The sequence below is a fragment of the Pseudomonas sp. TE50-2 genome (assembly GCF_040813665.1).
Taxonomy (GTDB): domain Bacteria; phylum Pseudomonadota; class Gammaproteobacteria; order Pseudomonadales; family Pseudomonadaceae; genus Aquipseudomonas; species Aquipseudomonas soli.
In genome coordinates, this window is sequence record NZ_JBFNXN010000001.1 from 1659782 (window position 1) to 1716548 (window position 56767).

The window sequence follows — 56767 nt, forward strand, 5'->3', positions numbered from 1 at the left end:
AGATTGCCGAGTACGCCTCCAAGGGCTGCACCTGCGGCCTCGGCCTTGTCCTCGCCCTTATCCTTGAGCATGGCCAAGCCAAGCTTGGTGACGCCCTTGGCCGCCGCCTTGCCACCGTTCTCCTTCAGGCCCTTGGTGATCTCGCTGCGTCTTTCCGGCGTTCGGCTTTGATAGTACGAACGTGCTCCCCAGGCAGCGCCAGCGGCGACACCGACAGTACCGGCACCTACCGCTCCAGCCTTGAGCACCGTCAAACCCGCATTCGCCGACTCCAGAGGCACACGCCCCTGCTCCGCGCTACGCGCCTCGGGCGGATCACCCCGGGCCGGCCGTGGCGCGGTGCTCGTCCCCTCCAGCAAGGCCGCCTTGCGCTGCGCCAACGTCGGAACTGCTGATTCCTTGGCGACGGCCGCACTCGAGGCCACCACCACCGAACGCAGTTCCAACGGTTTGCGTCCAAGTGACAGATACAGCCTGCGCAAGCGCTCGACCTCATTCCCCTCATGGCGCAATCGCTCGATCTGCGCCTCATGGGCTCCTGCCTGGTCGTTATCCAGCCGCCTTTCGGCCTGGTCCACCTTGTCCAGTTCGAGCCCCAGGCGGATGACCTCGCCGATCAACCGCCCGAGCCGGGTACCATCCACTTGCCTGCGCAGGTGCTCGACCTGAACACGCAAGCGCTCGGCGGACCTGCCCAACGCCTGGTTGCTGGTGACGCCGAGGGTGAACAGCTGTGTGTTCGCCATGGGTTCCTCCTTGTCACTCCGCCAGCCACCAGACCATATCGCTGTACGACATGGTCATGATTTCGCTGGCGGAAAATTTCAGCTCCTTGGCCAGCCGCCTGGCGGCGGCCTTCTGCCGGGCAGGGTCAAACCTCGTCGTCCTGCACCAGGCGAAAATAGCCAGTCTGCAGGCGGCTGTAGTCCTTCAGGGCCAAGCCTTCGAGGTCCTTGATGCCGACTTCGGCGAGCGAGGCGAACAGGTTCAGTTCGCGCTGCTCGTCGTCAACTGCGCCACCGACCTGGGCATTGCGGATATCACGCACGGTCGGTGCGCGTAGCGACAGGCTGTCGACCTGCACGCCATTGGCTTCGCTGGGGCGTGACAGGCGCACGGTCACGCGCTCGGCGTTGACGGTCAGCCATTGCGGGAGTTTCTTTGCTTGAGCCATCGAACGTTCTCCTTAAAGACCCAGGGCGGCGCGCTGGGCGGCCAGCTGGTCGACACCGTCGATCACCCGCTTCATGCCCAGGGCGTCGATTTCGTAGACCAGGCGGCCATCGACTTCGAGCTTGTAGTAGGTGACGGCGACGCTGTGCTTGATCTCGGCCTTGTCGCCGGACTTCCAGTCGCCCATGTCGATCTCTTTAAGCGAACCGCGCAGAGTGACGATGACCGGGTTGATCTTGCCCTTGAGGCCCTTGAAGGCACCGCGGAAGGTGCCGTTGAAGGCGGTGCCGTCGGCCAGGCCGAAGAACTTCAGCGACTCGCGGCGCACGCCGGTGGTGGTGAAGGCAGCTTCCTGCTTCTCCATGCCCTGGTCCATCTCGACCGGCATGTCCATGCCGCCGGGGCGGTGCTCTTCCATCTTCAGGGTGAGCTTGGGCAGGGTCAGGCTAGGCACATCGCCTTGGAAGCTGACGCCATCGACGAACAGGTTCAGGTTGGCCAGTGTTTCGGGAATCATTGCCATGTAGGTGCGCTCCTTAAGCGGCGGAATCGAGGACTTCGGTCAGCCACTGGTTGGTGACTTCGACGCGGAAATTGGGGTTTTCGGCAGGCGGCACATCGGTGAAGCGGATGTTCCAGTACACCTTGCCCTGCTCCAGCTGGCTGGCGGTGTTCAGCTCCGGGTCGGCGAAGACCTCGAAGTTGATGATCGCGCCCTGGTTCTTCAGGTCGCGCATGAAGGCCTGCAGGCCTTCGGTGACGTCCTTGACGTAGGTGGCGGTGATGGAACGGTCGACGGCCCACTTGTGGCCGTAGAGGATCGCGTCCATGACGATGTCCATGGTCCGCACGCGGGTGACGAAGGCCCATTTCGGGTCGCTCGACAGGGTGCGGTTGCCCCACAGGCGGAAGCCGTCGTCGCGGATGATGGTGGCGATGTTGGCGTTGTTCAGCAGGTTGGCGCGGCAGGTGTCGTCGCCATCGAGGAACTCCACGGCGCGGGTGGTGCCGGTGATGCCGACGAACTCCTTGTTCGACGGCGACGCCCAGAAGCCGTACTCGCGATCGGTGTAGGCGAACAGGCCGGCAACCCAGGCCGAACCCGGCGCGTCGACGGTGGCCTCTGCGGCGTTGTCCCAGTAGCGCACACCCGGATCGACCAGGAAGGCGCGCTTGGCGCCGAAATTCTTGGCGTAGGCGATGGCCGCTTCGTCGGTGGTGTTGGGGCCGTCGATGATGGCAATGGCGCGCAGCTTGTCGGCCAGGGCTACCAGGGCGGTACCGACGGCTTGGGTGGAGCTGTGCTTGGGAGTGACCAGCAGGCGCGGCTGGGCGTTGAAACGGCTCTTGCCGTCGAGCAGCGCCTGCAGGCCGGTGCGCTTGCCGTCGGCCAGCACGTTGCCGATGATCGCCGAGGTCTGCTCGGCGGCGTCTTCGAGCTTGGCCACGCCGCAGGCGACGATAACCGCCTTGGCGCGGCTGTAGATGGCGCGGCAGGCCTTGGTGATCGCCGCGTCCTGGCCGAACGCCGCGACCGCTTCGCGCTCGCTGGTGATCAGCACCAGGTCATTGGCCTTGGCGGTGACGCCCGGGCCTTCGGTGAAAGTGTCGACCAGGCCGATGATCGAGGACGACGGCAGCGCGATGCTGCGGGCGCCGGTGTCGACGTTGGTAACGGTTACGCCGTGGAAGAATCCACTCATGTAGGTTTACTCCAGGTTCAGATATGAAAAAGCCCCGCGGGTGCGGGGCCTGGAAGGGGTGGTTCATGATGAACAACGCCCCGAATATGTGGGGCCTCCTGAAAAGCAGAAGTTACTTGGCTTCAGGGCTGGTGATTAGTTCGATCTCTCGCACCAAAGACTGATAGCGTTCGAATCGGGCTTCGCCATCGGCAATATCCAGTTCATGCTTGCGCATGCGCAGTACCGCTAGAGCCTCCTGGTCCATCCGTTGTTGCTCAGCCTGCTGAATGATGAGGTCAGCAGCCTCGGTGCAGCTGAGGCCTGCGGAGTCAGCGTAACTCTTGATCCAGATGCCGGCATCGCCTTGATAACCGGCATCCTTGTATTGTCGGGCAGCATTTTCTCGGGAAAGATGCTCTTTTTCGAAGCGACTCCAATTGGCATAGATCGAGGCTATCTGGTCATCGATGAACGCCTGTAGATCCGCCACGCTCGGCCATTCAGCGTCTCTTTCCAGAATCTCAGGGGGGCAGACACTAAAATCAAGGATTTTATATTCTGACTGCGCCTGAAGCAGTTTCTCATAAAATTCGTGAGATATCTTGATTGCGCCCGAGGGAATACGCCTATGAACGTCATCATTGTAGAACGTGCGCTCACCCTTTACGACGAAGATTGACATTAAATTCTCCTCAGTAACCGATTGCACGCCACTGCACAGTGCGACCATCATAAACATTGGTATCACAGAATGCTTGCCCATCAAACCCTGTGACACTTGGTTTCCCGATGCTTACGGACTGCCTATCCTGACGATAATATGAAACTCGATCATAATCATCGATCGTCACACCAATACTGGCAACCACAGACAAACAACCATTGGGAAATCTAAGCGGGAATACCGTATCAATATTTGCCGAAGAAACATTCGCCGGCAGATAAATACTACCCCACTGCTCGATTAAACCATTAGGACTCTTAGCCCATCCGTTCGCGGCAATTTTCGAGGCGTAATCGGCAGTATTTGAAAGACCACCGGCAATCACTGCATACGTGTGATCAGCATTACATACCAACATCAAAGGTGGTTCATTAGAACGGATCGTAATGGTGTCGTATGCACGAGACCCAATTGCGATGTATCCCCCTGCCACGGCAGGTTTATGAACTGTAATTGTGCCATCCCCGGACCCAACGGAAAGACAAAATACTGAACCAATCGGAATACCCGAGGAAGGTAGTACCACAGTACTACTCCATATCGGAGCACCACCACCGTTCATATAAACCATTCGCCCTACTTCAGACAGGGTCAAGGTTGAACCTGATGGAAACCCTGTCACGTATGAGGGAAATGATAATCCCATTTCCTTGACAAACTGGGTGGTAGCCAAACGAGTCGAAATGTCTCCCCTTTCAGGTGTCATGGCGGCAGGGGCACCGGTAAATACAGGACTGGCAAGCGGAGCCTTAAGTGCCAGCGCAGCATCTACCTGGCTCCTTGTGTAGACATCAGTCAGTCCGTATCCGGCTACCGTAGTTGGATTGGTCGCGGCAACCACTCGCCCGTACTTGTCTACCGTGACACTGCGATAAGTCCCTACCGGCACACCGCTACGACCGAAGGCCATCTCATAGTTCTGGGCACTGACACCCAAGGTCGTCGCGCCATCGCTGACCAACTGCCAAGCGCTATCGCCATTAAGCGTGCCCTTCTCGACCAGTACCAACAGACCGGGCGTAACCTTGGCATTGCTGTCGGCATCGCTACTGCGTGTCCATGCGCCTGCGGCCGCCAGGTAGAGACCATTGTCCTTGGCCGCCGCCTGATCCTTGACCAACACCCGGGTGCCCGCCTGCAATACAACCCCATCGATGGTTTGCAGCCCACTCAAGGTAATGGCGGCAGTGGTCGCGACCTGCACCGAATGCTTGAAATCCTGCCGCGCCAGTTCCTCGGTGACCCACTCGCGAGTCGCCAGCACCACCGCCGGATCGATTTTCAACTGCACATTGCTGGCACTGCTGACGATCAGGTTCATGCGCACCACCTGGGTACGCCCCGAGCCCTGGCTGAGCAACGGTTTGTAAGTCGGCGCGCAGTTGGCCACGGCGACCATGTCGCCATCGGCGTCGTACAACGCGATCTCGCGGATCCACTTACCGCCGACATCCGCCGGGATGACCTGCTCGGCGACGATGATCGCGCTGTTCTTGTCGTCCACCTTCAGCTGGTTCAGCGGCGCGCGGCGCCATTCATTGATCAGGCTGGTCTGGGTGGCGTTGGGGGTGGGGTCGGCGCCGTTGGCGTCGCCCACGCCCATCTGGGTGATTTTCCACGGGATGCCCAAGGCATCCGCGTTGGCCTGTTTCGCCGCGCCCACGTTGGTGAGGATGGCGTAGAACTGGGAATTCTGGTCAACCATGTGCAATGTCCAAGGTATCGATTGTGTGTTCCCGGCCGCCGCGGCCGATGGCGCCACTGACGATCAGGTCAGGCGATGCCGGCGGGTAGACGTCGAGCTCATCGCCGTCCTGCAGCGTGCAGCCGAAGTAGAGGGCGCCACGGCTTTCGAGGCTGATCGCCAGCCCCGTCATGTGGCGACTGACCGGCCGGGCGTCGTCGATCAGCGACGACAGTTCGTTGTAGGTTTCCTCGCTGATGCCGGTGTCGGTCACCCCGACCTTCAGCGCAAAGGTCCCCGGCACCCCAGCCGGCTGGGTCTGCCACCATTCCTGCACCTCGATCAGGTAGCCGAACGGCTCGACCACCCGCCGCAGGGCGCCGAGGGTGCCCTTGTGGGCGTGGACGAAGAACGCCGAGCGGATCACCGAGCGCTTGATCGCCTCGCTCCAGCTGTCGTCCCAGCGGTCCACCGACCAGGCCCAGGCCAGTTGGTAGAGCAGGTGCGCCGGGCAGGTGTCGGGGTTGTAGAGTGTGCGCAAGGCGGCCTTGAGGTCTTCATCGGTGGCCACCTCGATGGCCCGCTCCAGTGGCGTGCGGTTGAGCGGCAGAAGACTCTGCATGTCAGCCACCCCGCCGCAGTTCGATGTCCGTGCACCAGGCGGCCTGGGCCTTGCTCGGGCGGATATCGCTCCAACCGACCAGCTCGACGCGGCTCACGCCGTCGATATGCAGTTGCGCGTCGATCCCCGAACGGGCGACCTCGACGCCCAGGCGTCGGCGCGGGTTGACCCACGCCTGGAGACGGCGTCGACACTCGGTGAGGATCGCCTCGAACTCCGGGCCGTTGTCGGCCATATGCAGCACCGCCTCGACGCGGTACGGCAACACCTCGGCGCTGCGCACATTGACCCGGTCGGCGACCGGGCGGATGTCGTCGTCGTTGAGGTAGGCGTTGACCTGGGCCAGCAGCTCGGGGCTGGCCACGCCATCGTTGTCCAGGCTCAGCACGGTGACGTCCACAACGGCCGGCGACGGGCTTTCGGCGGTCGCGTCGGCGACCCGCCCCGAAGCGTTGCGGGCATGGAGGATGTAGCTGTTGCGCGGGCCGGCGGTGGTCAGGCCTTCGTAGACCAGCTGCACCCGTTCGCGCAGGGCGTCGTCGGATTCGAGCACCGCCTCGGTCGGTGGAATCGTGCCCGGGGCCGCGGCCTGGATCACCAGGCGCTGCAGGCTGACGTTGGCCGCCAGTTGGTCGAGGTCGCTGCCTTGGGCGTAGGCCAGCAGCAGCGCCTTGGCCGCGTCGTTGATGCGCGCTCGGTTGAGCAGCTTGCGGTAGGCGCCCACTTCGAGCAGCTTGGTCACCGGGTCGCTTTCCAGGTTGGCGGTCCAGCCTTCACCCATCTGGGTGCGGAAGCTGGTCAGGTCTTCCTGGTAGAGCACCTCGAAATCGAGGTCCTCGAGCAGTTGCGGCGCGGGCAGTTTGGACAGATCGACCTGGCTCATACAGTCACCTCCACCAGGGCGTCATCGCCCAGATAACGGCCGCTCAGGGCCAGGCAGACCTGGCCATCGAGCACGGCGACAACCTTGACCCGCTCCAGCTTCAGGCGCGGTTCCCAGCGCCCCAGGGCGCGGGCCACCTCGGCCTGCACCGCGCTCTTCCAGCCTTCGTTGACCGGCAGGTCGACGTAGCGGCGCAGCTGGCTGCCGTACTCCGGGCGCATGCGCCGGCTGCCCAGCGGCGTGGTGAGGATGTCTTCGATGGATTGACGCAGGTGGGCCACGCCCGACAGGGGTTGGCCGGTGCGGCGGTCCATGCCGATCATGGGGCACCTCCTGGAATTGAGGCTCCAGGTAGCCTGTTCGGATAGCGCATGGTTATCACCTGGCAGAGAGGAATGGGTTGCCCGGACAAGCCGGGCAGCCGTTTCAGGAGACGAAGTCGTAGGTCAGGGCGATGGCCGCCGTGGCGTTGTTGGCAACGGTCCACAGGCCGTACCCCGCCGGGATGAACAGCGGATAAGGCAGGGTGTACTGCGAATCGATGCCGCCATTGATCCCGCCCATGATGGCGTGGACGCTCATGTCGCCGATGTAGGCCGGCGCCTTCGGACCGGTGTACAGGTTGAGGATGCCGCCACCGGTGCACAGGGTAGCGGTGCGCAGGTACACGCCATCCTTGTTGTCCGCCGCGCTGAAGACCTGGCTGACGGCGGTTGGGTGGGCGTTGAAGAAATGCTTGCCGACTTTTACTGCTTCCATGTTGCTTTACCTTTTGAGTCGAATGATCAGATGCGCACCATTGCGCAAGACATGTCGCTCACAGGCGATCGCGTTCGCTGGAGGCGCCTTGCGCAATGACGCAAGCGCACGTCCAGGCACTGCTCGGTGGCAAAAATCAGTTGGTGATCAGCAGATCCAGACTGGTCGCGTCACAGGCGTTGCTGGCCTTCTTGTCGATGACCAGATAGAGCATCGACGTGGTGCTCACTTCGATATCGTTGGCCTTGATGACCGCACTGCCGCCATTGGCCAGGTCGCCCGACTGCACCACGCTGTCACCCAGGTTGAGCGACCAGGCGATACCGTCGCCGCACGCGCTGTGCAGGTCGTTGACCCGGCCCAGCACGTTGACCCGGCCACTGATCGGGCTCGCCCAACGCACGATGCTCTGGCTGTCACCGCCCGGATGGGTGGCCACTTCGCCCTGCTTGAAGACGAAGCTGCCACCCGAGCCGCTGAAGACGAAGCTCTTCTTGATGACACTCACGTACGCGTTGTTGGCGTCATCGCGCCAGCAAGTGACGTTGGCGCCACTGCAGTTGTCGGCAACGAACGTCGGTAGCAGCGTGTAGTTGGCCGGTGCGTTGACCCCAGACTTGTTCTGCATGAACGTCCAAGGGGAGTCGGCTGCGGCACTCTGGGTCGCGATATACATGTCCCGGGCCAGGTTCCACGACTGGGCAGTTGCCGCCCAGGCACTGGGGGCCATGGCGCTACACAGCAGGGTGAGCACGACTAGAGTAGTTTTGAATTTTTTCATGGTCTGATCAGATCCTTGTTCAGTGCTTGTGATTGGCGGTGTTGCCGGCCGTATCGATGATTCGGCCACCGCCGTTGATGTCACCGCTGACCGTCAGCGGGCCATTGATGGCGACCGCGCCGGTCAGGGTGATCGACGCAGCGTCGAGGGTGATGGCGTTGTCGCTGACCACCAGGGTGCTGGCGCCGACCTTGACCGTGGCCTGGCCGCTGGGTAGCTGGATGTCATAGCGTTTGGCCTGCCAGTCGTAAGCCAGCGATCCGCCGTCATCGAAGCGCCAGACCTCGACATGGTCGCGGTTGTCCGGCGCCGTGCCGGCATTGCCGTATAACCCCGGGACGAAGGTGCCCAGTGCCGGTTCGCCGCTGGCGCTGATCAGCACGCCCTGCTCGTCCAGGCTCGGTACCCGCCAGTGGCGGGCCTTGCCAGCAGCCTGGGCATGCCAGCGCACCCAGGCGCTGGTCCAGCCGCCGCCGTCGGACACCCGCACCCGGGCTGCGGCCAGGTCGATCGCGACCACCCGACAGGGGATCACCAGGCTGGCCAGCATGCGATCGTGCATGGCGCTGGCGTAGCTCATGCCAGGTCCTCCGGTGACAGGTACTTGTCCTGGTTGCCGGGTCCGGTGTCCGGGGCAAAGCCCAGCATCAGGCTGCCCGCCGGTTGGTCGGGCCAAGGCCACTGGACAGTGCCTGACAGGATGGGTTGATCCCATTGCACCCGCCAGGTGGTGCCCTCGGCTTCGGCGAGAATGTCCCGTGCGCCCTCGACGTAATCGAGCCCCCAGAACTGCTGGCGCAGCACATCGATCAGCTGTGCCGCCAGCACTCCTGCCTGCATCCGTGCCTGCGCGGGGGTGCCCTGGGCGGTGACGCGGGCCTCGAAGGTCGCCATCAGCAATGAGCGACCGTCACGCAGCGCCTCGTCGCCACGCATGCGCAACACGCCATGCACCAAGGCCGGCAGGGCCGGCTCGGTAATGTCGTCGCCCTCCGTGGCGACTGTGGCGAAGGCCGGCAACGCCGCCCGCAGGGTGGAGGTGACGGCCGCGTACAACTGGGCCAGTTCGCTCATGCTTGTGCTCCTTGAACGCTCGGTTCGGCGAAGGCCGGGCCCGCAAAGGCCCGGCGCCCGGCTCAGAAGTGCCAGGTCCAGATGTCGATAGGCTTCTGGTCAGGGTTGATCTTGCGGATATGGCGATAGGTCGGCTGGAAGCCGAAGCGCGCCCACACCGGTTTCTCGTCGAGGATGGCGATGCTGCCGTTGGCCTGCAGGCGCAGCACCGCGCTGGCATGTCCGCCGGTGTGCGAATGCCACAGCACCGCGTTGCCAGCGCCGTAGATCACCAGGTTGCCGTCACCCTGGAACACTGCGCGCACAGCGCCCTTGCCTTGAGTGCCGGCGTTCCAGGTGGCCGCGCCGTTCGGGCCATAGGCCACGAGATTGCCGTCGCCCTGGAACACCAGCTTGCTGGTGCCCGCGCCATATACCACGCCCTGAACCAGCTCGGAGCCAGGCGCCAGCAGCAGCGAATCGACGGCGCCGGGCACCAGCGGGATAGCCGATGTACCGTTCCACAGCGCCAGGGAGTCGACCAGCACGATGTTGCCGTCGTCCTGCAGCACCAGGTGGGTGCGGTTCCACTGGTCGTTGCTGGTGAAGGTGCTGTTATTGGTCAGCCACACCCGGCGCCGCGAGTAGTCGTCGAGGAATGCGCCGTACTGCACGTAGAAGGCCAGCGGGGCTTTCTTGTTGCGCAGGGGGATGGTCGAGCTGAAAGGTTGCTGTTCATTGGCGATCCAGACGGTGGCGCCGTTGTCCTGGATCACCAGGTTGCCATCGCCCTGCAGCAGCAGCTTGAAGCGCTGGTTGGGCGACAGCAGGTACTGGCCCGCCGACAGGGTCTGGTAAGCGGGCAGCACCGAAGTGCCGACGCCGTTGAAAGGAATGCGGGTACGACCTGCCATGGTGTTTCTCCTACTGGATCGATTGAAGGGGAGCCGGGCTCTGTGGCCCGCCCTGATCGCTCGTCGGCACGTTGTCGAGGCCCGTGGCCTTCATGTGGTTGATGGTCGCGCAGCGCGAGCACTTGATCTGGACCAGCGCCGACCCGCCGATGCGGGCCAGCAAGCGGTTGCATTTACCGCAGCGAAACTCGTTGAACATCCGCCTTTCTTCCTTGTTACCGCGTTCATTCTTCGTCCTGGCGCACAGCTGCAGGCTGCTCGCCCAACCCCAGCCTTCGAGCGGCCCAGCGCTCGTAAAGGCCGATGGCCACGTCGGCGCCGGCCATAGAGGTAAGGCAACCGAAGGCGCTGGCACTCCAGATCGACATGCCGCTGGCGTACAACAGCATGACTGTCGACACCCCGCAGACCATGCAGGCCCCGGAGCGCAGCGCCAGCCGCCTGAGCAGCCCCCAGCCGCGCGCGCCGGCCTTGTCGGCGCGCCACATCTCGCCGGAAAGTCCGCCCAGCAATGCCAGGAGGATCACCAGCCAGAGCGGCATCTCCAGCAACGTCTGTTGCTCGTTCGTCACGTTCCTGTCTCCTGTGTGTTACCCGCCGGCGACAGGCCGGCGGATCGTGATTGGCTTGACTCGGCATTCCAAAAAGCCCGCCTTGCAGGCTTTTCAGTAATGCGCGGTGTAACCGCCGGCCACGACTGGTGACGCCGTGCGGTTGCGCTTCAAATTGGTGACTCCGACCGCGGCCGCCTGCCCGCCGGATAACTGATCGTGGTGCTTTACGCTGCACACCCGGGCCAGTTGCCAACCCTCTGAACAGTCGAGGCCTGTTCATCGCTGCCTGTATCTCAACCGGTTTCGTCCGGCTTGGGATACATTTTATGCATTCATGCATATGCAGTCAATGCACAAATTCAAAATTTTATGCATCAGGGTTTGCTCTTATGCATGGAGGCCTGATCTGACGTGGGTGTAGGGGTTTTCTGAGGGCGAAAAAAAACCCGCCAAGGCGGGTTTTTATCGAGGGCTGGGGATCAACGGGCGTACATGCCCCACCAGAAAACGTGACCGAGGAGGCTGATCTGTTCTTCCTGCATCTGCTGGAAGCTGTAGTCCTCGTCGGGGTGCTCGTCGCGGTTGAAGCTGCGCAGGCGAATGCCGGTAGGCAGGCGGTACACCTGTTTCACCCGCAGCTGGCCATTGTGGTTGATGGCATAAAGGTCACCGTCGATGATATCGCCGATGGTGCTTTTACCGGTATTGACCCCGACAGTAGCGCCGTCGCGCAGCACCGGCAACATGCTGTTGCCACGCACCGTCACGCACTTGGCGTTGTCGAACTGCACGCCATTATGACGCAGGCTGCGTTTGCCGAAGCGCAAGCGAGCGTTCTCGCTTTCCTCGATGACGAATCTTCCTGATCCTGCTGCCAACTCGACCTCACGAAGAAAAGGAACGGATACCTCGTCGTCCTCGACGGGGGTTTCATCGTCCCACAGGCTGATATCGCTCAGGGCCGCGTGGCCCTGGGCGAGCGGAGCCGCGTCACGGGACTCGCCCAGTTCGACACGGCCGCGCAACTGGTCGGTGCTCACGCCGAAGTACTCGGCGATCTTCGAGACGTGTTTGTCCGAAGGATCGACGATCTTCTCGCTGAGAATCCGCGACAGGGTGGATTGAGGTACACCCGTGCGCCGATGCAGCTCTGTCGGGGACAGGCCGTGGCGGGCGAGCAGTTCTCTAAGTACGGAGGCTACGTTGCGTTTTTGCATAATGCGCATAATGCAACCGTAACAGCGCAAATGCAATGGCCTGGCAAGCGGAAAACAATGGTTGCCCCCTCCCCCGGGCCATCGCTATCGTCGCGATTTCTCACCATGGATCGGAAAACGGCATGGACCTTTCGCCGCGACGCCGCTGGCCCACTTACCTGCTTGTCGGGTTGATCATTGCGTTTATGGCGGCCTGAACATCCAGGACTGGCCGTCATTTGAACGGCCACGACGGGTCTTTAGCCGAGGCTTCGTGATGTTCTGCGTGCTGGTGGTGATCATGGAACTGATCCTCCTCAATCAGTTCTTCGGCCACCCGGGCTGAGGCCAACGCCTGACAAGCTGCGCAGATTTGCCCCACCCATCCAACCTGCGCCCACCGAAAAAAGCCTGTACCATTGACGGTTTCGAAATTTGCCACCAGACCACCCGCTGTAAGGCCCTGAATGTCTGATCTCTCCGCACACACCCCGATGATGCAGCAGTACTGGAAGCTGAAAAACCAGCACCCGGACCAGCTGATGTTCTACCGCATGGGCGACTTCTACGAGATCTTCTACGAAGATGCGAAGAAAGCCGCGAAACTGCTGGATATCACCCTGACCGCCCGCGGGCAGTCGGCGGGCCAGTCGATTCCCATGTGCGGGATTCCGTTCCACTCGCTCGAAGGCTACCTGGCCAAGCTGGTCAAGCTCGGCGAGTCGGTGGTGATCTGCGAGCAGATCGGCGACCCGGCTACCAGCAAGGGCCCGGTGGAGCGCCAGGTGGTGCGCATCATCACCCCGGGCACGATCAGCGACGAGGCGTTGCTCGACGAGCGTCGCGACAACCTGATTGCCGCCTTGCTCGGCGACGAGCGGCTGTTCGGCCTGGCGGTGCTGGACATCACCAGCGGCAATTTCACCGTGCAGGAGATCAAGGGCTGGGAGAACCTGCTGGCCGAGCTCGAGCGCATCAACCCGGTGGAGCTGCTGATCCCGGATGACTGGCCGCAGGGCCTGCCAGCGGAGAAGCGCCGTGGCGCCCGGCGCCGTGCCCCCTGGGACTTCGACCGTGATTCGGCACGCAAGAGCCTTTGCCAGCAGTTCGCCACTCAGGACCTCAAGGGCTTCGGCTGCGACAAGCTGACCCTGGCCATCGGCGCCGCCGGCTGCCTGCTGAGCTATGCCAAGGAAACCCAGCGCACCGCCCTGCCTCACCTGCGCAGCCTGCGCCACGAGCGCCTGGACGACACCGTCATCCTCGATGCCGCCAGCCGCCGCAACCTGGAGCTGGACATCAACCTGGCCGGTGGCCGCGACAACACCCTGCAATCGGTCATCGACCGTTGCCAGACCGCCATGGCCAGCCGCCTGCTGACCCGCTGGCTGAACCGTCCGCTGCGCGACCTGAAGGTGCTCAAGGCACGCCAGGACTCGATCCGCTGCCTGCTCGACGGCTACCGCTTCGAAAAGCTGCAGCCACAGCTCAAGGAAATCGGCGACATCGAGCGGATCCTCGCGCGTATTGGCCTGCGCAACGCCCGCCCGCGTGACCTGGCACGCCTGCGCGACGCCCTCGGCGCCCTGCCCGAGCTGCAGAACGCCATGGCCGAGCTGGAGGCACCGCACCTGGCGCGCCTGGCCGCGATCACCGGCACCTACCCAGAGCTGGCTGGCCTGCTGGAGCGGGCGATCATCGACAATCCGCCGGCGGTGATCCGCGACGGTGGCGTGCTCAAGACCGGCTATGACAGCGAACTCGACGAACTGCTGTCGATCAGCGAGAACGCCGGCCAGTTCCTCATCGACCTGGAAGTCCGCGAGAAGGCCCGCACGGGCCTTGCCAACCTCAAGGTCGGCTACAACCGCGTGCATGGCTATTTCATCGAGCTGCCGACCAAGCAGGCCGAGCAGGCACCCGCCGACTACATCCGCCGGCAGACGCTCAAGGGCGCCGAACGTTTCATCACCCCCGAACTGAAGACGTTCGAGGACAAGGCGCTGTCGGCCAAGAGCCGTGCCCTGGCCCGCGAGAAGATGCTCTACGATGCCTTGCTCGAAACGTTGATCGGGCACCTGGCGCCACTGCAGGACAGCGCCGCGGCGTTGGCCGAGCTGGATGTGCTGAGCAACCTGGGCGAACGCGCCCTGAACCTGGACCTGAACTGCCCAAGCTTCGTCGACGAGCCGTGCCTGCGCATCGAGCAGGGCCGCCACCCGGTGGTCGAGCAAGTATTGACCACGCCGTTCGTGGCCAACGACCTGGGCCTGGACGACAGCACGCGCATGCTGATCATCACCGGCCCGAACATGGGCGGTAAGTCCACCTACATGCGCCAGACCGCGCTGATCGTGCTGCTGGCGCATATCGGCAGCTTCGTCCCGGCAGCCGCCTGCGAGCTGTCGCCGGTGGACCGTATCTTCACCCGTATCGGCTCCAGCGACGACCTGGCCGGCGGGCGCTCGACCTTCATGGTCGAGATGAGCGAAACAGCGAACATCCTGCACAACGCCACCGACCGCAGCCTGGTGCTGATGGACGAAGTTGGCCGCGGCACCAGCACCTTCGACGGGCTGTCGCTGGCCTGGGCCGCCGCCGAGCGCCTGGCCCAGCTGCGCGCCTACACGTTGTTCGCCACCCACTACTTCGAACTGACCGTGCTGCCGGACAGCGAGCCGCTGGTGGCCAACGTGCACCTGAACGCCACCGAGCACAATGAACGCATCGTGTTCCTGCACCATGTGCTGCCGGGCCCCGCGAGCCAAAGCTACGGCCTGGCCGTGGCGCAACTGGCGGGTGTGCCGGCGGCGGTGATCCAGCGTGCCCGCGAGCATCTGGGTCGGCTGGAGACCACCAGCCTGCCCCACGAAGCGCCGCTTGCAACGCCGCGCGACAATACGCCTCACGTGCCGCACCAGAGCGACCTGTTCGCCAGCCTGCCACACCCGGCCATCGAGAAGCTGGGCAAGCTGGACCTGGATGACATGACGCCGCGCCAAGCTATCGAAATGCTATATCAACTGAAAAACCTGTTATAACGGCCCACCGCGCAAGCTGGTAGAATCCGGCGCGGTTTGCGAGGGCTGCAGGTTATTAGCCTGGTCTGCAGCCAGCACCGTGAACCGCGCTGCCCTGGAAGGAAGGGCAAGCTGCCGTCGCCTGAGGAGAGAATTAGAAATGACCTTCGTCGTCACCGACAACTGCATCAAATGCAAGTACACCGACTGCGTGGAAGTCTGTCCGGTGGACTGCTTCTACGAAGGCCCGAACTTCCTGGTGATTCACCCGGACGAATGCATCGACTGTGCGCTGTGCGAGCCTGAGTGCCCGGCCCAGGCGATTTTCTCGGAAGACGAAGTGCCGTCCGGCATGGAGAACTTCATCGAGCTGAACGCCGAGCTGGCCGAGATCTGGCCGAACATCACCGAGAAGAAAGACGCCCTGGCGGACGCCGAAGAGTGGGATGGCAAGCCTGGCAAGATCGCCGATCTGGAGCGCTGACAGCGCCCAGGTACGAAAAAGGCCCGCGAGGGCCTTTTTTCATTTTCAGCAGGCAAAAAAAAGGGGCGGTTTGACCCGCCCACATTTTTTCCGTAGTCCCTGTATGTCCCAATCATCGTCCTGATGAATCGCGTCCCGCGATGTCCTTGGCCATCATCCTTGAGAGCCTGTGTCAGTCCGTAGACACAGTTCGAATACTAGCGATTCCCCGCCTTGGTACAAGCGGCGAATATCTCAGGATGATTCAGGCGAAATATCTTCTGATATTTATAAAAATAATATATTTCATGCACTTAGAAAAAATACGCCACTGGAAACGACATTGATTTACTGATCCCTACAGCGATCACTTACATGATGAGTAAGCGAATGCTTACACGCGATACTACGAGGGTGGCGAAATAAACACTTTGCTGAGGGTGCCATGGACTCCTCCCGCCTCAATGCCGCCCTCGCCAACGGTCAAGCCCCAGCAGTACTAGCCCGATGGCCCAGAACCCTGCCAGCACTCCCACTGCATTCATCAGCACCTGCCCATGGCCAAGCCGCGCGACGTCAACGAACGGATAGGGATAGACGCCGATCTCATGCCCACGCAGCAGCACGAAGGCAAAATACAGCATCGGATACAGCGCCCAGGCTGCCAGATGCCAGAGCCGCAGCTGCCCCTTGGGTGCCTCGAACCACCAGTACAGGATGAACAGCAGCGGCATCACATCGTGCAGCAACTCGTCCGCCAGCCACTGCCAGCCCTGGGGTTGCCATAGGTGTCGCAGCAGCAGGCTGTAGGCCAGCGCCACCAGCACGATGCTTGCTGCAATGCACGAACTGACCGCCGGGGAAAGAAACCAGCGCCGGGCCGCCGAGTCGCGACCGAATGCGGCATGGCTGAACACCGTGGCCACCAGCGTGTTGCTGAGCACGGTGAAATAGCAGAACAGGTTGACCAGCCCGCCGATCAGGCTGGCCTGTTCCTGCCAACGCGCCAGCAGTACCAGGTACAGCTGGATCGCCAATCCCGCCCAGCCAAGAACGGCCGCCAGGGCAAACCAAGGCCGGCGCGGCATCAGCCTTTGCGCTGCAGCTTCACATACAGCTGCTCGACCTTCTCCCGGGCCCAGGGGGTCTTGCGCAGGAAGGTCAGGCTCGACTTGATCGTCGGGTCGCTTTTGAAGCAGCGGATATCGATGCGTTCGGCCAGGCCCTGCCACTGATAGTGCGCTACCAGCTCGGTGAGGATCTGTTCGAGGGTCTTGCCGTGCAGCGCGTTATGGTTGGCCGTGCTCATGCAGTGCTCCAGGTTCGGGAAGGTGCGCACCTTACACGAGTGTAGCGAGCGGGTGGGATCGAGGTTGCTTGCCCCGCCACAGGCCGGCTGAAGACGATGCAAAAACCACTGGCAAGCACGGGAAGCCTTGTGCTGAAATAGCGATGTTATATTGTAACAACACAAAGAATCTGCCAAGGAACGCCACATCCCCATGCGTCACATGCCGCTGCACCTCTCCCCCCTAGCCGTCGCGCTCTGGCTGGCCTCGACTTCCAGCCAGGCCGTGGAACTGCAACCCCAGGTGATTACCGCCAACCCATTGGGCAACGCCCAACTGGCCGCCCCCAGCACCGTCCTTGAAGGCGATAACCTGCTGCAACAGCAACAGGGCAGCCTCGGCGAGACCCTCAACAAACAGCCTGGTGTTGCCTCCACCTGGTTCGGCCCCGGCGCCAGCCGCCCGGTGATCCGCGGCCTGGACGGTGACCGCATTCGCATCCTGCGCAACGGCGTCGGCGCCCTGGATGCCTCGTCGCTGTCCTACGACCACGCCGTGCCGCTGGACCCGGTGACCGTCGAACGGGTCGAGATCGTCCGCGGCCCGGCCGCCCTGCTCTACGGCGGCAACGCCATCGGTGGGGTGGTCAACACCTTCGACAACCGCATCCCCGACACGCCCATCGACGGCATCCATGGCGCCGGCGAGCTGCGCTACGGCGGTGCCGACACCACGCGCAGCAGTGCGGGCAAACTGGAGGCCGGCAACGGCGCCTTCGCCCTGCACCTGGATGCCAACAGCCGCCAGTTCAACGACCTGCGCATCCCCGGCTATGCCCGCAGTTCGAAGGTGCGCGACGCCGACGAGCCCGGCAGCAAGCGCCGCCTGAAGAACAGCGACGGACGCCAGGACGGCGGTGCAATCGGCGGTTCCTATCATTGGGATCACGGCTATACCGGCCTGTCCTACAGCCGCTATGACAGCAACTACGGCTCGGTAGCCGAGCCCGGCGTGCGCCTGGACATGCAGCAGGACCACTACGGCTTCGCCTCGGAGCTACGCGATCTCGACGGACCATTCAGCTCGGTGAAGGTCGATGCCGGCTATACCGACTACCAGCACCGTGAAATCGAAAGCGGTGAAGTGCACACCACCTTCAAGAACAAGGGCTACGAGGCACGCATCGAGGCCCGCCACCAGCCGCTGGGGCCGGTCGAGGGCGTGATCGGTGCCCAGGTCAGCCGCAACGAGTTCTCCGCACTGGGCGAGGAAGCCTTTGTCCCGCACACCGATACCGACAGCCTGGCGCTGTTCCTGCTCGAGCAATGGCAGGCCACCGAGCGCCTGAACCTGAGCCTGGGCGCGCGCATGGAACACACCCGGGTTGATCCGGATGCCAAGGGCAACGAAACCTTTGCCGGAGCCGACAGCGCCAGTAGCTTTAATGCCTTCAGCCTGTCATCGGGCGCGGTGTACCAGCTCGACCCGATCTGGTCGCTGGCCGCCAACCTCGGCTACACCGAGCGCGCGCCAACTTTCTACGAGCTGTATGCCAACGGCGCCCACGTGGCGACCGGCGCCTACGAGATCGGTGACCCTAACCTGAACAAGGAAAAGGCCATCTCCGGTGACCTGGCCCTGCGCTTCGACAACGGCACCCACAAGGGCAGCGTCGGTGTGTTCTACAGCCATTTTCGCAACTACATCGGCCTGATCGGCACCGGCAACCTGCGTGAAGGGCATGATCACGACCATGGCGACGATCATGACCACGACCATGATCACGATCACGGTGATATCCCCGAGTATGCCTACCAGGGTGTGCGCGCACGCTTCTACGGTATCGAGGCCCAGGACCGCTGGAAGTTGCTGGAAAATCGCTACGGCAGCTTCGCCCTGGAACTGTCCGGCGACTACACCCGGGCCAAGAACCTCGACAGCGGCGAGCCGCTACCGCGTATCGCACCGCTGCGCCTGAACAGCGGACTGGTCTGGGAACTGGATCGCTGGCAGGCCCGGGTCGATGTGCAGCATGCCGCGTCGCAACGGCGCAAACCGGCCAACGAAACCGGCACCGACGGCTACACCACCCTCGGCGCAAGCGTGGGGTATCGCTTCGACATCGGCCAGAGTGAATGGCTGGCGTTCGTGCGCGGCGAGAACCTCACCGACCAGACCGTGCGCTATGCCAGCTCGATCCTGCGCGATATCGCGCCGGCGCCGGGGCGTAGTGTGCAGGTTGGCTTGCGCACCTCGTTCTGACCTTATCGCAGGGTAAGCCCTCTCCCACTGTGGGGTGGGCTACCCGGCGAGGGCCGATGGACTGTTACCCCATCAGCAACAATCCCCTGCGACATTTTGTCTTTTTTTCTTACAACTTCCCCTATATCCTCCCTGCCGCAAGCTGAATCGCTTCACTCGATACCCATCGCAGCCATTTCCCTTCGAAGACCTCGCACTTCGTTGCGCTTGCCGTTTCCTCAACAATCAAAAGATAGCGCTATCTCATGCTCCAGCTGCCCAATACCCGCTACTCCGGCCTCGCCCTCGCCACCCTGCTCGGTGCCCTGTCCCCTACCACCAGTGCTGGCGAAATGTTCGCCAAGGACTCGAAGTGGATGCTCGGCGACTGGGGTGGTACCCGCAGTGAACTGCTGGAAAAGGGCTACGACTTCACCCTTGGCTACACCGGCGAGATGGGCAGCAACCTGCACGGCGGCTACAGCCACGACCGCGCCGCACGCTACAGCGACCAGTTCACCTTCGGCGTGAACATGGACCTGCAGAAGATCCTCGGCTGGCACGACACCGAGGTGCAGCTGACCGTCACCGAACGCCACGGCAACAACATAAGCAACGATCGCATCAACGACCCGCGCGTCGGCGGCTTTACCTCGGCCCAGGAAGTCTGGGGCCGTGGCCAGACCTGGCGCCTGACCCAGATGTGGATCAAGCAGAAGTACTTCGATGGCGCGCTGGACGTGAAATTCGGCCGCTTCGGCGAGGGCGAGGACTTCAACAGCTTCCCCTGCGACTTCCAGAACCTGGCGTTCTGCGGCTCGCAGGTGGGCAACTGGGTGGGCGGCATCTGGTACAACTGGCCGGTCAGCCAGTGGGCCCTGCGCGTGCGCTACAACCTCAATGACGCGCTCTACGCCCAGGTCGGGGTGTTCGAGCAGAACCCCTCGAACCTCGAGAGCGGCAACGGCTTCAAGCTCAGCGGCAGCGGCACCCAGGGCGCGGTGATGCCGATCGAACTGGTCTGGAGCCCGCGGGTCAATGGCCTGAAAGGGGAATATCGCGCCGGCTACTACTACAGTAATGCCAAGGCACAGGATGTACTCAAGGACAGCAACGGTACGCCCGCCGCCATCAGCGGCGCCGCCTATCGCAGCAGCTCGAGCAAGCACGGCCTGTGGCTCGGCGCCCAGCAGCAGGTGACCGCGCTGGCCTCCGACCAGTCGCGCGGCCTGAGCCTGTTCGCCAACGCCACGGTGCACGACAAGAAGACCAATGCCATCGACAACTATGTGCAGGCAGGTGTGGTTTACAAAGGGCCGTTCGATGCCCGCGCCAAGGACGACATCGGTTTCGCCCTGGCCCGCGTGCACGTCAACCCCGGCTATCGCAAGAACGCCCGCCTCATCAACCAGGCCAACGGCCTGGACGACTACGACAACCCCGGCTTCCTGCCCGTGCAGGACACCGAGTACAGCGCCGAACTCTATTACGGCATCCACCTGGCCGACTGGCTCACCGTACGCCCGAACCTGCAGTACATCCGCCATCCGGGCGGGGTGTCGCGGGTCGACGATGCGTTGATCGGCGGCCTGAAGATCCAGAGCAGTTTCTAACCCGACCCTTTCACACTACGGAGAACAGACGATGAGCACTGACGGTGCCAAGAATGGAACCCGCTGGCTACCGCGCCTGATGGGCGTGCTGCTGCTGCTGATGGGCCTGGCCCTGCTGGCCGGCGGCATCAAGCTGAGCCAGCTGGGCGGCTCGCTTTACTATCTGATTGCCGGTATCGGCTTCGCCCTGTCCGGCATCCTGCTGCTGGCCAAGCGTCGCATCGCCCTGGGCCTGTATGGCCTGGTACTGCTGGGCAGCACCGCGTGGGCGCTGCTGGAAGTGGGCCTGGACTGGTGGCAGCTGGTGCCACGCCTGGCCATCTGGTTCGCCATCGGCGTGGTCCTGCTGCTGCCGTGGGCGCGCCGCCCGCTGGTCGGCCCTGCGTCCAAGGTCAACACCGCCCTGCTCAGCGTCGCCGTGGTCGCCTCCGGCGCCACTGCCGTGGCCAGCCAGTTCACTCACCCGGGCGAAATCCGTGGCGAGTTCACCCGCGACAACAGCGAGATGGGCAGCGCCGCCCCGGCCATGCCCGACGGTGAATGGCAGGCCTATGGCCGCACCGAGCACGGCGACCGCTATTCGCCGCTGCGCCAGATCACCCCGCAGAACGCCTACCGCCTGGAAGAGGCCTGGCGTATCCGCACCGGCGACCTGCCGACCGAGAACGACCCGGTGGAGCTGACCAACCAGAACACGCCGCTGAAGGTCAACGGCATGCTCTACGCCTGCACCGCCCACAGCCGCCTGCTGGCGCTGGACCCGGACACCGGCGCCGAGATCTGGCGCTTTGATCCGCAGGTCAAGAGCCCCACCGGCACTTTCAAGGGCTTCGCCCACATGACCTGCCGCGGCGTCTCGTACTATGACGAGAACAGCTACGTCAGCCGCGATGGCAGCCCCGCGCCGAAGATCACCGACGCAGGCCAGGCCGTGGCCCAAGCCTGCCCGCGCCGCCTCTACCTGCCCACCGCCGACGCCCGCCTGATCGCCATCAACGCCGACACCGGCAAGGTCTGCGAAGGTTTTGCCAACCAGGGCGTGATCGATCTGACCCGTGGCATCGGCCCGTTCACCGCCGGTGGCTACTACTCCACCTCCCCGGCCGCGATCACCCGCAGCCTGGTGATCATCGGTGGCCACGTCACCGACAACGAGTCGACCAACGAGCCGTCCGGCGTGATCCGCGCCTACGACGTGCACGACGGCCACCTGGTGTGGAACTGGGACAGCAACAACCCGGACGACACCAAGCCCCTGGCCGACGGCAAGTTCTACAGCCGCAACTCGGCCAACATGTGGTCGATCGCCAGTGTCGACGAAGACCTCGGCATGATCTACCTGCCGCTGGGCAACCAGACCCCTGACCAGTGGGGCGCCGACCGCACCCCGGGCGCCGAGAAGTACAGCGCCGGCATCGTCGCCCTGGACCTGGCCACCGGCAAGGCGCGCTGGAACTACCAGTTCACCCATCACGACCTGTGGGACATGGACGTCGGCAGCCAGCCCACCCTGGTGCACCTGAAGACCGACGACGGCGTCAAGCCGGCGGTCATCGTGCCGACCAAGCAAGGCAGCCTGTACGTGCTCGACCGCCGCGACGGCACGCCGATCGTGCCGATCCGCGAGATCCCGGTACCCCAAGGCGCGGTCAAGGGCGACCACACCGCGCCGACCCAGGCCCGTTCCGACCTCAACCTGCTCGGCCCTGACCTGACCGAACAGGCCATGTGGGGCGCCACGCCGTTCGACCAGATGCTCTGCCGCATCCAGTTCCGCAGCCTGCGCTACGAAGGCCAGTACACCCCGCCGTCCGAGCAGGGTAGCCTGGTCTACCCGGGCAACGTCGGCGTGTTCAACTGGGGCAGCGTCTCGGTCGACCCGGTGCGCCAGATCCTCTTCACCTCGCCGAACTACATGGCTTTCGTGTCGAAGATGGTCCCACGCGAGCAGGTCGCCGAAGGCAGCAAGCGCGAAAGCGAGACCAGCGGCGTGCAGCCGAACACCGGTGCGCCGTACGCCGTGACCATGCACCCGTTCATGTCGCCACTGGGCATTCCGTGCCAGGCGCCGGCCTGGGGCTACGTAGCGGCCATCGACCTGTTCACCAACAAAGTGGTGTGGAAGCACAAGAACGGCACCACCCGTGACAGCACCCCGGTGCCGATCGGCATGCCGGTGGGCGTGCCAAGCATGGGTGGCTCGATCGTCACTGCCGGCGGCGTCGGCTTCCTCAGCGGCACCCTGGACCAGTACCTGCGCGCCTACGACGTGAAGAACGGCCAGGAGCTATGGAAGGCTCGCCTGCCGGCAGGCGGCCAGGCCACGCCGATGAGCTACACCGGCAAGGATGGCAAGCAGTACGTGCTGGTGACCGCCGGCGGCCATGGCTCGCTCGGCACGAAAATGGGCGACTACATCATCGCTTACAAATTGGCTGAGTAAGCGTCACGCCCGTCGCGGGGCACGCCCGCTCCCATCGAGGGAGCGGGCTTGCCCCGCTATTGTTTCCCCCCGCAGTTCTCCCCCCTTCGTCTACCATTGAAACCTGCCAACCACCGCCCCATCTAAGCACCATAGCCATTCACGCAGGTGCCCCATGAGCGACCAGCAGGATTTCCCGGAACATCCCGACGAACACAGCGAAGTCGAACATCTCGATCCCGCGACCGCACCCGGTCACCATCTCGCCCTGCCCGGCCAGCAGTTGCCGGACAAGGTCTACGTGATTCCGATCCACAACCGCCCGTTCTTCCCCGCGCAAGTGCTGCCGGTGATCGTCAATGAAGAACCTTGGGCTGAAACCCTCGACCTGGTCGCCAAGACCCCGCACCACTCCCTGGCGCTGTTCTTCATGGACACCCCGCCGGAAGACCACCGCCACTTCGACACCAAGGCCCTGCCCGAATACGGCACCCTGGTGAAGGTGCACCACGCCAGCCGCGAAGGCGGCAAGCTGCAGTTCGTCGCCCAGGGCCTGACCCGCGTGCGCATCCGCACCTGGCTCAAGCACCACCGCCCGCCCTACCTGGTGGAGGTCGAATACCCACGCCAGCCAGCGGAGCCCACCGACGAGGTGAAAGCCTACGGCATGGCCCTGATCAACGCGATCAAGGAGCTGCTGCCGCTCAACCCGCTGTACAGCGAAGAGCTGAAGAACTACCTCAACCGCTTCAGCCCCAACGATCCGTCACCACTGACCGACTTCGCCGCCGCCCTCACCTCGGCCACCGGCAACCAGTTGCAGGAAGTGCTCGACTGCGTGCCCATGCTCAAGCGCATGGAAAAGGTCCTGCCGATGCTGCGCAAGGAGGTCGAGGTCGCCCGCCTGCAGAACGAGATCTCCGCCGAGGTGAACCGCCAGATCGGCGAGCACCAACGCGAATTCTTCCTCAAGGAACAGCTCAAGGTCATCCAGCAGGAGCTGGGCCTGACCAAGGACGACCGCAGCGCCGACGTGGAGCAGTTCCAACAGCGCCTGGCGGGCAAGACCCTGCCCGACCAGGCGAAAAAACGTATCGACGAAGAGATGGGCAAGCTGGCGATCCTCGAGACCGGCTCGCCGGAGTATGCCGTCACCCGCAACTACCTGGAGTGGGCCACCGCGCTGCCCTGGGGTGTGTACGGCAAGGACAAGCTCGACCTCAAGCACGCGCGCAAGGTACTCGACCGCCACCACGCCGGGCTCGACGACATCAAGGAGCGCATCCTCGAGTTCCTTGCCGTGGGCGCCTGGAAGGGTGAGATCAGCGGCTCCATCGTGCTGCTGGTGGGCCCGCCCGGAGTGGGCAAGACCAGCATCGGCAAGTCCATCGCCGAATCCTTGGGCCGGCCGTTCTACCGCTTCAGCGTCGGCGGCATGCGTGACGAGGCCGAGATCAAGGGCCACCGCCGCACCTACATCGGCGCCCAGCCGGGCAAGCTGGTGCAGGCGCTGAAGGAGGTCGAGGTGATGAACCCGGTGATCATGCTCGACGAGATCGACAAGATGGGCCAGAGCTACCAGGGCGACCCGGCCTCGGCGCTGCTGGAAACCCTCGACCCGGAACAGAACGTCGACTTCCTTGATCACTACCTGGACCTGCGCCTGGACCTGTCCAAGGTGCTGTTCGTCTGCACCGCCAACACCCTGGACTCGATCCCCGGCCCCTTGCTCGACCGCATGGAAGTGATCCGCCTGTCCGGCTATATCACCGAAGAAAAGCTGGCCATCGCCAAGCGTCACTTGTGGCCCAAGCAGCTGGACAAGGCCGGCGTGGCCAAGACCAGCCTGAGCATCAACGACGCCGCGCTGCGTGCGGTGATCGAGGGCTATGCCCGCGAAGCCGGTGTGCGTCAGCTGGAAAAACAGCTGGGCAAGCTGGTGCGCAAGTCGGTGGTCAAACTGCTGGAAGACCCGGACGCCAAGCTCAAGATCGCCGCCAAGGACCTCGAGCCCGCCCTGGGCATGCCGGTGTTCCGCAGCGAGCAGGTGCTGGCCGGCAAGGGTGTTATCACCGGTCTTGCCTGGACCAGCATGGGCGGTGCCACCCTGCCGATCGAGGCCACGCATATCCACAGCCTCAACCGCGGCCTCAAGCTCACCGGGCAGTTGGGTGACGTGATGAAGGAGTCGGCAGAGATCGCCTACAGCTACATCAGCTCGAATCTCAAGCAGTTCGGTGGCACGCCCGGCTACTTCAACGAGGCGTTCATCCACCTGCACGTGCCCGAGGGCGCCACGCCCAAGGACGGCCCCAGCGCCGGCGTGACCATGGCCAGCGCCCTGCTGTCGCTGGCCCGCGACCAGGCGCCGAAGAAAGGCGTGGCCATGACCGGCGAGCTGACCCTGACCGGCCAGGTGCTGCCGATCGGCGGGGTGCGCGAGAAAGTGATCGCCGCGCGGCGCCAGAAGATCTTCGAGCTGATCCTGCCGGAGGCCAACCGTGGCGATTTCGAAGAGCTGCCTGACTACCTGAAGGAAGGGCTGAGCGTGCACTTCGCCAAGCGCTTTGCCGACGTGGCGAAAGTATTGTTCTAAAGAGGACGGGGCCGCGTTGCGGCCCTATCGCCGGCAAGCCGGCTCCCACAAAGTGCAGCATGTATCCTACTTGTGGGGCCGGTTTGCCGGCGATAGGGCCCGCGCAGACCACACAAAACTGCGACAGCTTCGGTTATCCTCAGGCCATTCCAGCTTCAGGAGCCAACATGTCCCTCCCTCGCCTGCTCGTTCCCGCCGCCCTGGCCCTGCTCACCGCCTGCGCCCAGCAACCGCAACGCACCGTCGAACTGGACGGCGAAAGCGAATGTCCCAAGCGCCTGCAGGTTGGCCAGACCCTGACCCTCACCCTGCCCAGCAACCCCACCACCGGCTACCGCTGGCTGGTGCAGAACCCGGCTTCGGAGATCCTGCGCAGCCTCGGCCCCGAGGTATACAGCTCTCCGGAGCAAGCCGGCATCGTCGGCAGCGGCGGCCTGTCCAGCTGGCGCTTCCAGGCCAAGGCCGCCGGCGAGGGCCACCTGATCCTGGTCTACCAGCAGCCCTGGGCCCCGGAAGTACGTCCGGTACAGACCTTCGATTGCGCCATTCGGGTCAACTGAGCGAACGGCGCCGGTCAGCCAGTCATGCAAGCTTGCCGTGGTTTGGCTAGAATGCCGCCCCTGTAGATTGCCAGCCGCCTGGACCCACCGTGAGCAAACAACCCGACCGCCTTTTCGCCCAACCCCTGGAGCAGGTGCCCGACTTCGTCTTCAACGAAGACGTGGTGCAGGTGTTCCCGGACATGATCAAGCGCTCGGTGCCCGGTTACCCGACCATCGTCGAGAACCTCGGCGTGCTGGCCGCGCGCTTCGCCCAGCCGGGCTCCGCACTGTACGACCTCGGCGCCTCTCTGGGCGCGGTGACCCAGGCGCTGCGCCGCCATGTGCGCACGGACGGCTGCCGGGTGATCGCGGTGGACAACTCCGCGGCCATGGTCGAGCGCTGCCGCCAGTACCTCACCGCCCAGGACTCGATGTTCCAGGAGTTGCTGCCGGTGCAGGTGCTGGAGGCCGATATTCTCGCCCTGCCCTTCGAGCCGGCCTCGGTGGTGGCGATGAACTTCACCCTGCAGTTCGTCGCTCCCGAACAGCGCCTGGACCTGCTTGCGCGCATCCGCCAGGCACTTTTACCGGGCGGCGCGTTGATTCTCTCGGAGAAACTGCGCTTCACCGACGCCCAGGAGCAGGATCTGCTCAACGAACTGCACCTGGACTTCAAGCGTGCCAATGGCTACAGCGAACTGGAAATCGCCCAGAAGCGCAGCGCCATCGAGAACGTGATGAAACCCGACACCCTGGAAACCCATGAAGCGCGCCTGCGCGCCGCCGGCTTCTCCAAGGTCGTGCCCTGGTTCCAATGCCTCAACTTTGCCTCGCTGATAGCCCTGCCATGATCGATCTGTCTCCCCTTGTCCGCCGCCTGGCGGGCACCCCCCTTGCCACCTGGTCCCAAGGCCTGCAGGCGCAACTCGAGAGCAAGCTGGAAAAGGGCCACGGCGACCTCGATCGCTGGCGCGGCGCCCTCGACGCACTGCCGCAGCTGACCCCGAGCGAAGTCGACCTGGTCGACGGCCTGCGCCTGGACTGCGACTGCGACGACGCCACCCGGGCGCAGATGCGCCAGGCGCTGATGGGCCTGTCGCCCTGGCGCAAGGGCCCGTTCGACCTGTTCGGCGTGCATGTCGATACCGAATGGCGCTCGGACTGGAAATGGTCGCGGGTCGGCCCGCACCTGGACCTCAAGGGCAAGCGCGTGCTCGACGTAGGCTGCGGTAACGGCTACTACCAGTGGCGCATGCTCGGCGCCGGCGCCGACATGGTCATCGGCGTCGACCCCAACTGGTTGTTCTTCTGCCAGTTCCAGGCCGTGCAGCAGTACCTGCCTGACTTGCCGGCGTGGCACCTGCCGTTCGCCCTCGAAGAGCTGCCGGCCAACCTCGAAGGTTTCGACACCGTGTTCTCCATGGGCGTGTTCTACCACCGCCGCTCGCCCATCGAGCACCTGCTGGCGCTCAAGGATTGCCTGGTCAAGGGTGGCGAGCTGGTGCTGGAAACCCTGGTGATCGAGGGCGACGAAAACCAGGTGCTGGTGCCCGAGGACCGCTACGCGCAGATGCGCAACGTATGGTTCCTGCCGTCGGTGCCGGCCCTGGAGCGCTGGCTGCGCCGCGCCGGTTTCAGCGATGTGCGCTGTGTCGATGTCAGCGTCACCAGCGTCGAGGAACAACGCAGCACCGAGTGGATGCGCTACCAGTCACTGGGCGACTTCCTCGACCCGAACGACCACGGCAAGACCATCGAAGGCCTGCCGGCGCCACGCCGCGCCACATTGCTGGCACGCAAATAAAAAAGGCGCCCGTTCGGGCGCCGAGGCTCACCTGCGCCGAGGAGCTGTGGCGGCGCAGGCGTGTGGTGCTCAATCCTTGGCCAGCTCGCGGCCCTTCTCTTCGGCCTTGCGCTCACGCTCGGCCACGGCCTGCTGCTTGTCGCCATGCAGACGCGCCTGGTCCTCGCGGAAGGCTTGCCAGAATTGCTTCGAACGCTCCGCGCCACCCTCGGCGAAAACGCTGGTGCTGCCCAGGGCGAGGATCGCCAGCAGCAGGTACTTGGTCAGGTTCATCGTGCTTGCCTCGTGATAACCGTTTCGACAGGGCCATCATCGCAAGCGGGAGCTAACGCCAAGGTGAGGCGGACATTACAGTCCTGAAATCCCCGCAGAACCACGTGGGAGCGGGCTTGCCCCGCGATTGCGACAAGCCTGTCGCCCATATGACCCACAGATTACAAATCAGCAATCCTCCTCTTATCGCCATTCGCATCCAGTAACATTCTCGCCGCTTGACCCTGATGTCACTACAGGGTCGAGAATCGCCCCCTTTCCACACAGAGCCCGACCATGCGCCTACTGATCATCGAGGACGAACCCCGCACCGCCGACTACCTGCAACAGGGCCTGCGCGAGAACGGCTATGTGGTCGACTGCGCCTGCACCGGCACCGACGGTCTGCACCTGGCCCGCCAGCAGCCCTACGACCTGGTGATCCTCGACGTCAACCTGCCTGGGCTCGATGGTTGGGGCGTGCTGCAGCGCCTGCGCGCCGAATCGTCCACGCGGATCATGATGCTCACCGCCCACGGCCGTCTCGCCGATCGGGTCAAGGGGCTGGACCTGGGCGCCGACGACTACCTGCTCAAGCCGTTCGAGTTCCCCGAACTGCTGGCGCGAATCCGCAGCCTGCTCCGGCGCAACGACCAGCGCCTGCAACCAAGCACATTGAAGGTCGCCGACCTCGAACTCGACCCGGGCCGCCATCGCGCCTGGCGCGGCGGCCAGCGCATCGACCTGACCGCCAAGGAGTTCGCCCTGCTGCATCTGTTGATGCGCCAGAGCGGCGAGGTGCTGTCACGCACCCAGATCATCTCCCTGGTGTGGGACATGAACTTCGACTGCGACACCAACGTGGTGGAGGTATCGATCCGCCGCCTGCGGGCGAAGATCGACGACCCCTTCGACGACAAGCTGATCCACACCCTGCGCGGTGTCGGTTACGTGCTCGAGGCGCGGGCGTGAAGCGCCCCAGCCTGTCGTTGCGCCTGGGCCTGGGCGTCACCCTGCTGGGCGCGGCGCTGGTGCTGCTGCTGGCGTGCCTGGCGGTATTTGCCCTTGATCACGAACTGGATAGCCGGGCACGCAAGGACCTGGCGCGCAAGATGCAGCAGGTCGAGCACAACCTGCGGGTGGACCTGCGCAGCGACGACCTCAGCGCCCGCGCCCACCCTCTGCTCGACCTGGTCATGGGCCATGACAACCTCAGCCTCAGCGTGCTGGCCGTCAATGGCCGCCATCCGGCCCTGCTCAGCCTTGGCCCGGCCATGCAGTCCCAGCATTTGCTGAACCTGGAAGCGGACGAGCGGCTGACCTTCCATGCCTGGCGCGACGACGGCGACAATCAGATCCTCACCGCCAGCCGCCTGATGCGCCTGCGCGACGACACCCCGGTAAAAGTGTTGATGTCGCTCAACCGCAGCGACGACAACAGCCTGCTGCAAGCCTATCTGCATTCGACACTACTGGCCTTGCCGCTGCTGCTGGTGCTGATCGGCATCGCCGCCTGGAAGCTGGTGCAGCGCGGCCTGCGTCCGTTGCGGCACTTCCGCCGGATCGCCGGGCAGGTTTCGGCCCAGGACCTTACACACCGGCTGCCCGATGAGGGCCTGCCCAGCGAGCTGGCCGACCTCGCGCGCGCCATCAACATCATGCTCGACCGGCTCGACCAAGGCGTGCGTCAGCTATCGCAGTTCTCCGACGACCTGGCCCACGAGCTGCGCACGCCGATCGGCAACCTGATGGGCAAGGCCCAGGTGACCCTGGCCCGCGAGCGTGACGGCGACAAGTACCGCGAAGCCCTCGAAGACAGCGTCGAGGAACTGACCCGCCTCAATCGCATCATCAACGACATGCTGTTCCTCGCCCAGGTCAGCCAGCCGCAGACCCAAGTTGCCCTGGCGCCACTGACGTTGGCGGACGAAGTGGCCCGGGTGAGCGAACTGTTCGCCTTCAGTGCCGAGCTCAAGGGCATCTCCCTGCACCTGCAAGGCTGGGGCACGGCCCTGGCGGACCGGTTGATGTTCCAGCGGGCGCTGTCGAACCTGCTGAGCAATGCGATTCGCCATGCACCGGAGGGCAAGCCGGTCGCCGTGGGCATCGAGCGGCTGGGCAACGAGATTGCCGTGTGGGTGCAGAACCAGGGCACAGGGATAGATGAGACGCACCTGCCGCACCTGTTCGAACGCTTTTACCGCGCAGGAGCCGGGCGTTCACGGCTGGAGGGCGGAACCGGGCTGGGGTTGGCGATCGTCAAGTCGATCATGCAATTGCATGGGGGGCGGGTCGAGGTGAGGAGCCGGGTCGAAGGGCCAACGCGGTTCACCTTGGTATTCAAGGCCGAGTAAAGCTATCGCGGGCAAGCCCGCTCCCACAGGAGTTCCAGTAAAGCCTGTGGGGGGCTTACCTCGCGATTGACTCAGCGCGAAGCGGCGACGATCAGCGCTTTCATCTCCGCCACCGCGGCCTTGAAGCCGACGAACAGCGCATGGGCCACCAGCGCATGGCCGATGTTCAGCTCGTTGATGCCCTTGATCGCGGCCACGGCCTCGACGTTGTGGTAATGCAGGCCGTGACCGGCATTGACGATCAGGCCCTGGCCAACACCAAACGCCACGCCATCGACGATGCGCTTGAGCTCCTCGGCGACTTCGGTCGGCGTCTCGGCATCGGCGTAACGGCCGGTGTGCAACTCGATGGCCGGGGCGCCGACACGGCGCGAGGCCTCGATCTGCCGCTCGTCGGCATCGATGAACAGCGACACTTCGGCACCGGTGCGCGACAGGCGCTCGACCGCCGCCTTGATCCGCGCCTCCTGGCCAGCGACGTCGAGGCCGCCTTCGGTGGTCAGTTCCTGGCGGGTTTCCGGCACCAGACAGATATGCGCCGGGCGGATCTTCTCGGCGAAGGCCATCATCTCTTCAGTGACGCCCATCTCGAAGTTCATGCGGGTCTGCAGCACGTCCTTGAGCAGCAGCACATCGCGCTCCTGGATGTGCCGGCGGTCTTCGCGCAGGTGCACGGTGATGCCGTCGGCACCCGCTTCCTCGGCGTCCAGGGCGGCCTTGACCGGATCCGGATAGCGGGTGCCCCGGGCCTGGCGCAGGGTCGCCACGTGGTCGATATTGACACCGAGAAGCATGCGGTTGCTGTGAGTCACGAAGGGGCACTCCTGAAAGTTGAGGGCCACAGCATACGTGCTGCTCAGCGCTTGCGAAACAGTTCCCGGCTGACCAATGGCTTGGGCCCCAGGTGGACCGCCAGTGCCTGGCGCATCAGGCGCTTGGCGGCGAGCAAGGCACCGGGCGCCTCCCAGTCGGCCTGGGCCAGGGCCAGCAGTTCGCCGCCCTTGAACAACCCAGGCTGGAACAGTTCGACCCGCTCGAGGCCGGCGTCCACCTGGAGGCGATAAAGGCCTTCGGCGACCACAGGGCTGTCGTTGACATCCTGTTCAAGCGAAAAGGCGTAACCCAGCTCATCAAGCAGGCGCCATTCGAACGAACGCAATAGCGGCTCCAGCGCACGCCCGGCGGCCAGGGCCTGCAAGGTCAGGGTGTAGTGCTCGAACAGCACCGGGTGCGGCGCCTCGGCGGGCAGCAGGCGCATCAGCAGCTCGTTGAGGTACAGCCCGCTGAACAGCGCGTCACCGTGCAACCAGGCGGCAATACCGACGGCATCCAGGCGGCCGACGTTCTTCAACTCGCCGCGCCCGCGCAGCTCCACCTCCAGCGGCACGAACGGCCGCACCAGGCTGCCGCCCTTGCCCCGCGCCCGGCGCAGCACGGCGCGTACCTTGCCTTGCGGGGTAAGAAAGTCCACCAGCGCACTGGTTTCCTTGTAGGCACGGCTGTGCAGCACGTAGGCCGGCTGGGGGGTGGGTTGGTCCATCAGCGATTTCTCGACGTCATAAATGACTGTGGGAGCGGCGATGCGGCGGCCCGACTTGCCCCGCGATAGCTTTCGCGGGACAAGTCGGGCCGCCGCATCGCCGCTCCCACAAGAGGCACGGGCCCGGTCGGCGTGTTACAGGTCGCCGTAACCCAGCGAACGCAGGGCGCGCTCGTCGTCGGACCAGCCGCCTTTGACCTTGACCCACAGGTTGAGCATGACCTTGGAGTCGAACAGTACTTCCATGTCCTTGCGCGCCTCGGAGCCGATGCGCTTGATGCGCTCGCCCTTGTCGCCAATGATGATCTTCTTCTGGCCGTCGCGTTCTACCAGGATCAGCGCATGGATGTGCAGCACATGGCCCTGCTGCTTGAACTCCTCGATCTCCACGGTGATCTGGTACGGCAGCTCCGCACCGAGCTGACGCATGATCTTCTCGCGCACCAGCTCGGCGGCGAGGAAGCGGCTGCTACGGTCGGTGATCTGGTCTTCCGGGAAGAAGTGATCGTTCTCGGGCAGGTGCTTGGCGATCTGTGCTTCCAGCGCTTCGAGGTTGTGCCCTTGCTGCGCGGAAATCGGCATCACCTCGGCGTTCGGCAGTTGCTCTTGCAGCCACTGCAGGTGCGGGATCAGCTCGGCCTTCTCTTCCATGCGGTCGGTTTTGTTGACCGCGATGATCAGCGGGCCGGTCACGTACTGCACGCGCTCCAGCACCAACTGGTCTTCGTCGGTCCACTTGGTGCGGTCGACCACGAAGATCACCACGTCGACGTCCTTCAGGGCCGCCGAGGCGTTGCGGTTCATGTAGCGGTTCAGCGCCTTGTCGTTGGCCTTGTGCATGCCGGGGGTGTCGACGTAGATCGCCTGCACGTCACCCTCGGTCTTGATGCCGAGCATGTTGTGGCGGGTGGTCTGCGGCTTGCGCGAGGTGATCGCCAGCTTCTGGCCGAGGATGTGGTTGAGCAGCGTGGACTTGCCCACGTTGGGGCGACCGACGATGGCCACATAGCCGCAGCGGGTCGAAGTATTCTCAGTCATTGCCATTCTCCACGCCCAGGGCGATCAATGCGGCGGCGGCGGCGACCTGCTCGGCGATACGCCGGCTCACGCCCTGGCCGCGGCTTTTCTTGTTCAGCAGGACCACTTCGCATTCGACGAAGAAGGTCCGGCAGTGCGGTTCGCCCTGGATATCCACCACTTCGTAACGTGGCAACTCGCAGGCACGCGACTGCAGGAACTCCTGCAGGCGCGTCTTGGGGTCCTTGTTGGTGTCGACCAGGGTCAGGCCATCGAACTCGTCGGTCAGCCAGGCGAGGATTCGCTCGCGCGCGGTCTGCATGTCGGCGTCCTGGTAGATCGCACCGATCAGGGCCTCGAGGGCGTCGGCAAGAATCGACTCGCGACGGAAACCACCGCTTTTCAACTCACCCGAGCCCAGCCGCAGGTATTCGCCCAGGTCGAAGCCGCGGGCCAGCCGCGCCAGGGTCTCGCCCTTGACCAGACGGGCGCGAAGACGCGACAACTGGCCTTCACGCGCCTGCGGGAAGCGCTCGAACAGGGCCTCGCCGACCACGAAGTTGAGGATGGCATCGCCAAGGAACTCCAGGCGCTCGTTATTGCGCCCGGCGTAGCTGCGATGGGTCAGGGCCAGCAGCATCTGGTCCTGGTTCTTGAAGGTGTAGCCGAGCTTGCGCTCCAGGCGTGCAAGGGAACCACTCATGGGGTCACCCCGGCAATGTTCAACGCGTTGTTCAAATCAACATCCTGAAAGACGGTTTGACTGTGGTCAGACGCCGGCAACGGCGAAAGCCTCGTTCCCTGAGAACACAGCCTATGTCAGAAATGCAATCGGCGCCGTCCGTGGACAGCGCCGTCGTTACTCAATGGATCAGCCCGACCCGCGACAGGTTCGGGAAGTGGCTGAGTTTCGGCTCTGGCCAGCTCATCCAGACCGCGAAGGCCTTGCCGACGATGTTCCGGTCCGGAACCATGCCGTGCAGTTCCTTGGGAATGTTCGGATCATCCCAGAAACGACTGTCGTTGGAGTTGTCGCGGTTGTCACCCATCATGAAGTAGTGACCGGCCGGCACGGTCCATTGCTGGTCCGGCGGCATGCGATAGCGGGTCATTTCCTTGCGGATCAGGTGCTCGGCTTCACCGAGCTTCTCCTTGTACAGCTCGGCGCTGCCCAGGGTGCCCGGCTCGCTGCCGACCAGCTGCTCGGCAATCGCCTGGCCATTGACGAACAGGCGCTTGTCGGCGGTGTAGCGGATCACATCGCCCGGCAGGCCGACCACACGCTTGATGTAGTTGACGTTGGGGTCGCTCGGGTAGCGGAACACCATCACATCCCCGCGCTGCGGATCACCCACCTCGATGACCTTCTTGTCGACCACCGGCAGGCGAATGCCGTAGGAGAACTTGTTCACCAGGATGAAGTCGCCCACTTCCAGCGTCGGCTTCATCGACCCCGACGGGATCTGGAACGGCTCGACCAGGAACGAGCGCAGCACCAGCACGATGAACAGCACCGGGAAGAACGACTTGCCGTACTCAACCAGCAACGGCTCCTTTTTCAGGCGTTCGACCACGGCCATTTCGGGCTGGCTGACGCTGCCCTGGTAGTTGGCGATCGCCGCCCGCCGGCGCGGGGCCAGGAACAGCAGGTCGATCAGACCCAACAGACCGCAGACGGCAACGGCGATGACGAGCAACAGCGGGAAATTTAGCGACATAGGACCTAGCTATCCAACCTGAGCACAGCGAGGAAGGCTTCCTGTGGAATCTCCACGTTACCCACCTGCTTCATGCGTTTCTTACCGGCCTTCTGCTTCTCCAGCAGCTTCTTCTTACGGCTGACGTCACCACCGTAGCACTTGGCCAGTACGTTCTTTCTGAGCGCCTTGACGGTTGTCCGCGCAATGATCTGGCCGCCGATAGCTGCCTGGATCGCCACGTCGAACATCTGCCGAGGGATCAGTTCCTTCATCTTTTCGGTCAACGCACGGCCTTTGTAGGCGGCGTTGTCGCGGTGCACGATCAGGGCCAGGGCATCGACCTTGTCGCCGTTGATCAGCACGTCCAGCTTGACCAGGTTGGCCGACTGGTAGCGGTCGAAATGGTAGTCCAGCGACGCGTAGCCGCGGCTGGTGGACTTGAGCCGGTCGAAGAAGTCCAGGACCACTTCGTTCATCGGCATGTCGTAGCGAACCTGCACCTGGCTGCCGAGGAACTGCATGTCGCGCTGCACGCCACGCTTCTCGATGCACAGGGTGATGACGTTGCCCAAGTGCTCCTGCGGCACCAGGATGGTCGCGGTGACGATCGGTTCGCGGAAGTCGGTGACGGACGAGACGTCCGGCAGCTTCGATGGGTTGTCGACGACGATGGTCTCGCCGGTCTTGAGCTCGAGCTCGTAGATCACGCTTGGCGCGGTGGTGATCAGGTCCAGGTCGTATTCGCGCTCCAGGCGCTCCTGGATGATCTCCATGTGCAGCATGCCGAGGAAGCCGCAACGGAAGCCGAAGCCCAGGGCGTCGGAGCTTTCCGGCATGTATTGCAGCGACGAGTCGTTCAGGGTCAGCTTCTGCAGGGCGTCGCGGAAGTCCTCGAAATCGTCGGAGCTGACCGGGAACAGGCCGGCGTAGACCTGCGGCTGGATCTTCTTGAAGCCCGCCAGCATTTCGACTTCCGGGGTGCTGGACAGGGTCAGGGTGTCGCCCACCGGCGCACCGTGAATGTCCTTGATGCTGGCGATGATGAAGCCCACTTCACCGGCTTTCAGATCGGCGGTCTGGGTGTGTTTCGGGGTGAACACGCCGACGCTGTCGACCAGGTGCACCTTGCCGGTGGACTTGACCAGAATCTTGTCGCCTTTCTTGACGCGGCCCTGGCGCACACGCACCAGCGAGACCACGCCTAGGTAGTTGTCGAACCAGGAGTCGATGATCAGCGCCTGCAGCGGGGCGTCGATCTCACCGGTCGGCGCGGGGATGGTATGCACCAGGCGCTCGAGCACCTCGTCGACGCCCATGCCGCTCTTGGCGCTGCAAGCCACGGCGTCGGTGGCGTCGATGCCGATGATCTTCTCGATCTCGTCCTTGACGCGGTCCGGGTCAGCCTGGGGCAGGTCCATCTTGTTCAGCACGGGCATGACTTCCAGGCCCTGCTCGATGGCGGTGTAGCAGTTGGCCACAGACTGCGCCTCGACGCCCTGGCCGGCATCGACCACCAGCAGCGCGCCCTCGCACGCCGCCAGCGAGCGCGAGACTTCATAGGTGAAGTCGACGTGGCCGGGGGTATCGATGAAGTTCAGCTGGTAGGTTTTACCATCCTGCGCCTTGTAGTGCAGCGTGACGCTGTGGGCCTTGATGGTGATACCGCGTTCGCGCTCCAGGTCCATGGAGTCGAGGACCTGGGCTTCCATTTCGCGCGCCGACAGGCCACCGCACATCTGGATGAAACGGTCGGCCAGCGTCGACTTGCCATGGTCGATGTGGGCGATGATGGAGAAATTGCGGATATGACTCAAATCACTCACAGGTCAACACTCGAAAAGGCTGCGAGCCGGACGCCCGCCGAAAAATAGCCGGGAATTGTACCTCAAGCCGCAGGGATATGGGAGAACCCTTGTCGCCTCCCTATCGGTTAGCGTGGGAGCGGGCTTGCCCCGCGACGGCGTCCGATCAGTTGAAATTGCTGCCTGATCTGACAATATCGCCGGGCAAGCCCGCTCCCACCCAGGATCTTTACTCCTGCTAGCTCAAGAAAAAGGGCAGCCGAGGCCGCCCTTTCCTACCTTGCAATCCGCTTATTCAGCCAGCTTGAAGGTGATGAAGCTGGCACGCCCCTGGCGCAGCACGCGCATGGACACCGAACGGTTCTTCGGCAGTTCCTTGGCAATTTCGGTGAACTGCTTGGCCGAGGCAATGGCCTGGTTGTTCAGGTGGCTGATCACATCGCCCGGACGCAGGCCGATCATGGCCGCCGGGCCATCCTGAACTTCCTTGATGACCACCCCACCCTTGAGTTCGAGCGACTTTTTCTGCTCGGCGCTCAGGTCGGCGACAGATACGCCCAGGCGGTTGCTGCTGCGTTCGGCACTGCCATCGGCACCGGCGCCCATGCCGATGTCGGCGTCATCCTCGGGCAATGCACCGATGGTGACATCCAGGTTCTGGCGCTTGCCATTGCGGATGATCTCGAGCTTGGCTTTCTCGCCATCCTTCAGGCTGCCCACCAGGTGCGGCAGGTCGGCGGACATGACGATCGGCTGGCCATTCATGCTCAGGATCACGTCGCCCACCTGCAGGCCACCCTTGGCTGCCGGGCCGTTTTCCAGGACCTGGGCCACCAGGGCGCCGGCCGGCTTGTCCAGGCCGAACGACTCGGCCAGGTCCTTGTTGACCTCCTGGATCACCACGCCCAGCCAGCCGCGGCTGACCTTGCCGTCTTTCTTCAGCTGGTTCGACACATCGATCGCCACGTCGATCGGGATGGCGAACGACAGGCCCATGAAGCCGCCGGAACGGGTGAAGATCTGCGAGTTGATGCCCACCACCTCGCCCTTCATGTTGAACAGCGGGCCACCGGAGTTGCCTGGGTTGATGGCCACGTCGGTCTGGATGAACGGCACGTAGGTATCGTTGGGCAGCGTGCGGCCCTTGGCGCTGACGATACCCTTGGTCACCGAGTGGTCGAAGCCGAACGGCGAACCGATGGCCAGCACCCATTCACCGACCTTGAGCTTTTCCGAATCGCCCAGCTTGACGGTCGGCAGGTTCTTGCCGTCGACCTTGAGCAAGGCCACGTCGGTGCGTGGGTCGGTGCCTACCAGCTTGGCCTGCAACTCGCTGCGGTCGGACAGGCGGACGATGATCTCGTCGGCGTCAGCTACCACGTGATTGTTGGTCAGCACGTAGCCATCATTGGAAATGATGAAGCCCGACCCCAGCGACTGCGCTTCACGCTGGCGATCACCACGTGGCGAACGCGGCTGCTGCGGCATGTTGCGTTCGAAGAACTCGCGGAACATCGGCGGCAGGCCTTCCAGGTCCGGCATCTGCCCGGCGGCCACGCGGCGATCCGGCAGCTTCTGCTTGGTACTGATGTTGACCACCGCCGGCGAGGCCTGCTCGACCAGAGTGGTGAAGTCCGGCAGGGACTCCTCGGCCTGGGCGCTGAGCACCTGGCCGAGCATCAGCACGGCAGCGAACATCGATAGGTAGGTTTTCAAGCGTGGTATTGACATACGGCTCCCGTCACAACGAGCGTAGTTAGCAGTAAGGTTCCCGCAGACGCAGGAAAGGCCAGACTCCGAGAAGCCTGACCTATAGAAAATTTGCGGCAGGATTGCAAATGACAATGCCTTAATTTCATGTCAGCTCTGTGTAACAAGAGCTGTCAGGGCACTGCGCCGTCATTGACGCGCCTGGGCATCCTGGGCCCGCATCGACAAGGCGACACGCTCGGCAGTGCCCAGCGGAATTTCGCCGACCACCGTGACCATCACCTTGCCCTTGGGCGTGGTCAGACGCCGCGACACTGCGACGGTAGGGCCGAGCTGGGCACGGGTATCGATCCCGGACTCGTTGCCGATCGGCTCGAGGAACACCGAAAAACGGGCCAGGCCATCGTCATACATCAGGCTGCTGACGGTACTCTTGCGCTCGGGGTCGCGCCGAACCGAACTATTGACCAGCTCGAAACCCGGCGGCAGCCAGTCGGAACGCCATCCGGCAACGCTTTCGGAGGTGCCGGAGGCAATCTGTTCGACTGGCCGGCAGGCAGCGCCGGCGCTGAGGTCGGCGTCGGTCGGCACGTCGTCGGTGTCGAGGCGGGTCATCTGGAAGCGTTCGAGCAATTGACCCTTGTCGTTGAGCATCAACGAGCGCAGGGGCAGGCCGGTACGGCGATCCAGATGCAGTTCGAAAGCATAGCGATGCTGGTCACGCGGGGTGAGCGAGACAACCACGGCGTCGCGCCCGGCGACGCGTGACTTGCCTGCCACGCTCAGGTCATACCAGCTCATAAGCTTCAGAGGATCGAGCACCCGCGCGGCGTTGTCCGGCGGGGCGCTCACACTACTGACCAGGTTGCCACTGACGCACTGCACCTTGCCGTCCACCCGCACGATTTCCTGGGCCGAGCCGTCGAGCTGTAACAGCCGCTCGCTGACCTTGCCATCCTGGACGCGATGCCAGATATCGTGGGATGAGAAGCTGCCGTTACGTTCGTAGACGAAGGAACCCTGGTAACTCTGCTGTTGCTCGGCCCTTGCCAGTTTGTTCAGCCACTCGCTCGCCTCGGGCGAGGAATTGGCGGCCAGGGCCTGCACCGTCAGGCTGCTGCCAAGCAGCAGCGACAGGAGAGGTAGCGCGCGCATGATCCTCCTTACTTAGCGATTTTCCAGGCTGGCGGCGCGGGCATAAGGCAGCGCGGTTTCGTTGCCCTTCAGCGCGGACTCCTGGGCGTGCTGGCGCAGGTAGCCTGGCAGGCGTTGATCCCAGCCGGCCTGGTTCTGCAGCACACCGTTGGCCATCGGCCCGGTCGGTTGCTCGTTGCTTTCACTATAGCCTGCCAATACGGCCGGGCCTTGCACCTGCGGCATGCTCAGGCCCTGCTGGGCTGGCTGCTGGGCGGCCAACTGGGCGCCGCTGATCTCGTCCTGGTTGTAGAAACGCACGCCAGCGAGCACGGCAACGGTCACCGAAGCGGCCACGGCCAGGCGGCCGATGCTGCGCCACGGGCCCTGCTTGACCTTGGCCGGCACGGCCTCGTCGGCCAGCGCCGCGGAAACCGCCGAGGCGATGTCCAGCTTGGGCAGCAGCAGCTCCTTGTGCATGGCTGCGCGAGCGACCTGGTAACGCGACCAGGTGGCACGGGTTTCGGCATCGTCGACGGCGTTCAGCACGCGACGCAGTTCCAGTTCGTCCGCTTCGTTATCCATCACCGCGGACAGCGATTCCTGCAAAGCTTCACGACTCATGGCGGTTCCTCTCTTGGCTGTCGCCGCTGTCTCAGGTTTCCTGCAACAAAGGTTGCAGGGCTTTGTCTATGGCCTCCCGAGCGCGGAAAATTCGAGAGCGCACGGTACCCACCGGACATTGCATGACACTGGCAATGTCTTCGTAACTCAGTCCATCGAACTCGCGCAGGGTCAGCGCCGTACGCAAATCTTCCGGCAGTTGCTGGATGGTTCGATGGACGGTGCCTTCGATTTCATCCCGCAACAACGCGCGCTCTGGGGACTCGAGATCCTTGAGACCATGATCGCCGTCGTAAAACTCCGCATCCTCGGAGCTCACATCGCTGTCTGGTGGCCGTCTTCCACGGGATACCAGGTAGTTCTTCGCCGTGTTGATGGCGATGCGGTACAGCCAGGTATAGAACGCACTGTCACCGCGAAAATTCCCAAGCGCACGGTATGCCTTGATGAAGGCTTCCTGCGCCACGTCCTGCGCTTCATGGGTGTCGTGTACGAAACGCACGATCAACCCGAGAATCTTGTGCTGATACTTCAGCACCAACAGATCGAACGCTCGCCTGTCGCCACGCTGCACGCGCTCGACAAGCTGCTGATCCTCTTCCTGGGTTAGCATGAACACTCCTCAGTGATCTCGAAGGAGCGTTGCAACAGCCATCGTTCAGGCTTGCAACCATAGACTCGGGCTTTTCGCAAAAGTTCTCCCCTCCAAGCAAGTTTCCTGCGGCCCTTGGTCGGCTCGCACGGAAGACGCAACGCGGTCACGGCCGGCTGCGTCGATAATCAGTTTTCGTTACGCAGGTGCCAGCCCAGGATAGGGCCGGCGCCTTGCGTCGCCGCATCGATCTGTGACGTACGGGCAGCCTGTATAGGATTTCCAGGGGTGTCGGAAAGTTCCCACAAAGATCGCCACCCTCACGCAAGTGCCATTGGAAATCAGGCGCCCGGGACTGCTATAAAGGCACCCCGACCCGGTTTCACGATAGTTTCACAATGCCATCGGCGCCCGACTATTGTGCCGTGCCCCCTCCAAAGATTACTAGTGTCCCGACATGAGCCAACAATTCCAACATGATGTCCTGGTGATCGGTAGCGGTGCCGCCGGTCTCAGCCTGGCCCTGAACCTTCCCGGCCACCTGCGCATTGCCGTGCTGAGCAAGGGTGACCTGGCCAACGGTTCGACCTTCTGGGCCCAGGGCGGTGTCGCCGCGGTGCTCGATGACACCGATACCGTGCAGTCGCATGTCGAGGACACGCTCAACGCCGGTGGCGGCCTGTGCCATGAAGACGCCGTGCGCTTCACCGTCGAGCACAGCCGCGAAGCAATCCAGTGGCTGATCGAGCAAGGCGTGCCCTTTACCCGCGACGAGCACTACAGCGTCGACGACGGCGGTTTCGAGTTCCACCTGACCCGCGAAGGCGGCCATAGCCACCGGCGCATCATCCATGCCGCCGACGCCACCGGCGCCGCGATTTTCACCACCTTGCTGGAACAGGCGCGCAAGCGGCCGAACATCCAGTTGCTGGAACAGCGCGTGGCGGTCGACCTGATCACCGAGCGGCGCCTGGGCCTGGACGGAGATCGCTGCCTGGGCGCCTACGTCCTGGACCGCAACACCGGTGAGGTGGACACCTTCGGCGCCCGCTTCACCGTGCTGGCCACCGGCGGCGCGGCCAAGGTCTACCTCTATACCAGCAATCCCGACGGTGCTTGCGGCGACGGCATCGCCATGGCCTGGCGCGCTGGCTGCCGGGTAGCCAACCTTGAGTTCAACCAGTTCCACCCGACCTGCCTGTACCATCCGCAGGCCAAGAGTTTCCTGATCACCGAGGCCCTGCGCGGCGAGGGTGCCCTGCTGCGCCTGCCCAACGGCGAGCGTTTCATGCCGCGCTTCGATCCACGTGAAGAGCTGGCGCCACGGGATATCGTCGCCCGCGCCATCGACCACGAGATGAAGCGCCTCGGGGTCGACTGCGTCTATCTGGACATCAGCCACAAGCCGGCCGACTTCATCAAGAGCCATTTCCCCACCGTGTACGAGCGCTGCCTGACCTTCGGCATCGATATCACCCGCCAGCCGATCCCGGTGGTGCCTGCGGCCCACTACACCTGTGGCGGGGTAATGATCGACGAGCATGGCCACAGCGACGTGCCCGGCCTGTACGCCATCGGCGAAACCAGCTTCACCGGCCTGCATGGCGCCAACCGCATGGCCAGCAACTCGCTGCTCGAATGCTTCGTCTACGGCCGCGCCGCCGCCGCCGACATCGAGGCGCGCCTGGACCAGGTCGCCATGCCCCGTGCCCTGCCCTGCTGGGATGCCAGCCAGGTCACCGATTCGGACGAGGACGTGATCATCGCGCACAACTGGGACGAACTGCGGCGCTTCATGTGGGACTATGTCGGCATCGTGCGCACCAGCAAGCGCCTGCAACGGGCCGAGCACCGGGTGCGCATGCTGCTGGACGAAATCGACGAGTTCTACAGCAACTACAAGGTCAGCCGTGACCTGATCGAGCTGCGCAACCTGGCGCAGGTGGCCGAGCTGATGATCCGCTCGGCCATGCAACGCAAGGAAAGCCGGGGCCTGCATTACACCCTGGATTATCCGGGGATGCTGCCTGAGGCCAGGGACACGATCCTGGTGCCACTGAACCACGAGTAAGGCCTGGACAGGCGTGGGAGCGCGCTAGGGTCTGTACAAAATGTGTCTGCGCGAAGGCCAGACAAGGCGAAACGGGGAGAGGAACGGCCGGGGTCGCGCCCGACTGTACTGGAGTACATGAGCATTCCGAGCCCCGTTTCAACGCAGTATGGGCGAGTGCAGATACATTTCGTACAGAGCCTAGCCCGCTCCCACGAACCGCCATCAAACCAGTGCTGGATCGATCACCAGCACCAGCTTCCCGGAAACCTGGTTGCTTGCCAGTTCCGCATACGCAGCTTCGGCAAATTCGACCGGATAGGTATCGACCAGCTGTGGCGACAGTCGCCCCTCGGTGAACAACGGCCACACCTGCTGGCGCAATTCGCGCAACAATTCGGCCTTGAACCCGTCATCACGGTTGCGCAGCGTGGAGCCGGTGATTTCCAGGCGTTTGCCCAGCACCAACGCCAAGTCCAGCTCGACCTTGCGCCCGCCCATCAAACCAATGATCACCCAACGCCCGTCACGGGCCAGCAGTTGGAGATTGAGCGGCGCATAGCTGGCGCCCACCGGGTCCAGGATCACATCGAATGGACCGAGCTGCTCGAGGTCATCGAGGTTGCCATTGCGCACCACGCCCCCTGCAGCCCCCAGCGACTCACAGTAGGCCAGGCGCTCCGGCGAGCCGACGCTGACCCACACCGGGTTGCCGAATGCCTTGCACAGCTGGATGGCCGCAGAGCCCACGCCACTGGCGCCGGCATGCACCAGTACCTTCTCGCCAGCCTTCAATGCCCCCAGCTGGAAGATGTTCAGCCAGGCCGTGGCATACACCTCGGGAATCGCAGCGGCCTCGTGCAGGCTCAACCCTTCGGGCACCGGCAGCACATGGCGGGCGTCGACCACCACCTCCTCGGCCATGCCGCCACCGGCGAGCAATGCACAGACCCGGTCGCCCACACGCCAATCGGCACCCGCCCCGACTTCCTCTACGATACCGGCGCATTCCAGGCCCATATAAGGGCTGGCACCAGGAGGCGGCGGGTACAGCCCCGCACGCTGCAGCAGGTCGGCGCGGTTCAGGCCCGCGGCGGCCACACGGATACGTACCTGCCCGGCATCGCAGGCCGGGCGCTCGGCCTCGACCCACGCCACATGTCCGTCAACGCCTTGCAATGCCTTCACAGTGCCTCCATAGTTGAATCATATGACCGAGCCTGGGCACGCCAAGTCCCAGGCTTTTTGCAGTATGCGTCCGGCTCCGATGGAACCGGCGAACGGATAAGACGGCCTACTATGCGTGATCAATTGCCTCCACGTCGAATCAGCATGAAGCATTTCCTCCCCAGCACCGCCCTCGCCCTCATGATCGGCCTGGGCAGCCTCACGCTCGGTGGCAATGCGGCCGCCGCCAACAAGTGGGACAGCCTGCAGCCGGACCGCGACGAAGTGGTCGCCAGCCTCAACATCGTCGAGCTGCTCAAGCGCCACCACTACAGCAAGCCGCCGCTGGACGACGCCCGTTCGGTCATCATCTATGACAGCTACATCAAGCTGCTCGACCCTTCGCGCAGCTACTTCACTGCCGCCGACATCGCCGAATTCGACAAATGGAAGACCCAGTTCGACGACTTCCTGAAAAGCGGCAACCTCGAGCCGGGCTTCACCATCTACAAGCGCTACCTTGACCGCGTGAAATCGCGCCTGGACTTCGCCCTGGCGGAGTTGGCCAAGGGTGCCGACAAGATCGACTTCACGGTGAAGGAAGACCTGCTGGTCGACCGCAAGGACGCTCCGTGGATGAAGAACCAGGCCGAGCTCGACGACCTGTGGCGCAAGCGCGTCAAGGACGAGGTGCTGCGTCAGAAGATCGCCGGCAAGGATCCCAAGCAGATCCAGGAAACCCTGACCAAGCGCTACAAGAACCAGCTGGCGCGCCTGGACCAGACCCGCGCGGAAGACATCTTCCAGGCCTACATCAACACCTTCGCCCAGTCCTACGACCCGCATACCAACTACCTGTCGCCGGACAACGCCGAGAACTTCGACATCAACATGAGCCTGTCGCTCGAAGGCATCGGCGCGGTGCTGCAGAGCGATAACGACCAGGTCAAGATCGTACGCCTGGTGCCGGCCGGCCCTGCCGCCAAGACCAAGCAGGTGGCACCGGCCGACAAGATCATCGGCGTCGCCCAGGGCAACAAGGAAATGGTCGACGTGGTCGGCTGGCGTCTTGACGAAGTGGTCAAGCTGATCCGCGGCCCGAAAGGCTCGGTGGTGCGCCTGGAGGTCATCCCGGCCAGCAACGCGCCGAACGACCAGACCAGCAAGATCGTCTCGATCACCCGCGAAGCGGTCAAGCTCGAGGAGCAGGCGGCGAAGAAGTCGGTGCTCAAGCTCAAGCAGGATGGCCGCGACTATAAGCTCGGCATCATCGAGATCCCGGCCTTTTATCTGGACTTCAAGGCCTACCGCGCTGGCGATCCGGATTACAAGAGCACCACCCGCGATGTGAAGAAGCTGCTCACCGAGCTGCAGAAAGAGAAAGTCGACGGCGTGGTCATCGACCTGCGCAACAACGGTGGCGGCTCGCTGCAGGAAGCCACCGAGCTGACCAGCCTGTTCATCGAGAAGGGCCCGACCGTGCTGGTGCGCAACAGCGACGGGCGCGTCGACGTGCTCGAGGACGAGAACCCCGGCGCCTTCTACAAAGGCCCGCTGGCACTGCTGGTCAACCGCCTGTCGGCGTCCGCCTCGGAAATTTTCGCCGGTGCCATGCAGGACTACCACCGTGCGCTGATCATCGGTGGCCAGACCTTCGGCAAAGGCACCGTGCAGACCATCCAGCCGCTCAACCATGGCGAACTCAAGCTGACGCTGGCCAAGTTCTACCGGGTCTCCGGGCAGAGCACCCAGCACCAGGGCGTGCTGCCGGACATCGCCTACCCGTCGATCATCGACACCAAGGAAATCGGCGAAAGCGCGCTGCCTGAAGCCATGCCGTGGGACACCATCCGTCCAGTGGTCAAGCCTGCCTCCGATCCGTTCAAGCCGTTCCTGGCCCAGCTCAAGGCGCAGCATGAGGCGCGCAGCGACAAGGATGCCGAGTTCGTCTACATCCGCGACCGCCTGGCACTGACCCAGAAGCTGATGAACGAGAAGACCGTCAGCCTCAACGAGCAGCAACGCCGCGCCCGTCACGACGAGATCGAGGCCAAGCAACTGGCGCTGGAGAACATCCGGCGCAAGGCCAAGGGCGAAGAGCCGCTCAAGGAACTCAAGAAAGAGGACGAGGACGCCCTGCCTGCCGAGCCGGACGACACCAAGCCTGAGGACGATGCCTACCTGTCCGAGACCGGTCGCATCCTGCTCGACTACCTGAGCCTCAGCACCTCGGTTGCCAAGCACTGAAGTGATGGCAAAATAATGTGAGCTGTCATCAAACAGTCACTGGACTGTCGTGAAATGGAAGGGCCGAACGTGCAAGCGTCCGGCCCTTTTCAATTCAGGAAGCAGTCCATGACCGTCACCGAACAGCTCAGCGCATTGAGTGCCATCTTGGCTCAACGCAGCATCCACTGTCTGTTCCAACCCATCGTCTGCCTCTCCGAACGGCGCATCCTCGGCTATGAGGCCCTGAGCCGCGGCCCCTCCAACAGCCCTTTGCACTCACCCCTGAACCTGTTTGCCATCGCCCGCCAGGCCGGTCGCCTGGGTGAGCTGGAGGTGCTGTGCCGGGAAACCGCCTGCCGACGCTTCAGCGAGCTGAACCTTGCGGGCCAGCTGTTTCTCAACGTCTCGCCCGAGTCCCTGGTGGAACCCAACTACCCTTCCGGGCGCACCCTGCAGATGCTCGAACAGGTCGGCCTGGCCCCCAGTCGGGTGGTCATCGAACTGACCGAGCAGACGCCCACCGAAGACTTCCAGCTGCTGTACAACGCCCTGCACCACTACCGCGACATGGGTTTTTCCATCGCCCTGGATGACCTGGGTGCCGGTTACTCGAGCCTGCGCCTGTGGTCGGAACTGCGCCCGGACTATGTGAAGATCGACCGCCATTTCATCGATGGCATCCACCTGGACCCACTCAAGCGTGAGTTCGTCGGTTCGATCCTGCAGATCGCACGCGCTTCCCGCGCTCAAGTAATCGCCGAAGGCATCGAACTGGCCGAGGAACTGGCCATACTGGGCGACATGGGCGTGGATCTGGTCCAGGGCTACCTGCTCGGGCGCCCCCAGGAGTTTCCCCCAGGCGACAGCCTCGGCCTACTGCCCCCGGCGCCGGATACCGCCGTGGCGCTGGAGGAGGACAGCAGCGATCTCAGCGCCCTGCTCATCCTGCAACCCTCGGTCACGCGCGATACCCCCATCCAGCAGGTGCTCGAGGCGTTCCACCGCCAGGCCAACCTCAATTCGCTCGCGGTGCTGGATGAGCGTGGCAAACCCTGTGGCATCGTCCACCGCCATTCACTTGCCGACGCCCTGCTCAAGCCTTTTGGTACCGACCTGTTCGCCCGCAAGCCAATCAGCCGGTTGATGAGCCAGGACTTTCTCGCCGTCGAGCGCAGCCAGTCGCTGCAGCAGGTCAGCCGGCTGCTTACCAGCCGCGCCCGCCAGCGCATCGAGGAAGATTTCATCATCACCCAGAGTGGGCGTTACCTGGGCCTGGGGCGAGTGATCGACGTACTCAAGCTGATCACCGAACAGAAGATCCAGCAGGCCAGGCACGCCAACCCACTCACCCTGCTGCCCGGCAACGTGCCGATCCAGCAATGCCTGGCGCGCCTGCTACTGCAACGGCGCGAGGCCGCCGTATGCTACGTGGACATCGACAACTTCAAACCCTTCAACGATATCTATGGCTATGCCCGTGGCGACGAAGTGCTGTTGTGCCTTGCGCAGTGCCTCAGCGACTGCGTCGACCCAAGCAGGGATTTCGTCGGCCATATCGGTGGGGATGATTTCATGCTGGTACTGGGATCGGCAGACTGGCGAGCGCGGCTTGAACTGCTGCTGGAGGCCTTCGTCCGGCAGTGTCGACGCTTCTATCGTGGTGAACACCTGGAGGCCGGCTGCTTTATTGCCCATAACCGTCAGGGCCAACGGGAAACCTTCGAACTGCTGTCGCTGTCGATCGGGGTGGTCTGGCTTGCGCCTGGAAGCTGCGCAGGGCTGGATGCCGGCCAGTTGGCCGAGCTCGCCTCACAGGCGAAAAGAAAGGCCAAGGAAACCGGCGGGGCGAGCCTGAGCCTGATCGACACAACGGTACTGGAGTAAAACCTGGCAGGCTCCAGCAACCGCCACCGCGTAAGGTAGCCCCTCCCCTGGTTTCAGGCCTCTTCCGGGTAACGGTACTCGAACACCCGCACCACTTCCGAGGCATGCCAGGACGCCGCCTCCATGCCGTCCACCGGCCCGGAAAACCGTCCCAGGCGCTCGACACACTCGAAAAACCCGGTGCGTGGCAGGCGGCTGGCGCCTTGGCTGATCACCAGCGAACTGCGCAGCGGCTGCTCGGCGCGGGCGTCGAGCAGCGCCAGGTACTCAAGGGCCGCGGTCAAGGTCTGCATGGCCGGGCTGGGCAGTTGCAAACGCTCAAGCAGTGCCCGGTAGGTCAGCAGATGGCGTTGCCGGCGGGCCAGGTCGAGCTCGCTCAGCAGGCCCTGCCATTGCTGACGGCTGATCCTGACCTGGCTCATGACGGCTCGCTCCAGCCGGCCACGCCCAGGTGCCACGCCAGGCTGCGCAGAATGGCCGCGTCGGGGCGGCGCTCCCCGGACTCGATCATGGCCAGGTATGCCGGGCTGATGCCGACACTGCGGGCCAGCTGCTCCGGCGCCAGCCCCTTGGCCTGACGCAAGGACGCCAGCTCATCCAGTGAGGACAGGCTGGCGCTTGGTTGAGTGCTGGCAACATTGCTGTCGGTGACGGGTGCGCTGGCCGGTGCCTGGCCTGCGGCCGCGAGCAACGCCTGATACTGCTCCCAGGGAACCACTGCGTACTCGGGCTGACCGTCCCGGCTGATGACCTGAATACCCATACAACCCCCTTGACGTTGGATTACGGCATGTAATCCGTAGGCATAACCCTTATGCCAATTATATTACCAACCTCGGGGGTCTGTGCGGAATCAGCTGCCAGGCCTTTCCAGGCGCAGCGCTTCGGGGGTATCCGGTAGCCGTTCGACCACGCGCAGCCGCTCCGGCGCCTGGCTGTCGCGCCAGGCCTTGAAGCGGCCCAGCTCATCAGCCACGGTCTTGAGCACCCAGCCCAGCACGGCGATGTCATCGAGCAGGCCGACACCCAGCAGCCAGTCGGGGATGGCATCCAGTGGGCTGACGAAGTAGAGCAGCCCGGCGACGATGGTCACCAGTGCCTTGGGGCTGACAGCGCGGTACTCGCCACGCCACCAGGCCAGGCAAAGCGCCTGCATCAGGCGCAGGTCCTCGCGCAGCTGGCCCAGCCTCGGCCCTTTGCGGGCCACTGCGAACAGCAATGCCGGCAGCCGGCCGCGGCTGAGCAAGCGTTCGGCAAGGGGCAGGAAGCGGGCGAAATTCCAGGGTGCGCTCATGGGGCCTCCAGGGGAGCCGGAGGTTATCCACATTTATTGTGGATAACCTTGTGAACAGGGCGGCATTGACGCCGCGTGGTGCCCACCGGGCAAGGGCCGGGTACGAATCGGGCGTTTTTTACACAACCGTTTCAACCGCGCAAACGTTTTGCGACAACGGCACCTGTATTCAGGCCGGGCACTGCTTGCGACAGTGAATGACGCCAACGGTTCGCGTCAAGCACTGCTGAAAACGACGACGCCCCGTCGAAACGGGGCGTCTTCATGCAACACGACGGCTATTACTTGGCCGGTGCTTCGCCAGCCTTGACCGGGTCTTTGATGGCCAGCAGTTCCAGGTCGAACACCAGGACCGAGTTGGCCGGGATCAGCGGGCTCGGGCTCTGGGCGCCGTAGGCCAGTTCGGCTGGGATGTACAGCTTGTACTTCTCGCCGACATGCATCAGTTGCAGGCCTTCGACCCAACCCGGGATCACGCCGCTGACCGGCAGGTCGATGGGGCTGCCGCGCTCGACGGAGCTGTCGAATACCTTGCCGTCGGTCAGCTTGCCCTCGTAGTGGACGGTGACGACGTCGGTCGGCTTGGGTTGCGGGCCATCGGCCTTCTTCACCACTTCATACTGCAGGCCCGAGGCGGTGGTAATCACGCCAGGTTTCTTGCCGTTCTCCTCGAGGAACTTCTTGCCGGCGGCGGCTGCTTCCTCGCTGGCCTTGGTCAGGCGTTCTTCGGCGCGCTTCTGCAAGGCGGTGAAGGCTTCGACCAGCTCTTCGTCCTTGATGCGCTGTTCCTTCTTGCCAACAGCGTCCTCGATGCCTTGGGCGACGGCTTTCGAGTCGAGGTCGTCCATGCCTTCCTGGGCCAGGCTCTTGCCCATGTTCAGGCCGATACCGTAGGAGGCCTTCTGTGCTGGGGTCTTCAGCTCGACGCTGCTGGTCTGGGCGTCGCAACCGGCGAGGACCAGGCCTACCAGGGCAACCGCGGCCGCCAAACGATGCTGTTTCATGTAATTTCCTTGTTCATGCGCCATGAGGGCAATCAGGGTAAAGCCGCGAGCTTAGCAGGCGGCCGCGACCAATGGCTACCGGCATAAGAGCGGGTTGGGGGCAGGAAGTTCCTGGGTGAAAGGTTGTTCATGGTCGCACAGGCAGCCTTTGGCCAGTATTCACGCTGTTTCACGAGTCGTAGCACGCTTTTGCAGGTGGGGCTCCAGTCTTGCAATTGCTGTTGCGGCCTCTCGCCGGCAAGCCGGCTCCCACAGAAAACACCGTTGCCCTTTCAGGAACTGACTCAGGCGATCCCGACCTGATTGCGCCCACTGTTCTTGGCCAGGTACAGCCCCTTGTCCGCCGCCGAGATCAGCTGCCGGCAATGGCTGCCGACACTCGGAGTCAGGGTCGCCAGGCCGATGCTAACGGTCAGGTGCGACGCCGCCTCGGGCACGGTGTGGGCGATCTTCAGGCCCATGATGGTCTGGCGCAGCTTTTCGGCCACCAGGCGCGCGCCGCCGGGCGAGGTGTTGGGCAGCACCAGGGCGAACTCCTCGCCGCCATAACGCGCCGGCAGGTCGGTGGGACGCGAGCAGCAGCCACGGATGGCCTCGGCCACCTGGCGCAGGGCCTCGTCGCCGGCCAGGTGGCCGAAACTGTCGTTGAACGCCTTGAAATAGTCGACATCGATCATCAACAGCGACAACTGCTGCTGCTCGCGAATCGCCCGGCGCCATTCCAGCTCCAGGTATTCGTCGAAGTGACGGCGGTTGGACAACCCGGTCAGGCCGTCCGAGTTCATCAGCCGCTGCAGCATCAGGTTGGTGTCGAGCAACTGCTGCTGGCTCACGCGCAGCGCGCGGTAGGCCTCGTCGCGCTGCAACAGGGTGAGGTAGGAGCGCGAGTGGTAGCGGATACGCGCCACCAGCTCGATGGTGTCCGGCAACTTGACCAGGTAGTCGTTGGCCCCGGCGGCAAAGGCCGCGCTCTTGACCAGCGGATCCTCCTTGGTCGACAGGACGATGATCGGAATGTCCTGGGTGGCCGGGTTGTTGCGGTATTCGCGCACCAGGGTCAGGCCATCGAGGCCCGGCATGATCAGGTCCTGGAGGATCACCGTGGGCTTGATGCGCATGGCCTGGGCCACCGCCTGATGCGGATCGGCGCAGAAGTGGAAGTCGATGTTCTCTTCGTGGGCGAGGCCACGGCGCACCGCTTCGCCGATCATGGCCTGATCGTCGACCAGCAGGACCATCGCCGCACTTTCGTTGATGGTCGTGAAACCTTCGATCGGTAGATCATTCATGCGTAATCACCCGTCCACTGCCGGCCACGCGGCGCGACTCAATACATATCGTCATTTCGGAAAGATTTCCATCAGTCGTCCGGCGATTCGCTCCAGCGGACGTATTTCCACCGCAGCGTCGATCGCCGCGGCGGCCTTGGGCATGCCGTACACCGCGCTGCTCTGCTGGTCCTGGGCGATGGTCAGGAAGCCCTGCTGGCGCATCAGTTTCAGGCCTTGGGCGCCGTCGCGCCCCATGCCGGTGAGCAGCACGCCCACCGCATCGCCGGACCAGCAACGCGCCACGCTCTCGAAGAACACATCGATCGAGGGCCGGTAGATTTCGTTGACGGGCTCGGCAGTGTAGGCCAGCTCGCCATTCTTAAGGAGGCGGATATGGTGGTTGGTGCCAGCCAGCAGCACCTGCCCCGGCTGCGGCGGCTCACCCTCGCGGGCCAGGCGCACCGGCAGGCCGGAGGCGCTGCTGAGCCACTCGGCCATGCCGGCGGCGAATACCTGGTCGACATGCTGGACCAGCACGATGGCCGCCGGAAAACTGCGCGGCAGCCCCTTGAGCAGTACTTCCAGGGCGGCCGGCCCGCCCGCGGACGAGCCGATGGCCACCAGTGCGCGGCGCTGCGAGGCCTCGCGCAGCGGCACGCTAACCGCCCGAGGCGCGCTGGGCCGCTGCTGGCCGATCAGCCAGCCGATATTGAGGATCTTGCGCAGCAGTGGCGCGGCCGCCTCGCGTGCATCGCCCGCGCCCAATGCCGGGGTGTCGACCACATCCAGGGCGCCATGGCCCATGGCCTCGAACACCCGGTGCACGTTCTGCTTGCGATCCACGGTGACGATGACGATGGCGCAGGGGGTTTCGGCCATGATGCGCCGGGTCGCTTCCACGCCGTCCATGACCGGCATGATCAGGTCCATGAGGATCAGATCCGGCGTCTGCTCGGCGCACAGGCGCACCGCCTCGGCGCCGTTGCCGGCGACCCAGATCACCTGGTGCGCGGGCTCGAATGCCAACGCCCGGCGCAGGGCCTCGACGGCCATGGGCATGTCGTTGACAATGGCGATTCTCATCCCTGGGCACCTCCGATCAGCTCCACGACCGCATCCAGCAACGCATCGTCATGGAAGCTGGCCTTGGCCAAATAATAGTCGGCACCGGCATCCAGTCCACGACGCCGGTCTTCTTCGCGATCCTTGTAGGACACCACCATCACCGGCAGGGATTGCAGGCGGTTGTCGCGCCGCACCAGGGTGACCAGCTCGATCCCGTCCATGCGCGGCATGTCGATGTCGGTGATCAACAGGTCGAAATCATCGCTGCGCAGCGCGTTCCAGCCGTCCATGCCGTCCACGGCCACCGCCACTTCGTAGCCGCGGTGGCCCAGCAGCTTGCGTTGCAGCTCGCGCACGGTGAGCGAGTCGTCGACCACCAGGATGCGCTTGCGCACCGCACCCTTGACGCCCCGCCCACCGCGCTCGATGCGCTCCAGGCGGCCGGTGCTGAGCAGCTTGTCCACCGAGCGCAGCAAGTCCTCGACATCGACGATCAGCACCACCGAACCGTCGTCGAGCAAGGCCCCGGCGGAGATGTCCTGGACTTTGCCCAGGCGCGGGTCCAGCGGCATCACCACCAGCACCCGCTCGCCGATCAGCCGCTCGACGGCCACCCCATAGAGCTGCTCGCGCTCGCGGATCACCACCACCCGCAGGCTCTGTTCGTCGCCCTGGGCCGCCGGCCGGTTGAGAAGCTGACTGGCGGCCACCAGGCCGATGTGTCGCCCTTCGTGCCAGAAGTGCTGCCGCCCTTCGATCTGCACGATGGCCTCGGCCGCCACATCGACGGTACGCTCGATATGCGCCAGCGGGAAGGCATAGGCCTCGCCGCCCACCTCGACGACCAGGCTGCGAACCACCGACAAGGTCAACGGCACTTCCACATGGAAGCAACAACCCTGGCCGGCCACCTGGGTCAACTCGATGGAGCCGCGCAGCTCCCGGACCATGTGCTGCACCGCATCCAGGCCGACACCGCGCCCGGACACTTCGGTGACCGTGTCGCGCAGGCTGAACCCCGGCAGGAACAGGAAGGTCAGCAGCTCGGCCTCGCTCATCTGCGCCACCGTCTCGGCCGGCGACAATGCGCGCTCGACGATACTCTCGCGCAAGCGCTGCAGATCGATGCCGGCACCGTCGTCGGACAGTTCCAGGATCAGCAGCCCGGCCTGGTGCGAGGCGCGCAGGCGCACGGTGCCCTCGCTCGGTTTGCCGGCCAGCAGGCGCTGCTCGGGCAGTTCGATGCCATGATCGACCGCGTTGCGCAGCAGGTGTGTCAGCGGTGCCTCGAGCTTTTCCAGCACGTCACGGTCGACCTGGGTCTTCTCGCCCTCGATCAACAGGCGCACCGGCTTGTCCAGCGAGCGCCCGAGGTCGCGGACCATCCGGCTCTGGCCGGTGAGCACATCGGCGAACGGACGCATGCGACAGGCCAGCGCCGTGTCGTATAGCAGTTGCGCGCGCTGGCTGGCCTGCCAACCGAACTCGTCGAGATCGGCCGCCTGCTGCAACAGGATCTGCTGGGTTTCAGCCAGCAACTGCTGGGTCTGGGCCAGCGCTTCCAGCACCTCCGGCCCCTGCCCGCTCTCTTCCAGCTGGGCCTTCAGGCCATCGAGGCCGCGCATGCCCTGGCCATGCATGCGCTTCAGGCGCTGCAGGGTGGCCAGGTAGGGTTTCAGCCGCTGGGTCTCGACCAGCGACTTGCTCGACAGGTCCAGCAGGCTGTTCAAACGGTCGGCGGTCACCCGCAATACCCGCTCTCCCCCCTCACCACCGCGCTTGCCGGCCTTGCGGGCAGGCACGGGCTCAGCTTCGGGTTCAGGCTCAGGCGGGGCCTGGAGCGTTGGCTCGGGTTCCGGCCGCGCCGGCAAGGCAGCGGGCGGCGCGCCCGGAACGCCAGCCTGCGCGATCACCGGCACGGGCGCCGAAGGGTCGAGCAGTGCTGTCATCTGTGCCAGGAACACCGCCACGGCGGCGTCGCCACCCTGATCTCCAGGGGTCGCGATGCGCATCAACAGGTCAGTGCCCTGCAACAAGGCGTCGATATGCTCCGGGCGCAGCAGCAGGCGACCTTCCTGGGCGGCCACCAGGCAGTCTTCCATGACGTGGGCGACGCTGACCCCGGCATCGATACCGACAATCCGCGCCGCCCCCTTGAGCGAGTGCGCCGCACGCATGCAGGCCTCGAGTTGATCGGGTTGCGCAGGGTTGCGCTCCAGTGCCATCAAGCCGGCGCTGAGCACCTGGGTCTGGGCCTCGGCCTCCAGGCTGAATAGCTCGAGCAGCGACGCATCGCGCATTTGCTCCGGGGTCATGACAGGCTCCGCTTCACGGCTGACATCAGGTGTTGTTCATCCAGCACACGCACACTGCGCCCTCGCCACTGCAACACGGCGGCGGTGAAATGCGCCGCATCGCGGCCGTTGTCCTGGCCCGCAAGGTCGAGACGATGGATGCCGTCGATCTCGTCCACCGGCACCACCACCGGCCCGCCCTCGGCTGCCAGGATCAGCATGCGCGGCATGCTCCGCCCGGTGCGCTCCGCGCCCGCCTGCGTCGGCACGCCCAGCAGGTCGGCGAGCGACAGGCAAGGCACCAGCGCACCGCGCACATTGGCGACGCCCTGCAACACCCGCGAGCGCTGGTGCGGCAACGAGTGCACCGGCTGCGCCGGGGCGATCTCGGCCAGGCAGGCGGTGGCCAGGGCCAGCCACTCCTCGCCCAGGCGGAACAGCAGCATCGAGCGACCGACCGCGCATTCCTCCACGATGGCCGTTTCGACCTGCTCGTCCTGGACCAGCGCATAGCGGTCCAGCAGGCGCGTGGCCGCGTCGGCATACACCTCGCAATTGCGGCAGTGCACATGCCGCTCCAGCAACGGACACTGCTTGTCGCCATGCACGCCGATGCGGTTCCAGCAATCATCGATGGGCTGGTCGTCATTGGCGATCAGTTGCATATGGTATCCGCCGCTCATCGTTCAGACTCCCTGCCGGCCCGGGCGGCACGCTCCTGCAGGCGCCGGGCACCGGCCTCGTCCCCCTGCGCGGCCAGCAGCATGGCCAGGTGCATCAGTGCCTCAGGGTGCTGCGGTTCGAGGTAGAGCGCCTTGCGATAATGGGTGATGGCCTGCGCGGCATCGCCTTCGGTGTCACTGAGCAACCCCAGCCAGTAATAGACCTGCGCCTTGGGGGCGAACTGGCGCAGATAGCGTTCGCAGTCCGCCCTGGCCTGCTGGTTTTCACCGGCATTGGCCTGCCGGGCAATGAGGGCCAGCAACTGCGCTTCGTCTTGCGCCGGTACCGGCGCCGCTGGCACCGCGCTCGACCTGGCGACGCGGGGCGGCAGTGCCACGACACGTGGCGGCAGCGGCGCAGCGACCGGCTGGCGCGCAACCGGCAACGGCTTGGCAACAGGCGGTGGGGCATCATCCTGGCGCACGTAGGCGAATGACTGGGCAATCCCCAGCGGGCGCATGCCCAGGCGCGCCAGCAGGCTGCCCTCGGCGGGGCCGATGAACAGCACGCCCTGGGCGTGGATCAGGCGCTTGAGTACCTCGAACACCCGCTGCTGGGTCGGAACATCGAAGTAGATCAGCAAGTTGCGACAGAACACGAAATCGTATAACCCTTCACGCGCCTTGAGCGCCGGGTCGAGCACATTGCCCGCCTGCAGGCTGACTTGCTGGCGCACCCGTTCATCCAGGCGATGGGTATCGCCGCTTGGGCTGAAGTGCCGCTCGCGAAAGGCCAGCTCGCTGCCGCGGAAGGAGTTGCGACCGTACAGCGCCTGCTCGCCCTTGGCCACCGAACTGGGGCTGATATCAATGCCATCGACGCGGAAAGCGCCCGGGCTCAGGCCACCGTCGAGCAAGGCCATGGCGATCGAGTAGGGTTCCTCACCCGTCGAGCACGGCAGGCTGAGGATGCGCAGGGGCCGTGCGCCGGCAAGTTCTGCCGCACGCTTGTGCGCCAGCCCCGCCAGCGCGGTGAAGGATTCGGGGTAGCGGAAGAACCAGGTCTCCGGAACGATGACCGCCTCGATCAGGGCCTGCTGCTCA

General features: G+C 64.1%; 55 protein-coding genes (2 of these 55 cut by a window edge). 14 read left to right on the forward strand and 41 right to left on the reverse strand.

All coding sequences use genetic code 11. The annotated features are described in order from the left end of the window. From AAHK21_RS07555 to AAHK21_RS07640, 18 genes are all read right to left on the reverse strand, one after another. Window positions 1–746 carry the beginning of a hypothetical protein gene (locus AAHK21_RS07555; protein ID WP_367856884.1) on the reverse strand. It extends 1549 nt beyond the left edge of the window, so 746 of the gene's 2295 nt are visible here — the first part of the coding sequence; it begins with the start codon at window positions 744–746; the stop codon falls past the left edge of the window. A 125-nt stretch (window positions 747–871) separates the two neighbouring features. Beyond that, the gene (locus tag AAHK21_RS07560) at window positions 872–1174 is read right to left on the reverse strand and encodes a phage tail assembly protein (protein WP_367856885.1); all 303 of its coding nucleotides are present in this window, start codon (window positions 1172–1174) and stop codon (window positions 872–874) included. Window positions 1175–1186: 12 nt separating this feature from the next. Continuing rightward, window positions 1187–1696, reverse strand: coding sequence for a phage major tail tube protein (locus tag AAHK21_RS07565; RefSeq protein WP_023628885.1), 510 nt, complete (start codon window positions 1694–1696; stop codon window positions 1187–1189). Window positions 1697–1709: 13 nt separating this feature from the next. Then, window positions 1710–2876 (reverse strand): phage tail sheath subtilisin-like domain-containing protein, encoded by a 1167-nt coding sequence (locus AAHK21_RS07570; protein ID WP_367238510.1) that lies wholly within the window; start codon window positions 2874–2876, stop codon window positions 1710–1712. 112 nt (window positions 2877–2988) lie between these two features. Further along, window positions 2989–3540 carry a hypothetical protein gene (locus tag AAHK21_RS07575; protein WP_367856886.1) on the reverse strand — a complete coding sequence of 184 codons (552 nt, stop codon included), beginning with the start codon at window positions 3538–3540 and terminating at the stop codon, window positions 2989–2991. Window positions 3541–3550: 10 nt separating this feature from the next. Continuing rightward, window positions 3551–5287, reverse strand: coding sequence for a phage tail protein (locus AAHK21_RS07580; protein WP_367856887.1), 1737 nt, complete (start codon window positions 5285–5287; stop codon window positions 3551–3553). Beyond that, a complete protein-coding gene (locus tag AAHK21_RS07585; protein WP_367856888.1) occupies window positions 5280–5888 on the reverse strand; it encodes a phage tail protein I in 609 nt (202 codons plus the stop codon). The genes AAHK21_RS07580 and AAHK21_RS07585 overlap by 8 nt, the downstream gene beginning before the upstream one ends. Before the next feature lies 1 nt (window position 5889). Further along, on the reverse strand, window positions 5890–6771 hold the full coding sequence (locus AAHK21_RS07590; protein ID WP_367856889.1) for a baseplate J/gp47 family protein: 882 nt from the start codon (window positions 6769–6771) through the stop codon (window positions 5890–5892). Continuing rightward, on the reverse strand, window positions 6768–7094 hold the full coding sequence (locus AAHK21_RS07595) for a GPW/gp25 family protein (RefSeq protein WP_367856890.1): 327 nt from the start codon (window positions 7092–7094) through the stop codon (window positions 6768–6770). Before AAHK21_RS07595 ends, AAHK21_RS07590 begins: the two co-directional genes overlap by 4 nt. Window positions 7095–7197: 103 nt before the next feature. Further along, a complete protein-coding gene (locus tag AAHK21_RS07600) occupies window positions 7198–7530 on the reverse strand; it encodes a hypothetical protein (RefSeq protein ID WP_110738424.1) in 333 nt (110 codons plus the stop codon). 136 nt (window positions 7531–7666) lie between these two features. Then, window positions 7667–8311: a hypothetical protein gene (locus tag AAHK21_RS07605; RefSeq protein WP_367856891.1), complete on the reverse strand. Its 645-nt coding sequence runs from the start codon at window positions 8309–8311 to the stop codon at window positions 7667–7669. A 19-nt stretch (window positions 8312–8330) separates the two neighbouring features. Then, window positions 8331–8891 (reverse strand): phage baseplate assembly protein V, encoded by a 561-nt coding sequence (locus AAHK21_RS07610; protein WP_367856892.1) that lies wholly within the window; start codon window positions 8889–8891, stop codon window positions 8331–8333. After that, window positions 8888–9385, reverse strand: coding sequence for a hypothetical protein (locus tag AAHK21_RS07615; RefSeq protein WP_367856893.1), 498 nt, complete (start codon window positions 9383–9385; stop codon window positions 8888–8890). The genes AAHK21_RS07610 and AAHK21_RS07615 overlap by 4 nt, the downstream gene beginning before the upstream one ends. Window positions 9386–9447: 62 nt before the next feature. Next, the gene (locus tag AAHK21_RS07620) at window positions 9448–10278 is read right to left on the reverse strand and encodes a putidacin L1 family lectin-like bacteriocin (protein WP_367856894.1); all 831 of its coding nucleotides are present in this window, start codon (window positions 10276–10278) and stop codon (window positions 9448–9450) included. 10 nt (window positions 10279–10288) lie between these two features. Next, window positions 10289–10477, reverse strand: coding sequence for a Com family DNA-binding transcriptional regulator (locus AAHK21_RS07625; RefSeq protein WP_367856895.1), 189 nt, complete (start codon window positions 10475–10477; stop codon window positions 10289–10291). 25 nt (window positions 10478–10502) lie between these two features. After that, the gene (locus AAHK21_RS07630) at window positions 10503–10850 is read right to left on the reverse strand and encodes a phage holin family protein (RefSeq protein WP_367856896.1); all 348 of its coding nucleotides are present in this window, start codon (window positions 10848–10850) and stop codon (window positions 10503–10505) included. A gap of 461 nt (window positions 10851–11311) precedes the next feature. Continuing rightward, window positions 11312–12058, reverse strand: coding sequence for an XRE family transcriptional regulator (locus AAHK21_RS07635; RefSeq protein ID WP_082337656.1), 747 nt, complete (start codon window positions 12056–12058; stop codon window positions 11312–11314). 205 nt (window positions 12059–12263) lie between these two features. Further along, a complete protein-coding gene (locus tag AAHK21_RS07640) occupies window positions 12264–12470 on the reverse strand; it encodes a hypothetical protein (RefSeq protein WP_367856897.1) in 207 nt (68 codons plus the stop codon). A 25-nt stretch (window positions 12471–12495) separates the two neighbouring features. On the opposite strand from AAHK21_RS07640, the gene mutS reads away from it, so the two are divergent. Both mutS and fdxA read left to right on the forward strand, forming a co-directional pair. Further along, complete coding sequence (gene mutS / locus AAHK21_RS07645; protein ID WP_367856898.1) at window positions 12496–15069, forward strand: DNA mismatch repair protein MutS; 2574 nt, start codon at window positions 12496–12498, stop codon at window positions 15067–15069. 139 nt (window positions 15070–15208) lie between these two features. Next, window positions 15209–15532 carry a ferredoxin FdxA gene (fdxA, locus tag AAHK21_RS07650; protein WP_023629582.1) on the forward strand — a complete coding sequence of 108 codons (324 nt, stop codon included), beginning with the start codon at window positions 15209–15211 and terminating at the stop codon, window positions 15530–15532. Window positions 15533–15972: 440 nt separating this feature from the next. Here fdxA and AAHK21_RS07655 read toward each other — a convergent pair whose 3' ends face one another. Then, window positions 15973–16599 carry a Pr6Pr family membrane protein gene (locus AAHK21_RS07655; protein ID WP_367856899.1) on the reverse strand — a complete coding sequence of 209 codons (627 nt, stop codon included), beginning with the start codon at window positions 16597–16599 and terminating at the stop codon, window positions 15973–15975. Next, window positions 16599–16820, reverse strand: coding sequence for a VF530 family DNA-binding protein (locus tag AAHK21_RS07660; protein ID WP_046856826.1), 222 nt, complete (start codon window positions 16818–16820; stop codon window positions 16599–16601). The genes AAHK21_RS07655 and AAHK21_RS07660 overlap by 1 nt, the downstream gene beginning before the upstream one ends. A gap of 193 nt (window positions 16821–17013) precedes the next feature. Between AAHK21_RS07660 and AAHK21_RS07665 the strand changes: the two genes are divergently transcribed. From AAHK21_RS07665 to cmoB, 7 genes are all read left to right on the forward strand, one after another. Then, on the forward strand, window positions 17014–19062 hold the full coding sequence (locus AAHK21_RS07665) for a TonB-dependent receptor (RefSeq protein ID WP_367856900.1): 2049 nt from the start codon (window positions 17014–17016) through the stop codon (window positions 19060–19062). Between the two features lie 245 nt (window positions 19063–19307). Further along, window positions 19308–20654 (forward strand): carbohydrate porin, encoded by a 1347-nt coding sequence (locus tag AAHK21_RS07670; RefSeq protein ID WP_367856901.1) that lies wholly within the window; start codon window positions 19308–19310, stop codon window positions 20652–20654. Window positions 20655–20685: 31 nt separating this feature from the next. Continuing rightward, complete coding sequence (locus tag AAHK21_RS07675; protein ID WP_046856829.1) at window positions 20686–23097, forward strand: glucose/quinate/shikimate family membrane-bound PQQ-dependent dehydrogenase; 2412 nt, start codon at window positions 20686–20688, stop codon at window positions 23095–23097. A 154-nt stretch (window positions 23098–23251) separates the two neighbouring features. Next, entirely contained in the window at window positions 23252–25672 is a 2421-nt protein-coding gene (lon, locus tag AAHK21_RS07680) for an endopeptidase La (RefSeq protein ID WP_367856902.1), read from the forward strand. A gap of 167 nt (window positions 25673–25839) precedes the next feature. Then, window positions 25840–26232 (forward strand): protease inhibitor I42 family protein, encoded by a 393-nt coding sequence (locus AAHK21_RS07685; RefSeq protein WP_046856831.1) that lies wholly within the window; start codon window positions 25840–25842, stop codon window positions 26230–26232. Between the two features lie 89 nt (window positions 26233–26321). Beyond that, a complete protein-coding gene (gene cmoA, locus AAHK21_RS07690; protein ID WP_367856903.1) occupies window positions 26322–27065 on the forward strand; it encodes a carboxy-S-adenosyl-L-methionine synthase CmoA in 744 nt (247 codons plus the stop codon). Continuing rightward, window positions 27062–28018, forward strand: coding sequence for a tRNA 5-methoxyuridine(34)/uridine 5-oxyacetic acid(34) synthase CmoB (gene cmoB, locus AAHK21_RS07695; RefSeq protein WP_046856833.1), 957 nt, complete (start codon window positions 27062–27064; stop codon window positions 28016–28018). The genes cmoA and cmoB overlap by 4 nt, the downstream gene beginning before the upstream one ends. Before the next feature lie 69 nt (window positions 28019–28087). Here the strand turns inward: cmoB and AAHK21_RS07700 are convergent, their stop codons facing one another. Then, complete coding sequence (locus AAHK21_RS07700) at window positions 28088–28291, reverse strand: hypothetical protein (protein ID WP_367856904.1); 204 nt, start codon at window positions 28289–28291, stop codon at window positions 28088–28090. Window positions 28292–28567: 276 nt separating this feature from the next. Between AAHK21_RS07700 and AAHK21_RS07705 the strand changes: the two genes are divergently transcribed. Beyond that, window positions 28568–29242: a heavy metal response regulator transcription factor gene (locus AAHK21_RS07705; RefSeq protein ID WP_367856905.1), complete on the forward strand. Its 675-nt coding sequence runs from the start codon at window positions 28568–28570 to the stop codon at window positions 29240–29242. Beyond that, complete coding sequence (locus AAHK21_RS07710) at window positions 29239–30624, forward strand: heavy metal sensor histidine kinase (RefSeq protein WP_367856906.1); 1386 nt, start codon at window positions 29239–29241, stop codon at window positions 30622–30624. Before AAHK21_RS07705 ends, AAHK21_RS07710 begins: the two co-directional genes overlap by 4 nt. A 71-nt stretch (window positions 30625–30695) precedes the next feature. Here AAHK21_RS07710 and pdxJ read toward each other — a convergent pair whose 3' ends face one another. From pdxJ to rpoE, 10 genes are all read right to left on the reverse strand, one after another. Continuing rightward, on the reverse strand, window positions 30696–31436 hold the full coding sequence (pdxJ, locus tag AAHK21_RS07715) for a pyridoxine 5'-phosphate synthase (protein ID WP_028690120.1): 741 nt from the start codon (window positions 31434–31436) through the stop codon (window positions 30696–30698). 44 nt (window positions 31437–31480) lie between these two features. Continuing rightward, on the reverse strand, window positions 31481–32164 hold the full coding sequence (recO, locus tag AAHK21_RS07720) for a DNA repair protein RecO (protein WP_367856907.1): 684 nt from the start codon (window positions 32162–32164) through the stop codon (window positions 31481–31483). A gap of 135 nt (window positions 32165–32299) precedes the next feature. Continuing rightward, on the reverse strand, window positions 32300–33202 hold the full coding sequence (era, locus tag AAHK21_RS07725) for a GTPase Era (RefSeq protein ID WP_031315023.1): 903 nt from the start codon (window positions 33200–33202) through the stop codon (window positions 32300–32302). Further along, window positions 33195–33884, reverse strand: a complete 690-nt coding sequence (gene rnc / locus AAHK21_RS07730; protein ID WP_023630413.1) for a ribonuclease III — start codon at window positions 33882–33884, stop codon at window positions 33195–33197. The genes era and rnc overlap by 8 nt, the downstream gene beginning before the upstream one ends. Before the next feature lie 160 nt (window positions 33885–34044). Next, window positions 34045–34899 (reverse strand): signal peptidase I, encoded by an 855-nt coding sequence (gene lepB, locus AAHK21_RS07735; RefSeq protein ID WP_367856908.1) that lies wholly within the window; start codon window positions 34897–34899, stop codon window positions 34045–34047. A gap of 5 nt (window positions 34900–34904) precedes the next feature. Beyond that, window positions 34905–36704 (reverse strand): translation elongation factor 4, encoded by a 1800-nt coding sequence (gene lepA / locus AAHK21_RS07740; RefSeq protein ID WP_038705563.1) that lies wholly within the window; start codon window positions 36702–36704, stop codon window positions 34905–34907. Between the two features lie 270 nt (window positions 36705–36974). After that, window positions 36975–38414: a DegQ family serine endoprotease gene (locus AAHK21_RS07745; RefSeq protein ID WP_367856909.1), complete on the reverse strand. Its 1440-nt coding sequence runs from the start codon at window positions 38412–38414 to the stop codon at window positions 36975–36977. Window positions 38415–38582: 168 nt separating this feature from the next. Further along, entirely contained in the window at window positions 38583–39548 is a 966-nt protein-coding gene (locus tag AAHK21_RS07750; protein WP_367856910.1) for a MucB/RseB C-terminal domain-containing protein, read from the reverse strand. Between the two features lie 12 nt (window positions 39549–39560). Then, entirely contained in the window at window positions 39561–40151 is a 591-nt protein-coding gene (locus tag AAHK21_RS07755) for a sigma-E factor negative regulatory protein (protein ID WP_046856843.1), read from the reverse strand. Window positions 40152–40182: 31 nt separating this feature from the next. Continuing rightward, window positions 40183–40764 (reverse strand): RNA polymerase sigma factor RpoE, encoded by a 582-nt coding sequence (rpoE, locus tag AAHK21_RS07760; protein WP_010220971.1) that lies wholly within the window; start codon window positions 40762–40764, stop codon window positions 40183–40185. Between the two features lie 436 nt (window positions 40765–41200). Between rpoE and nadB the strand changes: the two genes are divergently transcribed. Beyond that, entirely contained in the window at window positions 41201–42814 is a 1614-nt protein-coding gene (gene nadB / locus AAHK21_RS07765) for an L-aspartate oxidase (protein ID WP_367856911.1), read from the forward strand. A gap of 204 nt (window positions 42815–43018) precedes the next feature. Here nadB and AAHK21_RS07770 read toward each other — a convergent pair whose 3' ends face one another. Continuing rightward, window positions 43019–43981 (reverse strand): NAD(P)H-quinone oxidoreductase, encoded by a 963-nt coding sequence (locus tag AAHK21_RS07770; RefSeq protein ID WP_367856912.1) that lies wholly within the window; start codon window positions 43979–43981, stop codon window positions 43019–43021. A 144-nt stretch (window positions 43982–44125) separates the two neighbouring features. Here AAHK21_RS07770 and AAHK21_RS07775 point away from each other — a divergent pair, with 144 nt between their 5' ends. Then, the gene (locus AAHK21_RS07775; RefSeq protein ID WP_172670906.1) at window positions 44126–46207 is read left to right on the forward strand and encodes a carboxy terminal-processing peptidase; all 2082 of its coding nucleotides are present in this window, start codon (window positions 44126–44128) and stop codon (window positions 46205–46207) included. Window positions 46208–46315: 108 nt separating this feature from the next. Continuing rightward, window positions 46316–48073 (forward strand): bifunctional diguanylate cyclase/phosphodiesterase, encoded by a 1758-nt coding sequence (locus tag AAHK21_RS07780; RefSeq protein ID WP_367856913.1) that lies wholly within the window; start codon window positions 46316–46318, stop codon window positions 48071–48073. Between the two features lie 53 nt (window positions 48074–48126). Here the strand turns inward: AAHK21_RS07780 and AAHK21_RS07785 are convergent, their stop codons facing one another. The 9 genes from AAHK21_RS07785 to AAHK21_RS07825 form a co-directional block, all read right to left on the reverse strand. Continuing rightward, window positions 48127–48495: a hypothetical protein gene (locus AAHK21_RS07785; protein ID WP_367856914.1), complete on the reverse strand. Its 369-nt coding sequence runs from the start codon at window positions 48493–48495 to the stop codon at window positions 48127–48129. After that, window positions 48492–48836 (reverse strand): helix-turn-helix transcriptional regulator, encoded by a 345-nt coding sequence (locus AAHK21_RS07790; RefSeq protein ID WP_038705561.1) that lies wholly within the window; start codon window positions 48834–48836, stop codon window positions 48492–48494. The genes AAHK21_RS07785 and AAHK21_RS07790 overlap by 4 nt, the downstream gene beginning before the upstream one ends. Window positions 48837–48926: 90 nt before the next feature. Continuing rightward, window positions 48927–49367 (reverse strand): YkvA family protein, encoded by a 441-nt coding sequence (locus AAHK21_RS07795; protein ID WP_367856915.1) that lies wholly within the window; start codon window positions 49365–49367, stop codon window positions 48927–48929. A 281-nt stretch (window positions 49368–49648) separates the two neighbouring features. After that, entirely contained in the window at window positions 49649–50371 is a 723-nt protein-coding gene (locus AAHK21_RS07800) for an FKBP-type peptidyl-prolyl cis-trans isomerase (RefSeq protein WP_367856916.1), read from the reverse strand. A gap of 284 nt (window positions 50372–50655) precedes the next feature. Next, window positions 50656–51660, reverse strand: a complete 1005-nt coding sequence (locus AAHK21_RS07805) for a PleD family two-component system response regulator (protein ID WP_046856850.1) — start codon at window positions 51658–51660, stop codon at window positions 50656–50658. A 51-nt stretch (window positions 51661–51711) separates the two neighbouring features. Beyond that, window positions 51712–52725: a chemotaxis response regulator protein-glutamate methylesterase gene (locus AAHK21_RS07810; RefSeq protein ID WP_038705558.1), complete on the reverse strand. Its 1014-nt coding sequence runs from the start codon at window positions 52723–52725 to the stop codon at window positions 51712–51714. Next, complete coding sequence (locus AAHK21_RS07815) at window positions 52722–55022, reverse strand: hybrid sensor histidine kinase/response regulator (RefSeq protein ID WP_367856917.1); 2301 nt, start codon at window positions 55020–55022, stop codon at window positions 52722–52724. Before AAHK21_RS07815 ends, AAHK21_RS07810 begins: the two co-directional genes overlap by 4 nt. Next, on the reverse strand, window positions 55019–55684 hold the full coding sequence (locus tag AAHK21_RS07820; protein WP_256591220.1) for a chemotaxis protein CheW: 666 nt from the start codon (window positions 55682–55684) through the stop codon (window positions 55019–55021). Before AAHK21_RS07820 ends, AAHK21_RS07815 begins: the two co-directional genes overlap by 4 nt. Continuing rightward, a protein-coding gene (locus AAHK21_RS07825; protein WP_367856918.1) for a CheR family methyltransferase crosses the window boundary here: on the reverse strand, window positions 55681–56767 show its 3' portion. It continues 161 nt past the right edge of the window; only the last 1087 of its 1248 coding nucleotides appear in the window; its start codon lies beyond the right edge, outside the window — the gene reads right to left on this strand; the stop codon is at window positions 55681–55683. Before AAHK21_RS07825 ends, AAHK21_RS07820 begins: the two co-directional genes overlap by 4 nt.

Coding starts and splice junctions, on each gene's coding strand:
- AAHK21_RS07560 (WP_367856885.1), bottom strand. CDS start 1,174: ATGGCTCAAGCAAAGAAACTCCCGCAATGGCTGACCGTCAACGCCGAG.
- AAHK21_RS07565 (WP_023628885.1), bottom strand. CDS start 1,696: ATGGCAATGATTCCCGAAACACTGGCCAACCTGAACCTGTTCGTCGAT.
- AAHK21_RS07570 (WP_367238510.1), bottom strand. CDS start 2,876: ATGAGTGGATTCTTCCACGGCGTAACCGTTACCAACGTCGACACCGGC.
- AAHK21_RS07575 (WP_367856886.1), bottom strand. CDS start 3,540: ATGTCAATCTTCGTCGTAAAGGGTGAGCGCACGTTCTACAATGATGAC.
- AAHK21_RS07580 (WP_367856887.1), bottom strand. CDS start 5,287: ATGGTTGACCAGAATTCCCAGTTCTACGCCATCCTCACCAACGTGGGC.
- AAHK21_RS07585 (WP_367856888.1), bottom strand. CDS start 5,888: ATGCAGAGTCTTCTGCCGCTCAACCGCACGCCACTGGAGCGGGCCATC.
- AAHK21_RS07590 (WP_367856889.1), bottom strand. CDS start 6,771: ATGAGCCAGGTCGATCTGTCCAAACTGCCCGCGCCGCAACTGCTCGAG.
- AAHK21_RS07595 (WP_367856890.1), bottom strand. CDS start 7,094: ATGATCGGCATGGACCGCCGCACCGGCCAACCCCTGTCGGGCGTGGCC.
- AAHK21_RS07600 (WP_110738424.1), bottom strand. CDS start 7,530: ATGGAAGCAGTAAAAGTCGGCAAGCATTTCTTCAACGCCCACCCAACC.
- AAHK21_RS07605 (WP_367856891.1), bottom strand. CDS start 8,311: ATGAAAAAATTCAAAACTACTCTAGTCGTGCTCACCCTGCTGTGTAGC.
- AAHK21_RS07610 (WP_367856892.1), bottom strand. CDS start 8,891: ATGAGCTACGCCAGCGCCATGCACGATCGCATGCTGGCCAGCCTGGTG.
- AAHK21_RS07615 (WP_367856893.1), bottom strand. CDS start 9,385: ATGAGCGAACTGGCCCAGTTGTACGCGGCCGTCACCTCCACCCTGCGG.
- AAHK21_RS07620 (WP_367856894.1), bottom strand. CDS start 10,278: ATGGCAGGTCGTACCCGCATTCCTTTCAACGGCGTCGGCACTTCGGTG.
- AAHK21_RS07625 (WP_367856895.1), bottom strand. CDS start 10,477: ATGTTCAACGAGTTTCGCTGCGGTAAATGCAACCGCTTGCTGGCCCGC.
- AAHK21_RS07635 (WP_082337656.1), bottom strand. CDS start 12,058: ATGCGCATTATGCAAAAACGCAACGTAGCCTCCGTACTTAGAGAACTG.
- mutS (WP_367856898.1), top strand. CDS start 12,496: ATGTCTGATCTCTCCGCACACACCCCGATGATGCAGCAGTACTGGAAG.
- fdxA (WP_023629582.1), top strand. CDS start 15,209: ATGACCTTCGTCGTCACCGACAACTGCATCAAATGCAAGTACACCGAC.
- AAHK21_RS07655 (WP_367856899.1), bottom strand. CDS start 16,599: ATGCCGCGCCGGCCTTGGTTTGCCCTGGCGGCCGTTCTTGGCTGGGCG.
- AAHK21_RS07660 (WP_046856826.1), bottom strand. CDS start 16,820: ATGAGCACGGCCAACCATAACGCGCTGCACGGCAAGACCCTCGAACAG.
- AAHK21_RS07665 (WP_367856900.1), top strand. CDS start 17,014: ATGCGTCACATGCCGCTGCACCTCTCCCCCCTAGCCGTCGCGCTCTGG.
- AAHK21_RS07670 (WP_367856901.1), top strand. CDS start 19,308: ATGCTCCAGCTGCCCAATACCCGCTACTCCGGCCTCGCCCTCGCCACC.
- AAHK21_RS07675 (WP_046856829.1), top strand. CDS start 20,686: ATGAGCACTGACGGTGCCAAGAATGGAACCCGCTGGCTACCGCGCCTG.
- lon (WP_367856902.1), top strand. CDS start 23,252: ATGAGCGACCAGCAGGATTTCCCGGAACATCCCGACGAACACAGCGAA.
- AAHK21_RS07685 (WP_046856831.1), top strand. CDS start 25,840: ATGTCCCTCCCTCGCCTGCTCGTTCCCGCCGCCCTGGCCCTGCTCACC.
- cmoB (WP_046856833.1), top strand. CDS start 27,062: ATGATCGATCTGTCTCCCCTTGTCCGCCGCCTGGCGGGCACCCCCCTT.
- AAHK21_RS07700 (WP_367856904.1), bottom strand. CDS start 28,291: ATGAACCTGACCAAGTACCTGCTGCTGGCGATCCTCGCCCTGGGCAGC.
- AAHK21_RS07705 (WP_367856905.1), top strand. CDS start 28,568: ATGCGCCTACTGATCATCGAGGACGAACCCCGCACCGCCGACTACCTG.
- recO (WP_367856907.1), bottom strand. CDS start 32,164: ATGGACCAACCCACCCCCCAGCCGGCCTACGTGCTGCACAGCCGTGCC.
- era (WP_031315023.1), bottom strand. CDS start 33,202: ATGACTGAGAATACTTCGACCCGCTGCGGCTATGTGGCCATCGTCGGT.
- rnc (WP_023630413.1), bottom strand. CDS start 33,884: ATGAGTGGTTCCCTTGCACGCCTGGAGCGCAAGCTCGGCTACACCTTC.
- lepB (WP_367856908.1), bottom strand. CDS start 34,899: ATGTCGCTAAATTTCCCGCTGTTGCTCGTCATCGCCGTTGCCGTCTGC.
- AAHK21_RS07745 (WP_367856909.1), bottom strand. CDS start 38,414: ATGTCAATACCACGCTTGAAAACCTACCTATCGATGTTCGCTGCCGTG.
- AAHK21_RS07750 (WP_367856910.1), bottom strand. CDS start 39,548: ATGCGCGCGCTACCTCTCCTGTCGCTGCTGCTTGGCAGCAGCCTGACG.
- AAHK21_RS07755 (WP_046856843.1), bottom strand. CDS start 40,151: ATGAGTCGTGAAGCTTTGCAGGAATCGCTGTCCGCGGTGATGGATAAC.
- rpoE (WP_010220971.1), bottom strand. CDS start 40,764: ATGCTAACCCAGGAAGAGGATCAGCAGCTTGTCGAGCGCGTGCAGCGT.
- nadB (WP_367856911.1), top strand. CDS start 41,201: ATGAGCCAACAATTCCAACATGATGTCCTGGTGATCGGTAGCGGTGCC.
- AAHK21_RS07775 (WP_172670906.1), top strand. CDS start 44,126: ATGAAGCATTTCCTCCCCAGCACCGCCCTCGCCCTCATGATCGGCCTG.
- AAHK21_RS07780 (WP_367856913.1), top strand. CDS start 46,316: ATGACCGTCACCGAACAGCTCAGCGCATTGAGTGCCATCTTGGCTCAA.
- AAHK21_RS07785 (WP_367856914.1), bottom strand. CDS start 48,495: ATGAGCCAGGTCAGGATCAGCCGTCAGCAATGGCAGGGCCTGCTGAGC.
- AAHK21_RS07790 (WP_038705561.1), bottom strand. CDS start 48,836: ATGGGTATTCAGGTCATCAGCCGGGACGGTCAGCCCGAGTACGCAGTG.
- AAHK21_RS07795 (WP_367856915.1), bottom strand. CDS start 49,367: ATGAGCGCACCCTGGAATTTCGCCCGCTTCCTGCCCCTTGCCGAACGC.
- AAHK21_RS07800 (WP_367856916.1), bottom strand. CDS start 50,371: ATGAAACAGCATCGTTTGGCGGCCGCGGTTGCCCTGGTAGGCCTGGTC.
- AAHK21_RS07805 (WP_046856850.1), bottom strand. CDS start 51,660: ATGAATGATCTACCGATCGAAGGTTTCACGACCATCAACGAAAGTGCG.
- AAHK21_RS07810 (WP_038705558.1), bottom strand. CDS start 52,725: ATGAGAATCGCCATTGTCAACGACATGCCCATGGCCGTCGAGGCCCTG.
- AAHK21_RS07815 (WP_367856917.1), bottom strand. CDS start 55,022: ATGACCCCGGAGCAAATGCGCGATGCGTCGCTGCTCGAGCTATTCAGC.
- AAHK21_RS07820 (WP_256591220.1), bottom strand. CDS start 55,684: ATGAGCGGCGGATACCATATGCAACTGATCGCCAATGACGACCAGCCC.